Source organism: Maribellus sp. YY47 (assembly GCF_023111095.1).
Lineage (GTDB): Bacteria > Bacteroidota > Bacteroidia > Bacteroidales > Prolixibacteraceae > Draconibacterium.
This window is the reverse complement of sequence record NZ_JALGYW010000032.1, coordinates 1-44,220: the sequence shown is the minus strand read 5'-3', so window position 1 is coordinate 44,220 and position 44,220 is coordinate 1. Positions and strand designations below refer to the sequence as shown.

At 41.6% G+C, this 44,220-nt stretch carries 36 protein-coding genes and 2 tRNA genes; 6 read left to right on the top strand and 32 right to left on the bottom strand.

Annotation, left to right across the window (positions count from 1 at the left end; genetic code table 11):
* Nucleotides 1-154: 154 nt before the first annotated feature.
* The 27 genes from MR764_RS19160 to MR764_RS19030 form a co-directional block, all read right to left on the bottom strand.
* Complete coding sequence (locus MR764_RS19160) at nucleotides 155-1,192, bottom strand: serine hydrolase domain-containing protein (RefSeq protein ID WP_247981069.1); 1,038 nt, start codon at nucleotides 1,190-1,192, stop codon at nucleotides 155-157.
* Nucleotides 1,193-1,406: 214 nt separating this feature from the next.
* Nucleotides 1,407-2,429 (bottom strand): hypothetical protein, encoded by a 1,023-nt coding sequence (locus MR764_RS19155; RefSeq protein WP_247981068.1) that lies wholly within the window; start codon nucleotides 2,427-2,429, stop codon nucleotides 1,407-1,409.
* Nucleotides 2,430-3,256: 827 nt separating this feature from the next.
* The gene (locus MR764_RS19150) at nucleotides 3,257-3,823 is read right to left on the bottom strand and encodes an acetate uptake transporter (protein ID WP_247981067.1); all 567 of its coding nucleotides are present in this window, start codon (nucleotides 3,821-3,823) and stop codon (nucleotides 3,257-3,259) included.
* A 305-nt stretch (nucleotides 3,824-4,128) separates the two neighbouring features.
* A complete protein-coding gene (locus tag MR764_RS19145) occupies nucleotides 4,129-5,838 on the bottom strand; it encodes an acyl-CoA dehydrogenase family protein (protein WP_247981066.1) in 1,710 nt (569 codons plus the stop codon).
* A gap of 23 nt (nucleotides 5,839-5,861) precedes the next feature.
* Nucleotides 5,862-6,881 (bottom strand): electron transfer flavoprotein subunit alpha/FixB family protein, encoded by a 1,020-nt coding sequence (locus MR764_RS19140; protein WP_247981065.1) that lies wholly within the window; start codon nucleotides 6,879-6,881, stop codon nucleotides 5,862-5,864.
* Between the two features lie 24 nt (nucleotides 6,882-6,905).
* Complete coding sequence (locus tag MR764_RS19135) at nucleotides 6,906-7,781, bottom strand: electron transfer flavoprotein subunit beta/FixA family protein (protein ID WP_247981064.1); 876 nt, start codon at nucleotides 7,779-7,781, stop codon at nucleotides 6,906-6,908.
* 863 nt (nucleotides 7,782-8,644) lie between these two features.
* Complete coding sequence (locus MR764_RS19130) at nucleotides 8,645-9,427, bottom strand: hypothetical protein (RefSeq protein WP_247981063.1); 783 nt, start codon at nucleotides 9,425-9,427, stop codon at nucleotides 8,645-8,647.
* 399 nt (nucleotides 9,428-9,826) lie between these two features.
* Nucleotides 9,827-10,459: an NAD(P)H-dependent oxidoreductase gene (locus MR764_RS19125; RefSeq protein WP_348773092.1), complete on the bottom strand. Its 633-nt coding sequence runs from the start codon at nucleotides 10,457-10,459 to the stop codon at nucleotides 9,827-9,829.
* A gap of 123 nt (nucleotides 10,460-10,582) precedes the next feature.
* Entirely contained in the window at nucleotides 10,583-11,008 is a 426-nt protein-coding gene (locus tag MR764_RS19120) for a MarR family transcriptional regulator (RefSeq protein WP_247981061.1), read from the bottom strand.
* A gap of 197 nt (nucleotides 11,009-11,205) precedes the next feature.
* On the bottom strand, nucleotides 11,206-11,532 hold the full coding sequence (locus tag MR764_RS19115; RefSeq protein WP_247981060.1) for a DUF3467 domain-containing protein: 327 nt from the start codon (nucleotides 11,530-11,532) through the stop codon (nucleotides 11,206-11,208).
* Nucleotides 11,533-11,543: 11 nt separating this feature from the next.
* Nucleotides 11,544-15,803: a DNA-directed RNA polymerase subunit beta' gene (gene rpoC / locus MR764_RS19110; RefSeq protein WP_247981059.1), complete on the bottom strand. Its 4,260-nt coding sequence runs from the start codon at nucleotides 15,801-15,803 to the stop codon at nucleotides 11,544-11,546.
* Between the two features lie 41 nt (nucleotides 15,804-15,844).
* Nucleotides 15,845-19,654 carry a DNA-directed RNA polymerase subunit beta gene (rpoB, locus tag MR764_RS19105; RefSeq protein WP_247981058.1) on the bottom strand — a complete coding sequence of 1,270 codons (3,810 nt, stop codon included), beginning with the start codon at nucleotides 19,652-19,654 and terminating at the stop codon, nucleotides 15,845-15,847.
* 107 nt (nucleotides 19,655-19,761) lie between these two features.
* Complete coding sequence (rplL, locus tag MR764_RS19100; protein ID WP_247981057.1) at nucleotides 19,762-20,139, bottom strand: 50S ribosomal protein L7/L12; 378 nt, start codon at nucleotides 20,137-20,139, stop codon at nucleotides 19,762-19,764.
* A 32-nt stretch (nucleotides 20,140-20,171) separates the two neighbouring features.
* Nucleotides 20,172-20,690: a 50S ribosomal protein L10 gene (rplJ, locus tag MR764_RS19095; protein WP_247981056.1), complete on the bottom strand. Its 519-nt coding sequence runs from the start codon at nucleotides 20,688-20,690 to the stop codon at nucleotides 20,172-20,174.
* Nucleotides 20,691-20,701: 11 nt separating this feature from the next.
* Complete coding sequence (gene rplA / locus MR764_RS19090) at nucleotides 20,702-21,397, bottom strand: 50S ribosomal protein L1 (protein WP_247981055.1); 696 nt, start codon at nucleotides 21,395-21,397, stop codon at nucleotides 20,702-20,704.
* A gap of 21 nt (nucleotides 21,398-21,418) precedes the next feature.
* Complete coding sequence (gene rplK / locus MR764_RS19085; protein ID WP_247981054.1) at nucleotides 21,419-21,856, bottom strand: 50S ribosomal protein L11; 438 nt, start codon at nucleotides 21,854-21,856, stop codon at nucleotides 21,419-21,421.
* 20 nt (nucleotides 21,857-21,876) lie between these two features.
* On the bottom strand, nucleotides 21,877-22,425 hold the full coding sequence (nusG, locus tag MR764_RS19080; RefSeq protein WP_119438675.1) for a transcription termination/antitermination protein NusG: 549 nt from the start codon (nucleotides 22,423-22,425) through the stop codon (nucleotides 21,877-21,879).
* A gap of 19 nt (nucleotides 22,426-22,444) precedes the next feature.
* Complete coding sequence (gene secE, locus MR764_RS19075; protein ID WP_247981053.1) at nucleotides 22,445-22,636, bottom strand: preprotein translocase subunit SecE; 192 nt, start codon at nucleotides 22,634-22,636, stop codon at nucleotides 22,445-22,447.
* Nucleotides 22,637-22,842: 206 nt separating this feature from the next.
* Complete coding sequence (gene tuf, locus MR764_RS19070) at nucleotides 22,843-24,030, bottom strand: elongation factor Tu (protein ID WP_247981052.1); 1,188 nt, start codon at nucleotides 24,028-24,030, stop codon at nucleotides 22,843-22,845.
* Between the two features lie 39 nt (nucleotides 24,031-24,069).
* Nucleotides 24,070-24,141, bottom strand: a tRNA-Thr gene (locus MR764_RS19065).
* Nucleotides 24,142-24,206: 65 nt separating this feature from the next.
* A tRNA-Gly gene (locus tag MR764_RS19060) sits at nucleotides 24,207-24,279 on the bottom strand.
* A 262-nt stretch (nucleotides 24,280-24,541) separates the two neighbouring features.
* Nucleotides 24,542-24,844: a ribosome-associated translation inhibitor RaiA gene (raiA, locus tag MR764_RS19055; RefSeq protein WP_247981051.1), complete on the bottom strand. Its 303-nt coding sequence runs from the start codon at nucleotides 24,842-24,844 to the stop codon at nucleotides 24,542-24,544.
* Nucleotides 24,845-24,846: 2 nt separating this feature from the next.
* On the bottom strand, nucleotides 24,847-25,746 hold the full coding sequence (locus tag MR764_RS19050; protein ID WP_247981050.1) for a tyrosine-type recombinase/integrase: 900 nt from the start codon (nucleotides 25,744-25,746) through the stop codon (nucleotides 24,847-24,849).
* Nucleotides 25,747-25,786: 40 nt separating this feature from the next.
* Complete coding sequence (gene rpsU, locus MR764_RS19045) at nucleotides 25,787-25,978, bottom strand: 30S ribosomal protein S21 (protein WP_119438680.1); 192 nt, start codon at nucleotides 25,976-25,978, stop codon at nucleotides 25,787-25,789.
* 115 nt (nucleotides 25,979-26,093) lie between these two features.
* A complete protein-coding gene (locus MR764_RS19040) occupies nucleotides 26,094-27,197 on the bottom strand; it encodes a helix-hairpin-helix domain-containing protein (RefSeq protein WP_247981049.1) in 1,104 nt (367 codons plus the stop codon).
* A 116-nt stretch (nucleotides 27,198-27,313) separates the two neighbouring features.
* Nucleotides 27,314-28,687: a sodium-dependent transporter gene (locus MR764_RS19035; protein WP_247981048.1), complete on the bottom strand. Its 1,374-nt coding sequence runs from the start codon at nucleotides 28,685-28,687 to the stop codon at nucleotides 27,314-27,316.
* Between the two features lie 116 nt (nucleotides 28,688-28,803).
* The gene (locus MR764_RS19030; protein ID WP_247981047.1) at nucleotides 28,804-31,092 is read right to left on the bottom strand and encodes a BamA/TamA family outer membrane protein; all 2,289 of its coding nucleotides are present in this window, start codon (nucleotides 31,090-31,092) and stop codon (nucleotides 28,804-28,806) included.
* Nucleotides 31,093-31,159: 67 nt separating this feature from the next.
* Between MR764_RS19030 and MR764_RS19025 the strand changes: the two genes are divergently transcribed.
* Nucleotides 31,160-32,005, top strand: a complete 846-nt coding sequence (locus tag MR764_RS19025) for an RNA methyltransferase (RefSeq protein ID WP_247981046.1) — start codon at nucleotides 31,160-31,162, stop codon at nucleotides 32,003-32,005.
* Here the strand turns inward: MR764_RS19025 and MR764_RS19020 are convergent, their stop codons facing one another.
* The 3 genes from MR764_RS19020 to MR764_RS19010 form a co-directional block, all read right to left on the bottom strand.
* On the bottom strand, nucleotides 32,006-32,758 hold the full coding sequence (locus tag MR764_RS19020; RefSeq protein WP_247981045.1) for a porin family protein: 753 nt from the start codon (nucleotides 32,756-32,758) through the stop codon (nucleotides 32,006-32,008).
* A 61-nt stretch (nucleotides 32,759-32,819) separates the two neighbouring features.
* On the bottom strand, nucleotides 32,820-33,557 hold the full coding sequence (ubiE, locus tag MR764_RS19015) for a bifunctional demethylmenaquinone methyltransferase/2-methoxy-6-polyprenyl-1,4-benzoquinol methylase UbiE (protein ID WP_282189255.1): 738 nt from the start codon (nucleotides 33,555-33,557) through the stop codon (nucleotides 32,820-32,822).
* On the bottom strand, nucleotides 33,557-34,597 hold the full coding sequence (locus MR764_RS19010; RefSeq protein ID WP_247981043.1) for an AIR synthase-related protein: 1,041 nt from the start codon (nucleotides 34,595-34,597) through the stop codon (nucleotides 33,557-33,559). The genes ubiE and MR764_RS19010 overlap by 1 nt, the downstream gene beginning before the upstream one ends.
* Before the next feature lie 111 nt (nucleotides 34,598-34,708).
* Here MR764_RS19010 and MR764_RS19005 point away from each other — a divergent pair, with 111 nt between their 5' ends.
* Genes MR764_RS19005 through MR764_RS18990 form a run of 4 tightly spaced genes read left to right on the top strand, consistent with a single transcriptional unit; the run spans nucleotide 34,709 to nucleotide 38,004 of the window.
* The gene (locus tag MR764_RS19005) at nucleotides 34,709-35,470 is read left to right on the top strand and encodes an SDR family NAD(P)-dependent oxidoreductase (protein ID WP_247981042.1); all 762 of its coding nucleotides are present in this window, start codon (nucleotides 34,709-34,711) and stop codon (nucleotides 35,468-35,470) included.
* 35 nt (nucleotides 35,471-35,505) lie between these two features.
* Nucleotides 35,506-36,216, top strand: a complete 711-nt coding sequence (locus MR764_RS19000; RefSeq protein ID WP_247981041.1) for a glycosyltransferase — start codon at nucleotides 35,506-35,508, stop codon at nucleotides 36,214-36,216.
* A complete protein-coding gene (locus MR764_RS18995; protein ID WP_247981040.1) occupies nucleotides 36,217-37,272 on the top strand; it encodes a histidine kinase in 1,056 nt (351 codons plus the stop codon).
* Between the two features lie 12 nt (nucleotides 37,273-37,284).
* Nucleotides 37,285-38,004, top strand: coding sequence for a LytTR family DNA-binding domain-containing protein (locus MR764_RS18990; protein ID WP_247981039.1), 720 nt, complete (start codon nucleotides 37,285-37,287; stop codon nucleotides 38,002-38,004).
* A 3-nt stretch (nucleotides 38,005-38,007) separates the two neighbouring features.
* On the opposite strand, the gene MR764_RS18985 is transcribed toward MR764_RS18990, so the two are convergent.
* Together MR764_RS18985 and MR764_RS18980 are read right to left on the bottom strand one after the other, a co-directional pair.
* Complete coding sequence (locus MR764_RS18985; protein ID WP_247981038.1) at nucleotides 38,008-38,748, bottom strand: nitroreductase family protein; 741 nt, start codon at nucleotides 38,746-38,748, stop codon at nucleotides 38,008-38,010.
* A 99-nt stretch (nucleotides 38,749-38,847) separates the two neighbouring features.
* On the bottom strand, nucleotides 38,848-42,090 hold the full coding sequence (locus MR764_RS18980) for a T9SS type A sorting domain-containing protein (RefSeq protein ID WP_247981037.1): 3,243 nt from the start codon (nucleotides 42,088-42,090) through the stop codon (nucleotides 38,848-38,850).
* A 993-nt stretch (nucleotides 42,091-43,083) separates the two neighbouring features.
* On the opposite strand from MR764_RS18980, the gene gap reads away from it, so the two are divergent.
* Nucleotides 43,084-44,085 carry a type I glyceraldehyde-3-phosphate dehydrogenase gene (gene gap / locus MR764_RS18975; protein ID WP_247981036.1) on the top strand — a complete coding sequence of 334 codons (1,002 nt, stop codon included), beginning with the start codon at nucleotides 43,084-43,086 and terminating at the stop codon, nucleotides 44,083-44,085.
* Nucleotides 44,086-44,220: the final 135 nt, after the last annotated feature.

Sequence of the window (44,220 nt, the reverse complement as noted above, 5' to 3'; positions counted from 1 at the left end):
TCTCAGTGACAACTTGCAATTTAAAGGACATCGAATAGTCCTTCTGTGTACGCTTAACGTACTGTGAATGATTGATTTCTTTCATAACGCTACTTTTTGTGTAACGCTATTTCAGGACGAGACATTTTACACTTATAAAAAGGGCAGTTCTTTGTTATGCGCTTTTTTTCTTTAATATTCTGACAATTCGGCTATACATGATTTCCGCTAAATTCCATTCATATCCATTAAAATCAGTGGTGTTATTAAATTGAATAACAACCATGTCCATCTCCTTGTGGTATTTTGCAATGCTCTGGTAGCCGGGCAGTAGCCCTGTATGTTCGAAAACGTAAATCGAAGAATAAATTTCCTGTTCACCTTCATTAAAAACCGAACCATTGTTTAAGGCCCGCAAGAACTGGCCCACGTCTTCTGCGACAGCCAGCATTAAACCGGTATTTTCGTACTTGAAATCGGTTTCAAGGCCAGCATAATAGCCACTCATTACCTCGTCCATGTTTACTTCATTCAGCGAACCAAAGGTATGTTTCAGCCCAAGTGGAATCAATATTCTCTCCCTGATATATTGTTGATGGGGATAGCCCAATGTTTTATCAATGAGGTCCTCAATCAACATGTAATTGGTATTTGAATAACCGTAATCTTCACCGGGTTCAAAGTCGGCAGGTAAATCCAGGGCGTACTCCAGCGTTTCTTGTCTGTTTTTTGGAGGTTTTGTCCAATAATCAGGATGGTCAACAAAATTTGGAATGCCACTCCGATGCCGCACCATCATTCTCAACGTTATTTTGTCAGAATATTCAATTCTTTCGGCAAGTTCCGGAAAGTATTCGGCAAGTGTTTTATCCAGCGACAAACGCCCTTCTTTAACTAATTTTGTGGTAGCAACAGCGATATACAACTTGGTAATACTCGCAATTTTAAATAATGCCTGCGGGTAGGCAGGTATTTTCTTTTTTCGGTCATGCCAGCCTGCGGCATAAAACTCGGGTGGCTTCCCTGCATCGTCCACATAAACCACCATTCCGTCAAATCCATAATTTAATGCTTCGTCGAGTTGTTCTTGCACCGTATCAGGCAGTGGCATAATCCAGGCTCTTACCAAAATCCATGGTACGAAGTACAACGAACTTATGCTGGCAATAATAAATGCGATTCTAAGTATACGTTTAACCTGTTTCTTTTTCATAATAGCCTTCCATTTTAGTGCGATGCAGTTTGCCAAATCGGACATAACAGTCACTTGCAAGTTGCCGGGGGGCGGGATTTCGAAAAGAAATCCTGTCAGACCCGCAGGAAAGTGGGCGTAAGGTCTGACTTGTCAGACCGCTGAAACCCCCGCCTGACATATGCAATTTGTTGTGTTTAGTTTTTTAGTTTTCATTTTTTTAGGATTAGAATGCTTAATAATAATCAGGTTTCGGAAAGGTCTTTGCTCTTACGGCATACAAGTCGAAACCTCCTTTCCCTCCTGGTCTGTTCGATGAAAAAATCAATATTGTATCATCAAATTCACCAAATGGAACAATAATCGGACGATATTCGTCATATTCTGAATTTATTTTATCACCTAAATTTTGTGGCTGAGACCATTTCCCATCCAAATACTGTGAGAAATATAAATCAAATCCACCATAACCTCCTTCTCTGTCAGATGTGAAGACCATTATGTTCCCTACTACAAATGGGCATTTATCATTTTTGTCACTTGACAAAATAGCATTTCTTGCAATTTCATGGTCGGTGGCATCTTGATAATTAGGATTAATCTCGTTTTCAACAAATGCTGTTTCATAAATATTAAATACTTCCATTTCCCTATTACTGCAGAACACAAGACTTTTATTATCATTAAATATGCAAGGATAATAATCGTCATACTCTGAGTTGATGGATTCAAAAGATTCTGGAGCATTTATTATCTCCTGTGCATTGTATGTTCCAAAATCAAGTTTCTTTGAAGATGCATACTTTATATCAAAATTTCCTGATTCGTTATTTGCGTAGAAAAAGTATTCATAAGCTTCATCTCCAAAATGATAAAATGGTCCATATTCATCAGAGTCTGTATTTATTGTTTCCAGAACCTTGCTTGCATATTTATTATAACTATTAGCATCGCTAACATATGAAATATTTAATATGTCATCTTTTGAATGATAAGAAATATCCATGCTTTTATAGATAATATCAAAATTGTTTCCTGAACTATTTCTATTTGTCGAAAAATAAATTCCATGTCTGAATGCTGGATAAGGTAAATCTGAATTGTAATCATCAAAGGAAGAGTTAATATTTTCTAGGTTCACAGGCAATTCAGTTACAATTGTCTCGTAAGTAAAATCATAATCATCATTGTTGAATATTTTAATACAACTTGTCAATGCTATTATGAAAGCGAAAAGCAAAATTTTTAATGTCTTCATGATTATTGGGTTTCCTTTAATGATTGTTTTTTTATAGTTAAGGTTGCTTTCATTTAAAATTAAACACAACGTATGTGCAAATACATCATTGCATTTATATTCTTAGTGTCGATTGCATTTATAACAACTATCAGGTGCCGCATGTGTAGTTCTTTTGTGTAATCGCGTATTCAAGGCTATAGATATTTAGTTTTGGTAACTAGCGGAATAAAAGTAAACATAAATAGGGTTAAAGTTACCTCTAAAAATATGTTATGGAGTAGTTTTCAGGCTTTAGGGGGTACTTCAGAGGTGGGGAGGGGTACCTCGGAAGTACCCCTCCCCACTTCAAAACATACTCGCCGGGCTTCAGAGGCGACTGCAGTAGGCAAAAGGGTGACCCAAGTTACTTCAGAGGCGACTGCAGTAGGCAAAAAGGCGACTCGAGTTACTTCGGAGGTGACTGCAGTAGGCTTTTTACTGACCGGAGTTACCTCGGAGGTGACTGCAGTAGGCAAAATACCGACTGGTGTCGCCTTTTTACCGCTCGCAGTAGGCTTAGAGGCGACTTAGGCAGGCTCCGAAGTAAGTGCTGTTGGTGGGTAAGCGATCGGGGAAAATTTTTGGAATAACGGAGGGGGTAACGGACGCAACGCTCATCAGCTTTTCTTACCCTCCAAAATAACAGAACGCTGACAACACTGATTTTACTGATTCACGCTGTTTTATTCGCGTTTAACGGTAAAAAGTCAGTGCTATCAGCGTTCCTTTTTCATGTTTTGACTTTTCCTGGGTAGTCAAACAGGTAGGTGTCACTTTTTGTGCATCTTTTTTACAAAGCCTCAGAATTACTTCCGAATCCAGGCTTTACCTGATTTCAGCAATTCCCTTCCTGCCAATTCGTTGAGAATAATGGTGGCCATCATATACCAGGCGAGCAAGGCACAAATAATTAAGGTAACAGCTGCTACCTTGTTAAACACGGGAAAGCCAAAGTGCCCCAGGTCTAAAAAGATAAAGCCCGCCAGCAAGGTGGAAAAGGTTAATACCATGGCCGTATGGATGAACAGCGATCCAACCCAGAAAATGGCTGTCAGCAGGGTCCACGCCACCAGGTAAAACCCAACGTCGGTTCCCGAAGCGGTATAAATACCCAAATGGCTCAAAATCCAGATGCTTCCCAGGCCGATCCAGAATGCTCCGTAAGCGGTAAATACGGCAAATCCAAAGTTATTACCGGTTTTCTGCTCCATCAACCCGGCGATAAACTGGGCCAATCCACCGAATATAAATCCCATGGCGACAACGGGTCCCAAACCCATCACCTCTAAATTATGAAACTGTAGTAAAAGTGTTGTTAAACCAAACCCAGCCAGCCCTACCACTGCAGGGTTCCCCATTTTTGCATTGTTCATTTCTGATTTTTTCCTGTATTAATTTGGCCGCAAAAATAGCAGAATAAGTTTCCGAAATCCGGGGCTCTAAAAATAAAGTTCACCCCCAAAAACAGGGCGTTACTGACCTTTAGGGTAAACCCGGAAATAACTCATCGTTAAGTTTTGATCCGCTTCCGAAGCTTATTAAAGCATTCACGCATTTAAGCATTTAAGCCTCCTCCCCCTCAATCCTTCAGTCCATCAATCCATAAAAAAGAGCCACCCATAAATGAGTGACTCCCGTATCTCTTGAAGCTTGTAGCTAAAAGCTTACAGCTTTCGTTTTAAATCTCGAACTTGTAATTACCCAGATCAGCCAATTCTGAAGAGCGGATAAACTCGGCATGTGCTTTTACCTGGCCTTTGGCAAAGTTCAGGTAGTTCTGAGCCGATTTCAGGAAGCTCTCGTCGCGGTTACTATCCAGCAACAGCAGGTAGCTCATGATAATATGACCGGCCATTTCCACCAAACGGCGGGCATGGAAATCGACAAACTCGGTATCGTCGGCTGCCATTACTTTTTTCACGGCGCGTTCGTAATCGTCGGTTAAAATAATCAGCGAACGTTTCAGGTACTCCAGTTTGGGCGATACGCGCTCGGCTTCGTATTCACGAATCTGAGCCAGGTAAGCGCCGGTAGTTACACCGCGGATGGCGGCCACCACCTGCAACTGGGTGGTTCCTTCGTAAATGGAAGTAATACGGGCATCGCGGTAAATACGTTCAACGGGGTAGTCTTTCATAAATCCTGAACCACCGTGAATCTGAACGGCATCGTAAGCCAGCTGGTTGCTGTATTCGCTCGACATACCTTTTACAAGTGGAGTATAGATATCAGCCAAACGCTGGTATTTTTTCATTTCTTCGCGTTCTTCTTTTTCCAGCGAACGCTCTTCCGAAATGTGCATGTAGGTTTTGTACATGTCCACAAAACGGGCAGTTTCGTACAACAAAGTACGCGATGCATCGAGTTTGGCTTTCATCAGCGAAAGCATTTCGTAAACAGCGGGGAAACGGATAATTGCTTTTCCAAACTGCATTCTTTCCTTAGCATAAGCCAGCGCTTCGCGGTAAGCAGCTTCACTCACTCCTACCGATTGTGCAGCGATTCCCAGACGGGCACCGTTCATAAGGGCCATTACGTATTTGATCAGCCCCATTTTACGTGAACCAACCAATTCGCCCGGAGCATTTTTGAATACCAGTTCACAGGTGGGTGATCCGATGATACCCATTTTATGCTCGATACGACGAACGGTTACTCCACCGTTCTGTTTGTCGTAAATAAACATCGACAGACCGCGGCCGTCTTTTGTTCCCGGTTCAGAACGCGCCAGTACCAAAGAGATGTCGCCATCGCCGTTGGTGATAAAACGTTTTACACCGTTTAACAACCAGGTTTGTTTAGCCTCGTCCCAGGTAGCTTTTAACTGAACGGCCTGCAAGTCGGAACCGGCATCCGGTTCGGTCAGGTCCATTGCCATGGTATCACCATTCGAAACACGTGGCAGGTATTTTTCTTTTTGTTCTTCCGAAGCAAATTCGTTGATGGTTTCGGCACAGTCCTGCAAGCCCCAGATGTTTACAAAACCTGCATCGGCACGCGACACAATGTCGGCTGCCATAATGTAAGGAACAATCGGAAAGTTCAGCCCGTCGTATTTGTAAGGCAGTGACATCCCCATTAAACCCGCCTGGTTTAATGCATTGATGTTTTCCTGGGTTCCGCGGGCATAAATTACGTGCCCGTCAACTACCTGAGGACCTTCGGCATCGATGCTTTCCGCATTTTCAGCCACAATGTTTCCACAGATTTCACCAACTACTTCCAGTACGCGGTCGTAATTGTCGATGGCATCCTCGTAATCCATCGGTGCAAAATCAAACTCCTTTTTGAAGGAATATTCACGTTCTTTTAGCCGAACGATCTTTTCCATCAAAGGGTGGGTTAAATGAAATTTTAATTCGCTGTTGTCAATATAATAATTAGCCATTTTTCCGGAATTTAAAGTGTGAATTACTTGGTGTTCTTTTTGTAATACTTGATCATTTTAGGAATCACCTCGGCCACGTCACCGTTAATTACATAGTCAGCAATGGCGTTGATCGGAGCTTCCGGATCGGTGTTGATCGCGATGATCTGAGCCGATTCTTCCATTCCGGCGCGGTGCTGAATCTGTCCTGAAATTCCGCAGGCAATGTACAGTTTCGGACGAACGGTAACTCCGGTTTGTCCGATCTGCCGTTCGTGTGCTGTGTAACCGGCATCCACCGCAGCACGCGAAGCGCCCACTTCACCTCCCAGTACATCAGCCAGTTCATACAACAGGTTGAAATTCTCTTTCGAACCCATTCCGTAACCACCTGCTACAACAATCGGCGCACCTTTGATATTCAACTTGCTTTTTTCTACCTGACGGTCAATGATCTCAACTACAAAATCAGTATCACTCACATATTTTGCCACATCGAGTTTTACTTCTTTTCCCTTGTATTTCGGATCGCGAATCTCTTTTTTCATTACCCCCTCGCGAACAGTTGCCATCTGCGGGCGACAGTCGGGATTGATAATGGTTGCAATGATGTTTCCGCCAAAAGCCGGACGGATCTGGTACAAGAGGTTTTCGTAATTCTTGTCTTGTTTTTTATCGAAATGATCGCCGATTACCAAACTGGTACAGTCGGCAGTCAATCCGCTGTGAAGCGCCGAAGAAACGCGAGGGCCCAAATCGCGGCCAATCGAAGATGCTCCCATCAGCGCAATCTGCGGTTTTTCTTCTTTAAACAGGTTTACCACGATAGATGTGTGTGGCAAAGTCTGAAAAGGGCTCAAACGCTTGTCGTCGGCAATATAAAGTGTATCTACACCGTAAGGGATGATCTGTTTCCCTATTTCGTCCAACTGAGAGCCGATGGCAATGGCCTCCAGCTTACAATTCAGTTCATCGGCTAACGACCTTCCTTTGGTCAGCAGTTCCTGACTTACTTCAGCAACATGGCCGTCTTCTATCTCGCAATATACAAATACGTTATTCATAGTATTCTGATTTTAAGGGGTCCGTTATCCAATTGTATGACTTTCGATCAGTTCGATCATCATTGCTTCAATCTCTGCATCCAACGCCGAAATCACTTTCGAATCCTTGGCGTGCAACACCACATTCTCAACGGTTTTTACCTTTGTAGGAGAACCATTCAATCCTAACTGTGAAGGATCTGTTTCAATATCGTTCACCGTCCATTCCGGAATATTAAGATCCGGACGATCGTTGTACATGTGTGTATAATCTTCGTTCTCTTTCTGCAGTTCGGTAACCGTTTTTGCATGTTTGTAACGCATAATACGTTTAGCATTACGTGCACGACAGTCGGGAGCTGTTCCGTTAACAGTCATTACCAGCGGCAGCGGACAACGAACGGTTTCAACACCGTTTTCCAGCCTGCGTTTGACGGTAATTTTCTTGCTTTTCAACTCGATTACTTCTTCCACATAAGTAATCTGAAGCATTCCGAGTTTTTCAGCCACCTGCGGTCCTACCTGTGCAGTATCACCATCGATTGCCTGACGTCCGGCAATAATGATGTCGATGTTACCCATTTTTTTCAGGGCTTGTCCCAGTGCATAGGAAGTTGCCAGTGTATCAGAACCGGCAAATGCACGGTCGGTTAACAGGATACCACCGTCAGCACCCCTGAAAAGACCTTCACGGATGATATCGGCAGCCCTACCTGGGCCCATGGTTAAAATCTTCACGGTGCTACCCGGAAATTTATCTTTGATGCGAAGGGCCTGTTCCAGGGCATTTAAGTCCTCCGGATTAAAAATTGCCGGCAAGACCGCCCTGTTGATCGTCCCGTCAGCTTTCATTGCATCTTTGCCCACATTCCTGGTATCAGGAACCTGCTTGGCCAAAACAATAATGTTGTAAGCTTTCATCTTATTAAAGTTGTTTATTTTCCATTGTGTAAGACGAAACGTGCATATTCGTCAATCATCCCCGGTTCAAAATCCGTAAGTTACATGCTCGTTTCATCTATAAAATTTTACTATTGTTGCTGAAATTGGAATCCACCCGGGCGGGTAGCCATTGAATTTGAGTGTGTGCAAAAGGGTATTGGTTCAGAAATTTTTGGTACTCATTCATGCAGCCCAATTTAGGTTCGATTCTCTTATTTCGTTCACCCCGAAACCGAGGTAAACTCCCTTCAAATTCTTTCTTTCAAAGCATGAAGAGAGGCAAATATAAAGATTCGACCCAAAGAAATCAAGCAGGGAAAGCCCGGCAGATCGTAATTTGAGACCCGAAAAAAACGAATCAGCCCGGATCTAAAAATTCTTCGAAAAATGAGCCGCTAAAAGGCTTGCATGCCAACGGTTCGGAACAATCTCCCGTTTTATTCCAAAAATCAATTCCGTTTTACCAGTACTTTATTTATAACAATTTTAATTTAGGATTGATCCGAAAAAGACAATTTGAAATCGTTAGTACTTTAATGCTTTTCTGGCAATTACAGGAGACAGAAATTCCACAACACAGTATGACATACTTTGTTTTAAAACGGCAGCTAGAGTACTACAATTAAATACCTTAAGCATACTATTATGTTACCGAGATTGTTGTATACTGAATAAATTTGTATATTCGGGCTTAGGTTTTTTCAAGCAAAATCTAACCAAATTAAGCTGAAAAGCCGGTTTTTAAAAACCGGCTTTTCCTTTTTTCAGGAATCAATCAATTACCGTGCTTGATTCCTGATGTTCGTCGTAAAATTTTTTGTTTGCTATTCCGCTGAGCGATTTTATAATTTCCGAAGCTCGATCACTTCTTCCTTTCCGTCGTTGTTGAGCGACACCTCCAATTTGTCTCCGGTTAGGCGGGCAATTCCGGTAATGGTACTCCCGTCCGACTTCATCCAGCTTACGGTAAATACTCCGTCCAAACCAGAGGGCGTCAAAGTTGCGATAGTCTGTTGTTTTTTATACCCCAATGTTTCTCCGTTCAGGATCAGCAATTCCTTTTTGTTGTTAGCGGCGTCAATAAGATCAACCAAATAGGTACTGTTGTAATACCCATTTTGAGGCTTATAGTTTTGGCCTTCTTCCACCGTCTGTTTTTCTGACTCTGTTACGGTAGTAATATTTGCCCTAACCGGTTCCTTTTGAGGCGTCACATTTTTTGTTTTGTTTTCAGGAAGTTGATTCAGATCCTTTAGTGCGTCGACAACCGCCTCACCAAAACCAGCACGATATTCTTTTGAACGTCCGGTTCCCTCGTTTTCCCAAATCACCTGGTTCATACAATCCCTTAATTCTATTTTGAGTTTATTTTTCAATACATTGGATTTCTTTTCCACATTAACAGTCAGTGTTTCACAATAGTCATCGGGAATCTCAACGTATTCAAAAACGCCTTTAATGGAATGTTTATCCAATTCAGCCTGAATGGTTGAACTAATACCAAAGGGATTTAGCTCATCTCCAAAATCTCTGAAATAGGTGGGAATTATTACATATTTATAAGCTTGCTGAGCGCTTGCCGAAATGCCTGTTACCAGGACTGCCAAAAGAATTAGATATTTCATTTTTATTTGTTTAATAGATTGCCGGACGAGCAAATAACAGATTCGTTATCGCTTCCGGAAGACGCTACCAAACTAACAAATTTTTATTACCTGACGAAGTTTTGCTTCATCTTCTACAGCCTGTTTTGGAAAAATCGCTCATTGGCGACCCCGCATCACAGAGCCTAATGGCCAGCATAAAACATTCATGATTATCAGGAATCACCAACAGGAATGAAAGGATGCTTTTTCACGTTAAGAAAAGAAGAAGCGCAAAATCGCAAAGGTATAGAATCTGTTTTGCGTGCTTTGCGAAAACTTAGTGGTCTCTGCGTGAACTTTTTTGCTTCGACCAAAGTAACTTTCACAGCAAAAAGGCCTCCACAACCGTGAAAGCCTTCTTATTTGTTTTATTCGTGATTATGCATATTCCAGAACAAATTCTGTCTTTGGGTTTCTCACTTTTTTCATTCCTTCCAGCCAGTCACCTTCCGAATCGCGGTAACCAATAGGAAGCATTGTTACACTTCGTAATCCCTTTTCTTTTAAACCCAGTAAATCATCCAGCTCGTCGTTGCTAAAACCTTCCATCGGCGTGCTGTCTATTTTTAATTCAGCGGCCTGCGTAATGGCCAAACTAAAGCCGATGTAGGCTTGCCGGGCCGTATGAATAAAGTTTTCTTCTGCGGTTTGAGGCAAATACAAGCTCTTCAATTTGCTTGTGTAAGAATCGAAACGGCCTCTTGGTAAACCACGCACATCCGTGGTGTAATTGTAAATCTGATCTATTCTTTCTTCGGTGTAGCGATCCCATGCTGCAAAAACAAGGATATGCGAACAATCGGCAACAATTTGCTGCCCCCAGGCTATCGGCACAATCTTGTTTTTCAATTCCTGGTTCGAAATAACGATCACTCTGAACTGCTGAAGTCCCGATGAAGTAGGTGCCAAACGGGCAGCTTCCACAATTTTTTCCACATCTTCTGCTGCTACTTTTTTTGTGGGGTCATACTTTTTAGTGGCGTAACGCCAATTCAAATTTTCCAATAACATTTTCTGTTTCCTCAATTATAATAAAATCAATACTTTGTCTGATAAGTCCGGAATGGATTGCTTTATTGATCAATTTTAAAGATGTCGGCAAACGACAATTACAACGTACTTCAGTTTCTCAGACTATTTAGATCTGTTCAATACCTTTGTGACGATTCGTTTCAGGTCCTCCATATCTTCCCTTGTTATTCCGATCGCTTCCATCACTTTTTCCGGCACATATGCAGCTTTTTCCTTTAAAGCCTTTCCATTGTCGGTCAAAGTAATTTCAACGACTCTTTCGTCAGAGCGTCTTCTGGAACGGCAAATCAGTGTCTTCGCCTCCAGACGCTTTAACAAGGGAGTTAGTGTTCCGCTGTCCAGATTTAGTTTCTCTCCGATCTGATTAACAGTTTGCAACTCATTTTCCCATAGCACCATCAAAACCAGGTACTGCGGATAAGTTATGTCCAGTTCCTCTAAAAAAGGCCTGTAACTGTTAATTATTTTCCTCGATAATGAATATATCGGAAAGCAAACCTGACTCTTTAATTGTAACTTTTCATCCATCTGCGGCACAAATATAGCACACCATTATATTGTGCACAATTTTATTTTCAAAAACACAAATAATCAATCAACATTTAACATTCATAGAACAAAACAAGGTGATAGCGGGAGTCTGCGGGAGGCGACCTTTCAGAAAAAGCGAAAAATAAAAGAGGAACCATTTCTGATTCCTCTTTCTATTTAGTGTAAGCTTTTTGTTACGCTTGTGCAGTAGGACCACCAAAATTCATTGGTGGCATCATGGGGTCAGAACCCGGTTTTACGTTTTTAATTGGCCCGTGCATGGCTTCATATTTTGCAATATTATCCTGAAGTGCCATTAACAAACGCTTGGCGTGTTCCGGAGTAAGAATTACTCTTGACTTTACATTCGCTTTAGGAATCCCCGGCATTATCCGGACAAAATCCACCACAAACTCAGAACTGGAATGTGTGATAACTGCCAGGTTCGAATACGTCCCCTGAGCTACTTCTTCACTCAACTCGATATTAATTTGTTGTGACTTTTGCTTGTTGTCTTCCATAATTCAAAATGTTATGAATGTCTCATGTCAACCAACCTGTCGTATTCGTCTTTCGAACCAACTACCAGGTTTTTGTATTCTTTCAAACCGGTTCCTGCCGGAATCAGGTGACCACAAATTACGTTCTCCTTCAATCCGTCGAGGTAATCTACCTTTCCGTTGATCGCTGCTTCGTTCAGTACTTTTGTAGTTTCCTGGAACGATGCGGCTGACAACCAGCTGCGTGTTTGAAGTGCAGCCCTGGTAATACCCTGAAGAATCTGGCTTGAGGTTGCAGGAATTGCTTCTCTTGCTTCAACCAGTTTTTTATCTTTTCTTCTCAACTGAGAGTTTTCATCCCTCAAACGTCGGGCAGAAATGATTTGACCAGCTTTCATGCCTTCAGCGTCTCCCGGATCAACTACAACTTTCTTGCTGTAGATCCAGTCGTTTTCTGAAGAGAATTCGTTTTTGTCAACCACTTGTTTTTCAAGGAAACGAGTATCACCCGGATCAACGATTTCTACCTTACGCATCATCTGACGGATGATAACTTCAAAGTGTTTATCGTTAATTTTTACCCCCTGCATACGGTACACATCCTGAACCTCATTCAAGATATACTCCTGAACTGCAGTCGGACCTTTGATGGCCAGAATATCAGAAGGAGTTGTAGCACCGTCAGACAATGGGATACCTGCACGGATATAGTCGTTTTCCTGTACCAGAATCTGTTTTGACAGCGGCACCAGGTATTTCTTCACATCGCCATTCTTTGCTGTAACAACAATCTCACGGTTACCTCTTTTGATCTTACCCAATGAAACTTCACCATCAACCTCGGAAACAACTGCCGGGTTAGAGGGGTTACGGGCTTCGAACAATTCAGTAACACGCGGAAGACCACCGGTGATGTCGCCTGCTTTACCGGCAGCACGAGGAATTTTCACCAGGATGGTACCAGCTTTTACCTGCTGTCCTGCAGATACTGAGATGTGACCTCCTACCGGAAGGTTATAAGAACGAATCATTTCGCCCGAATCGTCCATAATTTTCAGAGACGGGTTCTTTGTTTTGTCCTTAGTTTCGATGATTACTCTTTCACTATAACCGGTCTGTTCATCCGATTCTTCGCGGAAAGTAATACCATCAATCAGGTTATCAAATTCAACTTTACCTTCAAACTCTGTGATGATAACACCGTTGAATGGGTCCCATTCACAAATCAGGGTACCTTTACGGATCTCCTGACCGTTTTTCACATAAAGTTTTGCACCGTAAGGTATCGGGTGTGTAGACAATGGAATATTGGTATTCTTGTCGATGATTTTGAGTTCAGCCAGTCGGCTTACCACAATATCCATCTCTTTACCATCTTCCGTTTTATATTGTACCGCACGAAGTTCTTCAATTTCACAGTAACCGTCGTATTTTGATTCGATGGTTGACTGAGCCGAAATGTTACCCGCGATACCCCCTACGTGGAAAGTACGCAGTGTAAGCTGTGTACCGGGCTCACCGATCGACTGTGCTGCGATAACACCAACGGCCTCGCCTTTTTGCACTTTCAAGCCGGTTGCCAGGTTGCGGCCATAACATTTGGCACAAACACCTATTTTTGATTCACAGGTTAATACCGAACGAATTTCAACGGTTTCAATCGGAGAATCTTCGATTATTTTAGCGATATCATCGGTGATCTCGTCGCCCGATTTTATGATCAGGTTACCGTTTAACGGGTGATAAATATCGTGAACCGTTGTTCTACCAATGATTCTTTCGAACAGTGAAGCCACTACTTCCTCGTTGCTCTTCACATCGGCAGCCACCAGACCACGCAGTGTACCACAGTCGTCTTCAGAGATGATCACATCCTGCGCCACGTCAACCAAACGACGAGTCAGATAACCTGCGTCAGCTGTTTTAAGCGCGGTATCGGCCAATCCTTTACGAGCACCGTGGGTAGAGATAAAGTACTCCAGTACCGACAGTCCTTCTTTAAAATTGGCAAGAATCGGGTTTTCGATAATTTGAGAACCGGTAGAACCAGATTTTTGTGGTTTTGCCATCAATCCCCTCATTCCGCATAACTGGCGAATCTGTTCTTTCGAACCACGAGCCCCCGAGTCTAGCATCATGTAGATTGAATTGAATCCCTGACGGTCGGTACTTAAAGTTTTCATTACCGACTGAGTCAGTTTGGCGTTGGCATGTGTCCAAATATCAATAACCTGGTTGTAACGTTCGTTATTGGTAATGAAACCCATGTTATAGTTGCTGATTACCTCTTCTACCTCCTGGTAACCTTCGCTAACGATTACTTCTTTATCTTCAGGAATGATAACATCGCCCAGGTTGAACGACAAACCGCCACGGTAAGCCATTGTATATCCAAGGTGCTTGATATCATCCAGAAATTTAACGGTAACCGCATTACCACTTGTGTTGAACACATCGGTAATAATGGTTCTCAGCGATTTTTTGGTCAGAAGCTGGTTTACGTAACCTGCTTCGCGAGGAACCACTTCGTTGAAAATCACACGACCAACAGTGGTTTCGATGATGTGCTTAAAGAACTCACCGTTCTCATCCACATCTTCTACTTTTACTTTGATGATGGCGTGCAAATCGATGGATTTTTCGTTATAGGCGATCATTACTTCTTCTGCCGAATAGAATGTCATACCTTCACCTCTTCCACCTTTACGCGGCTTGGTCATGTAATACAGCCCCAATACCATGTCCTGAGAAGGAACCTGGATAGGAGCACCGTTCGCCGGGTTCAACAAGTTGTGCGATGCAAGCATCAGCAACTGTGCCTCCAGAATAGCGGCGTTACCTAACGGAAGGTGAACAGCCATCTGGTCACCGTCGAAGTCGGCGTTAAAACCGGTACATACCAGCGGGTGCAACTGAATTGCTTTACCTTCGATCAAAACCGGCTGGAAAGCCTGGATTGAAAGACGGTGCAGCGTGGGCGCCCTGTTTAGCATTACCGGGTGTCCTTTCAATACATTTTCAAGGATTTCCCAAACAACCGGATCTTTACGGTCAACTATTTTTTTCGCTGATTTTACTGTTTTTACAATACCTCTTTCGATCAACTTACGAATCACAAAAGGTTTGTAAAGTTCCGCTGCCATGTCTTTCGGAAGACCACATTCGTGGATCTGCAGTTTAGGACCAACAACGATTACCGAACGTGCCGAATAGTCAACACGTTTACCCAGAAGGTTCTGACGGAAACGTCCCTGTTTACCTTTCAAACTGTCCGAAAGCGATTTTAGCGCACGGTTATTTTCAGTTTTAACAGCATTTACTTTTCTTGAGTTGTCGAACAACGAGTCAACAGCTTCCTGCAACATACGTTTTTCGTTACGTAAGATTACTTCAGGAGCTTTGATCTCGATCAATCGTTTCAAACGGTTGTTACGAATGATTACACGACGATACAAGTCATTTAAGTCGGATGTTGCAAAACGCCCACCATCCAGCGGCACTAACGGACGCAAATCCGGAGGAATAACCGGAACTACGCGAACGATCATCCATTCCGGACGGTTCAGGTTTTTGCTGGCGCGGAAAGCTTCAACCACCTGCAATCTTTTCAGCGCTTCGTTTTTACGCTGTTGCGATGTCTCGGTATTGGCTTTGTGTCTCAGGTCGTACGACAAATCGTCCAATTCGAGTTTTGCCAAAATGTCGTAAAGCGCTTCCGCTCCCATTTTCGCAACAAACTTGTTTGGATCGTCGTCATCCAGGAACTGGTTTTCTTTTGGCAGAGTGTCCAGAATATCCAGGTACTCTTCCTCGGTAAGAAAATCGAGTTCCTTCACGCCATCCTGCCTTTTAATACCGGCATTGATCACTACATAACGTTCGTAGTAAATGATCGTATCCAGTTTTTTGGTTGGCAAGCCAAGCAGGTAACCAATTTTGTTTGGTAACGAGCGGAAATACCAAATATGCGCTACAGGAACCACCAAAGAGATGTGTCCCATTCTTTCGCGGCGAACTTTCTTTTCTGTTACTTCAACACCACAACGGTCGCAAACGATTCCTTTATAACGGATACGTTTGTACTTACCACAGTGACATTCGTAGTCTTTTACAGGTCCGAAGATACGCTCGCAGAATAAACCGTCTCTTTCAGGTTTGTATGTTCTGTAGTTAATGGTTTCCGGTTTCAAAACTTCGCCGTATGATCTCTCCAGAATTTCTTCGGGAGAGGCCAAACTGATCGAAACTTTTGAAAAACTCGTTTTTGCTTTATTATCTTTTCTGAATGCCATAATTCAAATTAACTTCAATTAAACTGAACCTTTAAAATATCCTACTCCATGCGAACGCTAAGTCCAAGACCACGCAATTCGTGTAGCAGTACGTTCAACGACTCCGGTATTCCGGGTTGTGGCATCGGTTCACCTTTTACAATGGTTTCGTATGCTTTTGCCCTACCCATTACGTCGTCAGACTTAACAGTCAGAATCTCCTGAAGGATATGAGAAGCGCCAAATGCTTCGAGTGCCCAAACCTCCATCTCACCAAAACGCTGACCACCAAACTGAGCTTTACCACCCAAAGGTTGCTGCGTAATAAGCGAGTACGGACCGATTGAACGGGCATGCATTTTGTCTTCTACCATGTGGCCCAGTTTCATCATGTAAATAACCCCAACGGTTGCAGGTTGGTCGAAAGGTTCTCCGGTCTCGCCATTGGTAAGAACGGTTTCACCATAACGTGGAACACCTGCTTTATCGGTATATTCACTAATTTCCTCAAGGCTTGCACCATCAAAAATAGGAGTGGCAAATTTTAATCCCAATTCTTTTCCGGCCCATCCGAGAACTGTTTCGTAAATCTGTCCAAGGTTCATCCTCGAAGGTACACCCAGCGGGTTCAACACGATGTCAACCGGTGTACCGTCTTTCAGGAACGGCATATCTTCCCGGCGAACAACACGCGATACGATACCTTTGTTACCGTGACGACCTGCCATTTTATCCCCAATCTGAAGTTTACGTTTTTTCGCTACGTAAATCTTCGCCAATTGGATGATACCAGCCGGTAGTTCATCTCCAATGGTAACATTGTATCTTTCACGACGTGAAACCGCTTCGGCTTCTTTACACTTCATGATGAAGTTGTTGATTACACGGAAAATAAGATCATTTTTATCTTTGTCTGTTGTCCATTTTGAAGGATTAACAGCCATATAATCGATTTCCTGAAGTTGCTTCAAGGTGAATTTCACCCCTTTGGCAACCACTTCTGTTCCATAGTAATCTTTAACACCCTGCGATGTTTTTCCGCTAACCAAAGTAAAAAGCTTGTCTTCGAGTTTAGCTCTCAAAGCTGCAATGTCGCGCTCCAGTTTTTCGTCGATCTGATCGAGCAATGTTTTGGTCGCTTTACCTTTTTTATCTTTAGTAACACGAGAGAACAGTTTTTTGTCGATAACAACTCCTGTTAATGATGGAGAAGCTTTTAATGAAGCGTCTTTTACATCGCCGGCTTTGTCACCAAAAATCGCACGCAGCAGTTTTTCTTCCGGAGAAGGATCAGATTCCCCTTTCGGAGTAATTTTTCCGATCAGAATATCTCCAGGTCTTACATTAGCTCCGATACGAATTAAACCATTCTCGTCGAGGTTGCGGGTTGCTTCCTCGCTAACGTTTGGAATATCGGAAGTAAATTCCTCCACACCACGTTTGGTATCACGAACTTCGAGGCTGTATTCATCAACGTGAACAGAAGTGAATACGTCTTCGCGAACGATTCTTTCTGAAATCACAATCGCATCCTCGTAGTTGTATCCCTGCCAGGGCATAAATGCCACCATCAGGTTCCGTCCCAAGGCCAGTTCTCCGTTTTCAGTTGCGTAACCTTCTGTCAAAATCTGGCCTTGTTTAATACGCTGGCCTTTTTCAACAATGGGTTTCAGGTCAACTGTGGTTCCCTGGTTGGTTTTGGTATATTTCATTAAATTATAGGTCACCACCTCAGGATCGAAGCTTACAAAGCGGTCGTCTTCTGAAATGTCGTAACGTACTATAATTTGTTTAGCATCTACAAATTCGATTACACCGTCGAACTCGGCTTTCACCATAATATTAGAGTCGGCGGCAGCTCTTGCTTCCAGACCGGTACCCACAATTGGTGCTTCGGGTCGAAGCAGCGGCACGGCCTGACGCATCATGTTCGATCCCATCAATGCACGGTTGGCATCGTCGTGCTCAAGGAAAGAAATCAACGAGGCAGCAACGGAAGCGATCTGGTTAGGACCAACATCCATTAACTCCACTTTTTCTCTTTCAACTACCGGATAGTCACCATCCAAACGGGCTTTTACGCGATCGTTAATGAAGTGTCCTTCTTCGTCGATCGGAGCATTCGCCTGTGCGATGATTTTTCCTTCTTCCTCTTCAGCCGTTAAATAAACTGCGCCTTCGGGAGAAAGGTCTACTTTTCCGTTTTCAACTTTACGATAAGGAGTTGAAATGAAACCAAGGTCGTTGATTTTTGCGAATACACACAAAGAAGAAATCAAACCGATGTTTGGTCCTTCAGGTGTTTCAATCGGACATAGGCGACCATAGTGAGTGTAGTGAACGTCACGAACCTCGAAACCGGCTCTCTCACGTGAAAGACCACCAGGACCTAAAGCCGACATACGACGTTTGTGTGTCATTTCGGCCAACGGGTTGGTCTGATCCATGAACTGTGACAGGGCATTGGTTCCAAAGAATGAGTTGATCACCGACGAAAGTGTTTTTGAGTTGATCAGATCGATCGGTGTAAACACTTCGTTGTCGCGTACGTTCATACGTTCGCGAATGGTACGGGCCATACGGGCCAAACCTACACCAAACTGGTTGTACATTTGCTCGCCTACAGTACGTACCCTACGGTTGCTCAAGTGGTCGATATCGTCGACATCGGTTTTCGAGTTTACCAACTGAATGAGGTTCTTGATAATCTCAATGATATCCTCTTTGGTAAGCACCCGGTTCTCCATGTCGACATCAAGACCCAATTTTTTGTTGATCCTGTAACGACCAACTTCTCCGAGGTCATAACGTTTGTCAGAGAAGAACAATTTGTCAATTACATCGCGTGCAGTCGCTTCATCCGGCGGCTCTGCGTTACGCAACTGACGATAAATGTGTAAAACGGCTTCTTTTTCCGAGTTACACGGGTCTTTCTGAAGGGTATTGTAAATAATGGCAAAATCCTGCTGATTCTGATCTTCTTTGTGCAGAAGAATGGTTTTCACCCCAGAATCCAGGATTTCATCAATGTGGTCTTCTTCGATTTCCGTTTCACGGTCGATGATGACCTCATTACGTTCAATAGATACCACTTCACCTGTATCTTCATCAACGAAATCTTCAACCCACGATTTCAACACACGGGCAGCAAGTTTACGACCCACTAATTTTTTTAATCCTGTTTTTGAAACTTTTATCTCATCAGCAAGATCGAATATTTCAAGGATATCCTTGTCGCTTTCGAAACCGATGGCACGTAAAAGAGTAGTAACAGGTAACTTCTTCTTCCTGTCGATGTAGGCAAACATCACACTGTTGATGTCGGTGGCAAATTCGATCCACGAGCCTTTAAACGGGATAATACGTGCTGAATAAAGTTTCGTACCATTGGCGTGCATGCTCTGTCCGAAGAATACTCCGGGCGAACGGTGCAACTGAGAAACGATAACCCTTTCTGCTCCGTTTATGATAAAGGTTCCCTTATCTGTCATATACGGAACAGTACCCAGGTAAACGTCTTGTACGACCGTATCGAAATCTTCATGTTCCGGGTCGGTACAGAAAAGTTTCAACTTTGCCTTTAATGGTACACTAAAAGTTAACCCACGTTCGATACATTCTTCAATACTGTAACGAGGAGGATCTACCTGATAGTCCAGAAACTCGAGAACAAAATTGTTTCGTGTATCCGAAATCGGGAAGTTTTCCTCAAAAACCTGGAACAAGCCTTCGCTTTTCCGGTTATCGGGTGTGGTTCTTAACTGAAAAAAATCTTTAAACGATTTAACTTGTACTTCTAAGAAGTCAGGGTAATCAAACCTGGTTTGTGTTGAGGAAAAATTAATCCTCTCTTGTGTTGTATTTACTGTCATGTATTTATACAGGTTAATGATATAAAATATAAATACACAAAAAGGTTTAGAACCCTACTTGCGAAGGGTTCTAAACCATATTACCTATGAAAATAGGTAGCAATGCGTTATTTCAATTCTACTTCTGCTCCGGCTTCTTCCAACTGAGCTTTCAGCGCTTCAGCTTCTTCTTTAGAAACTTTTTCTTTCAGAGCTTTTGGTGCACCATCAACTACTTCTTTTGCTTCTTTCAAGCCAAGACCAGTTAATTCTTTAACGAGTTTTACAACTGCAAGTTTAGAAGCACCTGCGGCTTTCAAAATCACGTCAAATTCAGTTTGTTCAGCAGCAGCTTCTTCGCCACCGCCAACGGCTGGTCCTGCGACTGCAACTGCAGCAGCAGCTGGTTCAATACCATATTCATCTTTAAGGATGCCAGCTAATTCGTTAACCTCTTTAACAGTCAAGTTTACCAACTCTTCTGCAAGCTGTTTTAAATCTGCCATTTTTATTACTTTTTAAATTATTTCGTAAAAAATTATTTTTTCTCTTTCAGTGTTTCAAGAACACCATGAATAATAGTACCACCTGACTGCAGCTGACCCACAACTGTTTTGATCGGTGATTGTAAAAGGGCCACAACGTCTGCGATAAGCTCGTTTTTAGATTTAACGGCTACCAATGCATCGAGTTGTTCAGCTCCCATATAAACTGACTCTTCAACAAACGCTGCCTTTAAAACAGGCTTCTTTTTCGTTTTGCTGAATTCTTTGATCAGTTTTGCTGGAACGTTACCTGTAGTGGTAAACATTACTGATGTATTCCCTTTAAGAGCATCGTAAATCTCTTCAGCGTTCTTTGATGAACTCTCAAGAGCCTTACGTAGTAGAGTATTCTTAACAACAACCAGTTTTACATCTTGTTTAAAACATAGTCTCCTTAAATCACTGGTATCCGCAGCGTTCAATCCACTAATGTCGGTCAGATAAAAATGGTCGTATGAATCTATCTGTTCTTGTAAATTATTAATAATAACTTGTTTGTCTGAACTCTTCATAATTCCAATTTTTATTCTGCTAACGACTTAGATTCTACCTGAATACCAGGGCTCATGGTACTGGATAAATAGATACTCTTAATGTAGGTTCCTTTTGCAGCTGTTGGCTTCAGTTTGTTGATGGTATTGATAAACTCAACGGCATTTTCTTTAATCTTTTCGGGAGTAAAAGATACTTTACCGATAGATGTGTGAACGATACCGAATTTATCAACTTTAAAATCAATTTTACCTTGCTTAACTTCAGAGATGGCCTTACCTACTTCCATGGTTACGGTTCCGCTTTTAGGGTTCGGCATTAAACCGCGAGGACCGAGAATACGACCCAACGCCCCAACTTTTCCCATAACCGGAGGCATAGTGATAATTACATCAACATCAGTCCATCCGCCTTTTATCTTCTCAACATAGTCGTCGAGACCTACATAGTCAGCTCCGGCATCTTTAGCTTCCTGTTCTTTATCAGGAGTTACCAATGCCAAAACACGTACTTCTTTTCCTGTTCCATGGGGTAACGAAACTACGCCTCTAACCATCTGGTTAGCTTTTCTTGGATCAACTCCCAGGCGTACATCAATATCAACAGATGCATCGAACTTAGTAAAAGTAATTTCTTTCACCAGTTGTGCAGCTTCATCAATTGAGTATACTTTACCTTTCTCAAGTTTTTCCAAAGAAGCTTTTTTATTTTTCGTAATTCTGCCCATCGTAAAAGATATTAATAGTTATTAGAATGGTGAAGTACCTTTAACGGTAATTCCCATACTTCTGGCAGTTCCAGCTACCATTTTCATTGCCGATTCCACTGTAAAGCAGTTCAGGTCAGCCATTTTAACTTCGGCTATTTGTTTTACCTGATCCCAGTTCACAGAACCTACTTTTTTAACGTGAGGTTCTGAAGAACCGCTTTTTACTTTAGCAGCTTCCAACAACTGAACCGCTACCGGAGGTTGTTTAATTATGAAGTCAAACGACTTGTCTGCAAAAACAGTGATAATCACCGGAAGTACTTTACCAGGTTGATCCTGTGTTCTTCCGTTGAACTGTTTGCAGAACTGCATAATGTTCACTCCCTTCGAGCCTAATGCTGGTCCTACCGGTGGTGATGGATTAGCAGCACCACCTTTGATTTGTAATTTAATTAATGCAGCAACTTCTTTCGCCATAACAATAAATTAAAGCGTTACTATTCCTTTTCAACTTGCATAAAGCTAAGCTCCAAAGGAGTTTTACGTCCGAAAATCTTCACCATCACTTGCAGCTTTTTCTTCTCTTCATTGATTTCCTCAATGGTTCCGTTAAAGCCGTTGAATGGTCCATCGATTACTTTGACCGTTTCTCCTACCACATATGGGATATTGATTTCTTCGTCGGTTTCCGCCAATTCGTCCACACGACCTAAAATCCTGTTTACCTCGCTTTGCCGCATCGGTACCGGATCTCCACCTTTGGTGTCGCCTAAAAACCCGATTACGTTAGGAAAATTCCTTAGTGTGTGTGCAACTTCACCCACTAATGCAGCTTCGATTAAAACATACCCCGGAAAAAAATTTCGCTCCTTGCTGATTTTTTTACCATTTCGGATCTGATAAACTTTTTCCGTTGGAATGAGAACCTGATCAACAAAACCTTTTAAATCACCATTTGCGATTTCGTTTTCGATATATTCCTTTACCTTCTTCTCCTTGCCTCCAATCGCACGCAGAACATACCATTTTTTACTATTTTCGCTCATCTCGACTTAAAGGTTTTGATTAATAAAATAATCCATAAATAAAATTCATTATGTTTCTGAATGACAGATCCATAACGAAAATAACTAATGATATTATAAAGGAAGCAATCATTACTACCAGTGCGCTACTTTGTAGCTCTTTCCAAGTAGGCCATGTTACTTTGTGTACGAGTTCTTCGTACGCCTCTTGCAAGTAAATTTTTAATTTCATGTGATAATTTTATTATCTACGCAACAAATGAAACCTGCGAATCTTCCTTTTCCTGTTGAAAGAAAGTCTTATGCATGCTTCATTCTAAGGTCATTGTTTGTACGGAAGGTAAGCCTCGAACTTACTGTTATCAACCACTCCCTTCTGAGATCTTCCGTTATAAAGTCCCGGGCCGAAACCCGGGACTAATATTTTATTGAATTGTATTATTCAACAATTTCAGTTACCTGACCAGCACCTACTGTACGACCACCTTCGCGGATTGCGAAACGAAGACCGATATTCAATGCTACCGGGTAGATCAATTCTACTTCGATTGATACGTTATCACCAGGCATAACCATTTCGCGGCCAGCTTCCAGGTGAATTTCACCAGTTACGTCCAAAGTACGCAGGTAGAATTGCGGACGATATTTGTTATGGAATGGAGTGTGACGTCCACCTTCTTCTTTTTTCAATACGTAAACCTCAGCTTTGAATTTTTTGTGAGGAGTGATTGAACCTGGTTTTGCCAGAATCTGTCCACGTTTGATTTCTTTTTTGTCAACACCACGCAACAACAAACCTACGTTGTCACCAGCCTGACCATCATCCAAAATCTTACGGAACATTTCAACACCAGTACATACAGTCTTACGACCTTCTGCTCCTAAACCGATCAACTGCAGTTCGTCACCAGTGTGAACAACACCAGTTTCGATACGACCTGTTGCTACAGTACCACGACCAGTGATCGAGAATACGTCTTCAACCGGCATCAGGAATGGTTTGTCGATATCACGTGGAGGCAGCGGAATCCAAGTATCGCAAGCATCCATCAGTTCCATAATTTTTTCTTCCCATTGTGGCTCACCGTTCAATGCACCTAATGCAGAACCTTTGATAACAGGAGTATTGTCGCCATCGAAATCATAGAAATCAAGCAATTCGCGAATTTCCATTTCTACAAGCTCTAACAATTCTTCGTCATCAACCATATCCACTTTGTTCATGAATACAACCAAACGAGGAACGTTTACCTGACGAGCAAGAAGAATGTGCTCACGTGTTTGTGGCATAGGACCGTCAGTTGCAGCAACCACAATAATAGCACCGTCCATCTGGGCAGCACCAGTTACCATGTTCTTAACGTAGTCGGCGTGACCGGGACAGTCAACGTGTGCATAGTGACGATTTTCTGTCTGATATTCTACGTGTGCAGTGTTAATAGTAATACCCCTTTCTTTTTCTTCAGGAGCGTTGTCGATTTGATCGAAAGCCTTAACTTCAGATAAACCTTTTTTAGCTAATACCATAGTAATAGCTGCAGTCAGGGTTGTCTTACCATGGTCAACGTGGCCAATAGTACCAATGTTAACATGGTCCTTATCCCTTACAAACGTTTGTTTAGCCATAATTGCAAAATTTTAATTTATTCATCTTTAAATCATCTGAGCCGAAGACGAGAATTGAACTCGTGACCTCATCCTTACCAAGGATGCGCTCTACCCCTGAGCTACTCCGGCCTTACACACACAAAGAGACAGGAACTCAGAACATTCTACTGTCCGGAATTCCAATCTCTTGATTGAGCGGGAAACGGGACTCAAACCCGCGACCCTTAGCTTGGAAGGCTAATGCTCTATCGACTGAGCTATTCCCGCTTATATTTTCCATCGCGAAAAACGCGGTGCAAAATTACAACTTTTTTCCAAACGGCCGAACAAAAACTCAACTTTTCGAAGTTGTCGGTAATTTTTTTATCGCTCTACTCAAAAAAAAGACAAGAAAACCTAACGCCTTCACGCCTCTATTTTCCTTTATATTGCGATGTATTCAGCTGTTTTAAGAACGTCCCTGAAAAGGGTTTGCAAATGTAAAAATTATATTTTAAAAACCTAAAACTTGATCGTCAAATTTTAAATTTTATTTGTTTTTAAGCTTCTCCTTGTATTTGTCGATTTGCTTTTTGAGTGCATCTATCGCCAAATCAATAGCTTCCTCAAAAGAATCAGCTTGTTTCTTTGCGAACAAATTGTCCTGTGCCGGGATTGAAAGTTCTAACTCAGCAACTTTATTATTTGCTGTTTCTGGCTTTACAACTTTTAAAGTTACCTCAGCCTTGATAATGCCGTCAAAAAAAGTATCCAGTTTCCCAACCTTCTTATTCACGAAATCAACTAATTTCTGGTCGGCACTAAAATGTACTGAATTAATCTTTACTTCCATAATTAATCGTTTTTATCCCCCCGAGGGTGGGCTTGTTTATAACTATCGCGCAGCTTCTCAAAGGTTGTATGTGTATAAACCTGGGTTGCTGCCAAATTTGAATGTCCTAACAATTCTTTAACTGCATTTAAATCGGCTCCTCTATTTAACAGATGCGTCGCATAAGTGTGCCGCAATACATGCGGACTTTTCTTCTCTAAAGAGGTGACTTTCTCAAGATTACGAGTCACCAGTCTGTAAACAAGTTTTTCGTATACCTGCTCGCCTTTGTCTGTTACCAATAAAAACTCAGTTTTAGATCCAAATGTTTTGTTTCGTACCTCAATATAGGCATTTAATAATTCATTTATCTCTCTGGGGTAAGGAATCACTCTTTCTTTTTTTCTTTTCCCAAGAACCCGGATCAAATACTCTTTTGTATCAACATCCCGATCCTTTAACCCAAGCAATTCAGACAGCCTTATCCCTGTGCCATAAAACAACGAAACAATTAACTTGTCCCTTATACCGGAGAAAGTATCATCAAAAACACCGCCGTCATCCAGCAAATGATTCAAACTTTGCTCATCGACAAATGTCGGCAGCTTTTTACGCACTTTCGGGAGTGTAAGGTTTGCTGCCGGATTTGTATCAACGATCTCCTCTCGCATCAAATAATTGTAGAACGACTTTACCGAAGTAATCTTTCGATGTATACTCCTGGGTGTCAGGCCTTGCTCTATCATTTGAAGCAACCAACTCCGAAGCGAATCTCTATCAACCTCTTTAACATGAAATTCCCCGACCATTTTTGTGTAAAAATCCACAAATTGATCGAGGTCATTTTTGTATGCCACTGCCGTATGAGGAGAGTATCTCTTCTCATACTTCAAATAGTTGATAAACGATTCCTGATAACTCATCGGCCATCTCTACAAAAAATCAGGAACCACTAATTAAAAATTAGTCTTCCTGCTGCTGCAAACCTTGTACGTAAGCTGCTTTCTTTAACTCTTCCCTTCTTTTTACTGAAGGTTTGGTAAATTTTTGACGTTCGCGTAATTCTTTAATTACACCCGTTTTTTCGAATTTTCTCTTGAACCTTTTTAAGGCTCTTTCAATATTTTCGCCCTCTTTTACCGGAATAATAATCATATCTGTCGGTTTTAACTTTTTAAAATTGAGGCGCAAATTTAGAAATTATTCATACTATATCAAATTTAAAGTAAAAAAATAATAATTCCTATCTGAAAAATTCAGTTTTCGCGTTTTAAAAACAGGTAAGATAAGGCATAATCCGGTTAAAAGTTTCATCGCCGAACCCCTGGACTGAAGAGAGTTCGGAGAGATTGCGAAAGGCTCCCCTTTTATCTCTCATTTCCAAAATTTGAGTGACCTGAGTTTTCGACAAATATGGATGGCGTAACAACTCGGCGTAATCCAAAAAGTTAATTCTTAGCTTTTTAATTTGAAGAGTATCTGTATAAACAAAATCCTGGATTTTCGCATACGTTTCAGGAGGCAGATTATATACCTCCAGAAGTTGTGTGGTAGAATAATAACCTCCTAAAAGTTCACGGTATCGTATAATTCGATTCGCATATGCAGGGCCAATTCCGGGTAATCGAACCAGCTGAGACGAATCGGCGCTGTTTAATTCAATCCGTAGTGTAATCTCCGGACTTGGAGTCACGGTCTCTACAACCGAATCAAACAATAAATACGGCTTTATCTTTAAAAATAGAGTTGAATCAATTCCATATATCTTAAGTAGGTCTTCTGCTGTTCGAAACGCTCCTCCGTTTGTTCTGTATGCCATCATATTATTTACCTGAAACGTATTAAACCCTATCGTTTCCAATTTCTCAACAGTTACCGTATTGGGGTTGAAGTATTCTGGAGTCAGCTCTTTTAGCACATCTGCTTCAGGGGAGGATCGTTTGACATTTAAACCCGGAATTACGATAAAATCTTCAATCGCGTAAAAAATTGAATCCGTCATGCCATAAATCTTTCTGAGGGCTTCTGCGTTTTTAAATTCACCACCGGCCCTGCGATAAGAAATTATGTTCCGTTTAATTTGATCCGGAATATTGAGCGAATCAAGTTTTATTGTCGTTATTTTATTGGGATCGAACTTAAAGAGAGTGAGCGTAGAACCGACATCAGATTGTTGCCTTTGATCAGCCTCCCATTCTGCCACTAATCGCTTAATTTCAGAAAAGTCAGTTCCCTTATTGGGAGGCAGACAATCAGCCAGATAATTTACAACGATGGCAATCAGCAATATTCCGGCAAATAAAACTATCCCGTTTCTATCCGACCGTGAATAGGTCAGGTATTGGCGTTTGATGCGTTGCAGAGCTTTTTTCATTGTGTTCGGAAATTCAAACCGACCAAGAACCTACAAGTTATTACAAATGATGCAGTAATGCAATGCACAAACAAAAAAGCCGGCTATGCCGGCTTCAAAAATCAAAATATTTTGTCTTATGTAATTCCTTTTATAAAAAGCGCGGCTACCGCAATTATACCAATCGCCACAGGCGCAATGTATTTAATGATGAAGAACACTACCCGGTACAGGGAAGACTTCAATTTCGCTCCGTTACTAATTTCGTCAAGAAAATTCTCTTTCTTCAACTTCCACCCCACAAAGACAACAATTAGCAATGCGCCAAATGTGAGCATAATATTCGCAGAGGCAAAATCGAGTAATCCAAAAATTGTTTTGCCGATAATGTGGAAGCCACTTAACACTCCAAACGATAACGTGGCCAACACCCCTAATACGCTTATTGAAACCGACGCGATCAACGTAGCTTTCCCTCGTGAAAAACCTAATTCCTCTTTTAAATAGGCCACAACAACTTCAAGCACCGAAATAGTGGAAGTGAGCGCGGCTACACACAAAAGGAAGAAGAAGATAACAGCAAAAACAACACCTCCGGGCATTGCCTTAAACACCAAAGGCAACACCTCGAATACCAGTCCCGGGCCAGGCGACATTTGATCAATGGAGCCGACAGAGAAAGCAAAGATTGCAGGGATTACCATTAAACTTGCGAGGATGGCAATAAATGTATCGGTAAAAGCTACCTGAGAAGCCGTTTTTAGTAGATGATTGTCTTTTTGAATATATGAACCATAAGTTATAAGCGTACCCATGCCAACGCTTAACGAGAAAGCGGCTTGCCCCAGTGCCATCAACACTGTTTTAAAATTTACTACCGACCAATCGGGAATAAATAGATAGCGTACCCCTTTCATTGCTCCGGGTAATGTAACCGAGCGTATAACAACAAAAGCAATAAGAATGGCCAAAACCGGCATCAATATCTTTGTAAACTTTTCGATTCCCTTTTTGATTCCTCCATAAACCACCAATCCTGTAATGGTCATAATCACCAGTTGCCATACAACCGGACGGTAAGGATTAGAACTGAAATCTGAAAAATTCTTCACCAAATCATCGGTATGTAATAACTTTCCGGTTAGTGACTGTACGAGATACTCAAGTGTCCATCCAGCAACCGCACTGTAAAACGAAAGAATTGCAAAAGCGGTTATAATCCCAAGAGACCCGACCAGATACCAGGGCGTTTTTGGAGCCAGTTTTTTAAATGATCCAAAAGCATTTAGCTGAGCACGCCGCCCAATAGAAAACTCTGACAACATTACCGGAATTCCGATAAAGATGATAAAGCCAACATACAACAGCAAAAATGCTCCTCCCCCGTTTTGAGTTGTGACCAAAGGAAATCTCCATATATTTCCCAGGCCAACCGCGGAGCCGGCTGCTGCGGCGATCACGCCAAATTTAGAACTAAACGAATCTCTGTTCCCGGAAGGAAGGGTTGCCATAAAATTTCAGTTTATTATATAATACTCAGGCCTGCTTACAATCTCATATACTTTGATTGCCAAAAATGCAAAAAATAACTCTTTTCAATATAAAAACACTGAAAAAAGGGTAAAATTTAAAACGGATATCCAATAGCGAAGTTTAGATTGAAATCGTCGGCGGTAAGTTTTCGGTTTCCGATTATCCATCTTTTCCCTGCTTCTGCCGATGGATCGCGCAGCTTCATTCCTAAATCTACCCGAAGGATAAAATAATTCAAATTAAAACGAAAGCCGGTTCCGGTTCCTACCGCAATTTGCTGGTAAAAATCATTCACCTTAAACCGGACTCCTTCTCGATTATCGAACTTATTAATTGCCCAGATATTACCGGCATCCAGAAAAAACGCTCCTTCCATTTTCCCGATTAAGCTGTAACGGTACTCCAGGTTTGCCTCCAGTTTTAAATCGGAAGACTGGTTCGGATAAAAACCTACAGGAGCCTTATAATTACCCGGCCCGAGCGATCTCACCTGCCAGGCTCTGATGCCATTGGCACCTCCGGCAAAATACTGCTTTTCGAAAGGCAACAAACGCGAGTTTCCGTAGGGATAACCGATCCCAAAAAAAGCTCGCCCCACAATATAATTATACTGATCGAGCTGAATGGCCCTGCGTACTTCAATGTCTGCCTTCAGGTATTGCGCATAGGGAGTTCCCAGATACCTGTAATACTCTACCAGCCCGGCATCATAATTCGGATCATCATATTTTGTTCGTCCGGTTATTTTCGACAATGCCCATAAAAAATTACCTGCTGATTCCACATTCAAGCGCGCATACGTATAGTTACCTTTTACTCCAAGACGTTGGTTATTATATACCAGCGAATAGTTCATCGCAAAAATAAAATGATCGGTAAAACTACTTTTAATGTACAAATCCTGAATAGAATCGATAAACGCCGGATCAAATTCAAACAGATGGACAAAGTTGACATCCATCAAATTCCAGTTATGGGTATAGTTTTGCGAAGTCTTCCAGTCATATCCAAACCTCACGTTTGTAATGGTTCGGGTATATTCAGGCCTTCGCTGAAAGTTAAAACCGATATTCAGCACGGTCTTAGGTAGGTTCTTTTCGAAACTTCGAATATAATTCCCCGGCCCAAGCAACTTCGGAATGGTGATGCTGTTTTCAATACCAAATTCACGGGTATTAAAAGTTTCAGAACCATTTTCCATTTGCCGTTGCATTCGTTCAATGGCTCCTTTCAGGCGAATCTGAAAAACTTCAGCTCCCCTGAATAAATTGCGATGCTGGTAATAAATGTTGCCGGCAACCCCGAGGTTTCCTGAGGTGTTGGTTCCTTCCACATCGAGTGAAACCGATTGTTTGTTCAGCGGAGATAATCGTATATTACAATCGAGTAAATTCGATTTGGGCGAATCAGTATTCTCTTCAAACTGAATGTCGACATACCTGAATTGCCGTAAACGGTTTAATCCGTTAAATGTATTTTCAACGTCAGTCGAATTATACAAATCACCGCTCTTCATTTGTGTGGTTCGTCTGAAAAGGTTCGCCGGATAATGTATATCGGGTGATAAGAACAGTTTTGCATTATCCCATTCTATCGTATCCGAAAATTCGGCAGCCGACCGGCTGGACGACATATTTGGTGATGTTCCGGGTATAATCGAATAATAGAAATTATTGAAATAATACGGTCGAAGAATTTTGGCCGAATCCACCTGTGCATTCCGGGTTTCGCCAACATACAAGTCAAGTACCACCCGTTTTTCAAACTGCGTGGTATCCGCTTTATATTTGATCTGGTTTTTGGAGAAATAGAAATATCCGTTATCGCGATACAGGTTAACAATTTTCTCCTGTTGCTTTTCCAGGTTATAAATATCAAAAGGAGTTCCTTTTCGAAAACGGAGATTCACAGAGTCCTTCGTAAAAATTTCCTGCAATTTCGGCGTAGCAAAATGATAGCGAACATGATTAATGGTGTACCTCTCGCCCGTATCAATATTAAATTTCAGCTTTGCTTTTTTCCGTTTCTCTTTTAATTCAAGCTTACTTGTTATATCGGCCCGATAATATCCTTTATTATCCAGGTATTGCTTTAACTGTTCCTTCGACCGTTCGTCCATTACTTCATCGTAAAGCTGCGGAGCCTCACCAATTCGCTTTAACCAGTCGTCTGTCTTTTTTTTCGACGACATATTGTACAACAGAAGATAAAACCGGATAAATCCCAGAATCTTATAATTCTCCTTTTGCCGTACAAAAGACTTTGCTTCTTCTTTATTTATCTCAGGATTATCCACCTCCAACTCCACCTTATTTAAAAGATATTTGTTCTCGGGAACAAATCGGGTTGACGAGCAGGACGACAGGATTAAAACAGCTAACATAACAATGGTAACATTTCTAATCCCTTTGCTGGTATGACGGTAACTAATCAAATTCAAATTTCTTATAATGCACAAAAATAAAGAAGAGTTTTTAACAGAAACAGTAACTTTACTCCAAAATAATTCAAGAAGATGCTTTTTCTCCATGATAAGTAAATCAAAAATTAAACAACTTTCATCACTCGCCTTAAAAAAATACCGAAACAAGGAAGGATTATTCCTGGTTGAGGGGGATAAAATGGTACTGGAACTGGCTAAATCAAAGATTCGGATTGCAGAAATAATGACAACCGAGGCATTTGAACCTTCAATTCGCGATCAAGGATTGTTTGCTGAAAACACTACAACGGTAACCCGTGACGAACTAAAAAAAATCAGCCAGCTTAAAACACCTCAAAACAGTTTGGCCGTTTGCTACCTCCCTGTGTCCAGAGACATTCCTGAGGTTTTGGAAGAAGATCTCACCATTTACCTTGATGGAATTCAGGATCCCGGCAACCTGGGAACCATTCTCCGGATTTGCGACTGGTTTGGCATTCCCAATATTTTTTGTTCCGCAGAAACAGTCGATCCGTTTAATCCCAAAGTGATACAGGCAAGTATGGGTTCATTTGCCCGAGTTACGCTAACCGAATGTGATTTCGATCAGATACGGACCATAGCGACAAACTCCGGTGCAATAATTTACGGAACCTTCATGGAAGGTGAAAATGTGTACACCCAGGATTTGTCTTCAAAATCGATACTGGTAATGGGCAACGAGGGAAACGGAATCAGCGAAAAAGTAAAAAAGCATGTCGATCAAAAAATCAGCATCCCCAATTTTTCTTCTGATACCCAAAAAGCAGAATCGCTTAATGTGTCGGTGGCTACTGCAATACTCTGCTCAGAGTTTAAACGCAGAAGTTTTTGACTATTCGAAATGAAAGCAGAGGGTAAATATCTTCGAGCGCAGATCCTTGATTGACTGTGCGTAATATTGCCGTTGAACCATGGCAGGTAAATCTCCCAACTGGTTATTCAATCCAAAACTAAATTTGGCTTCCACCGAAAAACGAAAAAACGGAAAGTAATGATCCCATCCGCCGCCGACTTCAGCATAAACCCCACCTGATTTTAATTTAACCAGATCTTCCTGGGCAGTTCTGGATATATCCTGACGAAAAGCTCCTCCGAAAATTACATACGGGCGATCGTTGTTAATCCTTCTGGCCTTGTATTTTACCAGCAAAGGGAAATCGAGATAGGTCGATTTTAACGAATAAAAATCGGATTCCTGCGTGTAATTATTGATATCGACTACCGGAACATTATAAGTAATTTGTCGCTCACCAAACGAAAGACCGGGCAAGAAACGCAGCTCAAAATCTTGTGTCAACCGCAAACTGGAAACAATTCCAACGGTAAATCCGGGAACTAAAGTTGCCAGATCAGACCGAATGTATGATGCTTCGGTCACACCGTCTTCAGGATAAGGAATAAAGTCGGGATTATCGCCTATTGGGTTATAGTTGACAATATTAAAATCAAGCGTATTCACACCAATCGTAAACCCAAAGTGAATCAATTTATCATCAAAAGTCGTCAGATATTTGACCCGCTCTTTTTGCGCAAAAGCACATTGCCCCGCTACAATTAATAGTATGAACAGAATTTTTTTCTTCACTGTTACTTGCAATTCCTTATTTCACAAACGCTAAAAAGTGAAAATATTGTATCCCTGGTTGTTATTCAGCAGATGTTTTAGGTTTATGCGCTTCGTAAATCGATGCAATTCCAAAGGTTTGCCTATAGCAACGGTTCTCTGTGAACCCAACCTTTTTTAAGATCGCTAAAAAATCATCGCCATCCGGAAATTCATTCACCGATTCGGGTAAATAGGTGTAAGCACTTTTATCTTTCGAAACCATTCTGCCGATCGCCGGAAGAATGTACTTAAAATAGAACTGATAAATTTGTTTGAACGGTGCTTTTTGAGGCTTCGAAAATTCGAGCACAAAGAAAGTTCCTCCGGGCTTAATTACCCGGCAAATTTCTTTTAACCCAATTTCGAGGTGTTCAAAGTTACGAACGCCAAAACCAACTATTGCTGCATCAAATTCATTATTGGCAAAGGGCAGGTTTTCTGAATCAGCTTTCTGAACTTCTATTTTTTTTGTCAGCTGCTCTTTCGCTATTTTCTCCCTGGCTACGTTCAACATCCCTTCCGAAATGTCGATCCCGGTTATTTTAACCTCGCCAAGCTTTGAAGCCGCAACGGCAAAATCGCCGGTACCGGTAGCAATATCCAAGATTCTTTGGGGCTGATAGGCTTTCAGTTTTCTGATTGTGCGTTTACGCCACAGTTTATCAATATTTACTGAAAGTAAATGATTCAACAAGTCGTACTTCGGAGAGATATTATCAAACATCTCCTCGACCTGTCCCCTTTTTGACTGTTGTGATTGTTTATACGGAAGAGCCATTAAACTCCGGCACTCATTTTATCAATAAATCCTAACGACACGTCGTCAATTCTAATCTCTCCTTTAGTAACGTGCCCCAGTGTAAAGAAAGGAACGTTCAGCTCGCTCATTGCATCAACAAACTCTTCTTCATTATCCGGATTTACGCCCACCAAAATGCGCCCCATTGCTTCTCCAAACAAAAAGGAATCGATTCGGGTTTCGGCGCTGGTTGTGATGTCAAAGCCTAACTCATTCGGAATTGCTGCACGCAGCAAAGTAAAAAACAATCCTCCTTTGCCCACGGGACTGGCACTCTCTATCAGCCCTTTTTCGTGCAACTTTCGAAGACACTCCTGAATCTTCATTTCATCCCCGATACTAAATGCGGGAAGTGGAGATTCTGAAATCCCATGATAAAACTCCAGGTATTCCGAGGAATTGACATCATCCACCATCTTACCAATCATAAAAATATGGTTTCCTTTCTTTTTGAAAGAATGTGTTGTCATAGAACACCCCGGAGGGACCTGCGACAACATACTGATAATGATGGTCGGAGGAACCGGTCCATGCTCTGAAAAATGATCAAAACGAATTTTCCGGTCAGACACTTTCAGGTTAAATTTCTGAGCAGCGTTCTCCAATCCTTTTTTTGCACCGGATGCGATCTGGTAACCATTCGGATCAGCAAAATCAATGTGATACAAAAAGGCACTTACTACACTGGGAGTTGCGCCAAAACATAACATTTTCCGAACTGCCCTTGCAATCAAAATCTCGGTAGCCTTCTGCGGATCACTTTCGAGGTGATGGTGAAAAGCATGCGTACTCATCGCCATTTTGGTCCCGTTAATGTCCAGGTCAAACGAGCCGATCTCGTCGGTATCACTATCGCCAATTGCGTCGGGAGAAATAGTCTGTTCGCTAAAATCGTTGAAGTAGTTAATAGTCGATAAATTGGGATTGACCATTAATGAATAAATCACTTCCTCAATGTTCTCTGGCTCAGGAATACTCTCGATTGTGAATTGTTCTTCAGCTTGTACTGTCTCGCTCATATGCCTTATTGTTACAGGTATTAAGTATGAACAAAGGTAATTAAGTCCTCTATTTCTCCATAAAAATAGATGTTTTTTTTAATTTCGCGTCAACTCTAATTTATTTCCGCAATGAATAAAATTGCTTTAATTACTGGTGCTACAGCAGGTATTGGACAGGCCACTGCACAAGTCCTTGGGAAGAACGGATTCGATTTAATCCTTACCGGCAGAAGAAAAGACCGGCTGGAAGAACTAAAAGAAGGATTGGCAAAAGAAAGCGATTGCCGGATCATCACCCTGAATTTTGACATCAGAAACCTCGACGAAACCACTAAAGCTTTTGACAGTTTGCCTGAAGAATGGAAGGCCATCGACGTGCTTGTCAATAATGCGGGGCTTGCGGTGGGTCTTGAACCAATCCAGGAAGGAGTTGTCGACGACTGGGAACGCATGATCGACACCAACGTTAAAGGATTGCTCTACATTACCCGTTTGGTTTCGCCTCAAATGGTAAAACGAGGCTCGGGACATATTGTAAACATTTCGTCGATTGCCGGAAGGGAAGCTTATGCCAATGGCAATGTCTATTGTGCAACGAAACATGCAGTGCAGGCACTGACACAGGGCATGCGCATCGATTTGCTGCATCATGGAATTAAAGTGAGCTCAGTTGCTCCGGGAGCGGTGAATACCGAGTTTTCGCTTGTTCGTTTTAAGGGCAACGAAAACAAAGCAAATGATGTTTACAAAGGATTTACGCCTTTGTATGCCGAAGATATTGCCGAAACGATCTTGTTTATTGTAACACGGCCATCGCATGTAAATATTGATGATGTGCTGATTATGCCAACCGCACAGGCATTTTCAAGAGGATTTCACAAAGAAGACTGATAAATTTCACAACATAAGAAATAACAACATTTAAAATGCCTGAAGCAATTATAATTACACCCGTAAAAGACTCTCTCGGAACGCTGAAAAGAACGATTCAATCCATTCTTAAGGCTGAAGGCGATTTCGATTACATTATATACAACGACTTTAGCAGTTCGGAAACCAAACAATACCTTGATCAGTCTTCTGCTGAGAACGGCTTTTCTGTTGTCCACCTGGAAGACGTCACCGATACTCCTTCTCCCAACTATAAATTGGTGTTAAGAATGGCGCAGAAAATGGCGTTGGAGAAAAAATGCCCGCTTATTATTATTGAATCGGACGTGGTGATCAAAGAAAATACGATTTCCCAGCTTCTCCAATACGTTCGGTCATACGACAAAGCCGGGCTTGTTGGCGCAATTACCGTAGATGAATCGGGGGCGTATAATTTCCCTTATACTTTTGAAAAAATAAAAAGTGACGAAGTGATTTCGACACACCACAGCCTGAGTTTTTGCTGTACGCTCCTTTCCAACGATTTCCTGAACGCGTTTAGTTTCGAAAGTCTGGCTGACAATAAAGACTGGTTTGATGTATTTATCAGCCGGCAATCGGTTAAGATGGGATACAATAACTACCTGGCCAAAGGCACCGAAGTGCTTCATTTACCGCACTCGAGCCGCCCGTGGAAGAACCTGAAATACAAAAACCCTGTGCTGTATTATCTGAAAAAATTCTTTTTGAAAAGAGACCGCATATAAATGACAAACAAGCTCCTAAATAAAAGAAACTACATTATCGGAAACGTTGTATTCTGGGTAATCAGTGTAACTTTTTTTTGTATCATCTTTTATTTAAACAGCAACACGTTTAATGCTGCGCTTGTATTAAAAGCGGTTATTACCAATATTGGCTTTGCGGCGAGCGTATACATCAACCTTTATGTGCTTATTCCCCGCTACCTGAAGCAAAAAAGCTACATCTTTTATTTCTTCTGGCTGATTGTGATGCTTTCGGCCAGCAGTCTCTTTGTGCAACTCATTATTATCTATCCGCTGCGTAATGTGCTGCATGTTTCGGAACAGTTTTCACAATTCAACACCAATACGCACTCTGCTTTCTTTTTCGTAACATTGGTTTACGTCGGTTTTTCTTCTTTTCTGAAAGTTGTAAAAGACTGGCTGGCCATGCAGGATTTAAACTACAAGCTTGCAAAAATTGAACAACAAAAGCTCGAAGCAGAACTTACTACATTAAAAGGGCAGTTGAATCCGCATTTCCTTTTTAACTCGCTAAATAATATCTATTCACTCGCACTCAGCAAATCCGATAAAGTACCCGATCTGATTCTCCAACTTTCGGACTTAATGCGACATATCATCTACGAATCGAGGGAAGATTTTATCTCGCTTGAGAAAGAAATTGAGTTTGTGGACAATTTTATCGCCTTGCAAAAAATCCGCGTTTCTGATCAAACCAGCATTATTTATGAAAAGAAAGGCGAAGTTCCTTCTGCCAGAATTGCACCCTTGCTTTTCGAACCGTTTATCGATAATGCATTTAAACACGGGATTCCGGGCGATGTAAATAATGATTATATCCGGATCAGTTTTGATTTCCGGCAAGATTCTTCAGTTCTTTTTGAGATTGAAAACAATTATTCGGAAGAAGAAAAATGGAATAAGAAACATTCCGGAATCGGGCTTCAGAACGTAAAACAACGTTTGGCACTGCTATATAAAAAAGAGGAGTTTACCCTCGATATTAAGAAGGAATATCCTGTCTTCTCCGTAAAACTGAAACTAAAGCTAAAATAAACGGTACCACTTATGGAAATAAATGCGCTGATTATTGACGACGAACCCCTGGCTCAAAATGTAATTAAACAATACGCCCAAAAGTTACCGGAGCTGAAGATTGTGGCTACCTGTAACGAAGCCATTTGTGCCCACAAAATATTGCAGGAAGAAGCTATCGATTTGATTTTCCTGGATATTAATATGCCTAAAATGTCCGGCATTTCGTTTTTGAAGAATCTGACTCACCCTCCTCTTGTTATCTTCACTACCGCATATTCAGAGTATGCTCTGGAAGGATTTGAGTTGAATGCTGTGGACTATCTGAAAAAACCTTTTTCGTTCGACCGCTTTTGCAAGGCTTTCTATCGCGCAGAAGAACTCTTGCGGTTAAAAAAGAAAGTACAAACCGCTGCCACTTCCGATAACGATGCAAAATTCCTGTTTATTAAGTCCAACAAGAAAAGTTATAAAATCAATTTTTCCGACATCCTTTTTGTTGAGGGCCTGGGCGACTACATAAAAGTTCATGTCAAAGGCAACAGGCACATCACTAATCTTTCGATGAAAAAAATGCAGGACCTGCTACCTGCTGATTTGTTTTACCGGATTCACAAATCGTATATCATTTCAGTAAACAATATCGAATCGGTTGAAGGCAACATGGTTTCGATCGATGGGAACAAACTTCCCATTGGAAACAGTTACCGGCAGGATTTTTTTGATTTTATCGGCCGTTTTTCGGCTGAATAAGCCTTATTTCAGAAAACCCTGAGATTTTAATACATCAAGCATTTTTTCTGAAAAGAACTCATTGTCTGCCTTTTTGTATCGAACATCGGTAAATACCTGAGCCAGTGTTTGCTTCCCGTTTTCCTTTACAAATTGTTTCGAAGATTCGAGATTTTCTTTAAAACGATGAAGCTCCGCAATATCTGACTCCGTATAATCTGTATAAACTTCATCATGTATGATTCCACCAACCGGGATACGATCGGTTAATGCCGGCTTCCCGTCGGGGTAACCCAGCGCTATTGTGGTGGCGGGAAAGGTTAATTGGGGCAGTTTTAACGCATCGATTATCTCCTTTGCATTGTAAGTCGTTGTTCCCAGATAACAGATTCCCAAACCGGCATTTTCGGCGGCAATACAGATATTTTGTGCAAACAATACAGCGTCGATTAAAGCGGTACTAAACGACAAAAAATTATCATAGCCCGGCTCTGCATTATTTTGAACACACCACTTCCAAAAACGATTATAGTCGGCAACAATCGTCAACAAAACGGGTGCATTTTTCGCCACGGGTTGATTAAAATGGAAAGGAGCCAGCTTTTCCTTCATCTCGGCCGACCGCGTAACAACAGCGCTGTAAAGCTGCATATTGCCGGTTGTTGAGGCCCTGCTTCCTGAATATATTATTGATTCCAGTAATTTTTGATCAACTTCTTTCTCCTTAAACTTCCTTATTGTTACGTGCGAATTAAGTAGTTCCATGCTTTTTCTTGCAAAAGTAAAATATTGAATGTATTTCCGGGTTATCAGCAATAAAAAAGGGAAGCTGATCGGCTTCCCTTTTTAATAATCAATTCGGTATTACATTTTTATAATCCTTTCGGATTTGACAATTTCGTCGTTGGCAATTAAGGTAATAACGTAAACGCCAGTTACCAGATTTCCGGTACGTATTTCGTTTGTTGGACTTTCAATATCCATTACACGCTGACCGGCGATATTGGAAACAATCACTCTTGTCAGTTTTTCGGCATTATCGATTCTGATATAATTGGTAAATGGATTTGGATATACTTTGAAATCATCCGTTTCCTGTTCCGGAGAGATAGCTGTCGCGAAATCACCCGTTGTGAACTCCCATGCATAAGGTATTTGTCCGTCCCATACCAAACCAATACCCTTCACAACTGCACTGTCAACAGTAACAACATAAGTTGTAAACTTATTTAAGCCACCACTTACCAGGTGATCGTAAGTAATAGTAATGGTATTTCCACTTACCATTGCAGGTGTAATTTCCAGTGTCAATGCAACAGCACCCGTAACTTTATCAGTTACAGTAAGGTATCCTGTTTGATTGAAAGTAACATCGTTTTCGAATGTAATTTCAAATACCGGATGGTTATCCTGGATGTTTCCCATCGGGCTTACCGTATCAAGAACCGGAGCTTCACCCTGTAAAACCGTTACTTTAAGTTCCAGCATACATCCATCAATCGTCGGATGGAAATAATGGTCGTCAACAACTAAGGTTGTATCCAGCCCGGCTTCTGCATTAACATACGCTGCCGTACCATCAACTCCGGCCCAGATTGTTGTATCCATGCTCACCGGATAATCTAAAATGAATTCTTCAACATCACCGCATCTCAAGTGAGAATCAGTTACCTCAATTTTATGAGCACCACCGTTAAGTACGACTGTCGTTTCGGTTCTTACAATTCCGTCAACAAGAACAATATAAGGAGCGACACCCCCGGTTACTCCAATAGTAACCTCGGTACCACAATTAACTACATCTCCTTCTGTAATCTGAAGTTGAACTTCTTCAAGAACAACTTGTTCCATAACAATTGTATCAACAAATGCTGCAAAACATCCCTCAGAATCTACAATCGTTATTTCATATTCACTCGAAATAAGTTCATTGGTTTCGAATTGAATTACCTGATCCAAATCAAAACTTCCCGTGAACCACACAGAAGCACCTTCGTCTGCAGCAGCACCTTCACCAACCTGCTTCCACATTGCCTTGTACGACCTTCCTGCCTGGCCTGTGGCAGTGACGCGAATAGATCCAGCGGTGTCGCCACTGCAAGTCACATCAACCCACGACCAGATTATCGAATCTGCAGGTACTATTTCCAATTCGTTTGAGGTTACAGAGCAATACTGATCTCTAACAATTACCTGGTATGTATTTCCATTTTCAACAAGGAACGTATTTTCAGAGGATGTATCCAACGAATCTCCGTTCATCCACAACTCATAGGTATAGGGTCCTGTACCGCCACTGGCAAGAACCTCAATATTATCTTCTTCCACCTCGGAGCACAAAAACGCACCTTCTACAATGCGGAATGCATCAATCACCAGCGGATCCGGCTCATTAATCGATGCTGTTTCCGGATCAGACATACAAACCGGCTGGTTAGCATCTCTTACAGTAACCTCCACTTCACTTTCAGTGGCAATTGTGATTACTGTTGTATTTGACCCTTCAGGGAAAGCTTCCCATTCATTATCTCCTACCTTTATATCATATGCACCGGAACCACCGCCAGCTACCACTGTAATTGTTCCGTCAGCCGCACCAGTACAGGTTATATCACTGTAGGTAAATTCATCAATCGCTACCGGTGCATCGGGTCCACCAAGCAGAATCTCATCCGTTTCGTCACCTTTACATCCGTTAAGATCGGTTACAACTACTCTATAAGTACCGACAGCTAAACCGGTAAATGTTGTGGTTTCCTTATTTTCCCAACCAACAACATTTTCCCAATCAGCCCCATTGAGGATTTGCAGGGTATACACCAGCTCGCCTGACCCTCCGGTAGCTTCTGCCACTACAATTTCACCATCCGTATCCCCAAAACAGCTTACCGGAGAAACCGATTCTTCCTCTTTCTGAATTGCTACAGGATAATAACTACCCACTTTTAAAGGAGAATCGTTACTAACCATATTACCGCAAGCCAGATCTTTTACAACCACCCAATAAGTAATACTGTCGGGACTACCTGAAACCTGAATCTCGACAGAGCCTTCCCCGTCCCATGATCCCATTGAAGCTTCAGAGAGATTGAGCACTGCAGGCAATGTGTTGGCATGACCGAACAGGAATGGCCCCGTTCCTCCTTCAATCGTTATCGTAATTGTCGCGTCGGTATAACCAAAACATGCTGTATTATCCGTAACACTGGCGTTCACCACCAACGGCGGATTTGTCTCTACGATGATAGACTCGATACGATTGGAAGAACATCCCAAATCGTCTTCAGCCCACGCACTATAAACTCCGGCTTCAAGATCACTAAACAATCCATCGGCAGAAGTCCAATTGGTAACACCATCAGTAAGATAATAGGTAATTGTACGATCATCAAATCCTGTTTGATGTGCCCATGTCAAAGTATCGATCTTAATATAAGCGTTAATCGTATTCGCGCAATCATTAAGCAGATCGCTTTCAGCTTCATTCAGGTCGATCAAATTATCTGCAAGGCCATCTACTTGAACAGTTTTTGTCACAACATAATCGCGACAATGACTATCCCTCACTGCCACCGTATAAATGCCAACAGGAACAGAGAAATAATGCTGAACATACCAGGAAGCACCACCATTGATGGAATACTCCAACACCCGTCCTTCACCTGCTGAAGCCGAAATATTGATAACACCGTCGTTATTCCCGGTGCAGGTGGGCGAAATTGTAACTACACCGTCAATCGACACAGGTTGAATAATATCATCCCCGGGATAATAATAAGGGGCAGTTTGACAAGTTTCATTCAAACGAACGATGACGCTAAATCCAAGACCTTCTTTTACCCAAATGGTTGACTCGGCAGTAAAAGCGCCAAAAACAGGAGGATCGACATCATAACTAAATGAAAACTCAGCGCCGGCAGGATAACCTGTTACTTCGTACTGTATCAGGTCGCTGTCACATTTTGCTGTAATGTCAGTAAGCAGCGTAACATTGTCGATTGTAACCGGCTGTATATCGCATGGTTCCTGTGCCTTAAGCACAGCATACGAGCCAGCCAAAAACATGAGCAATGTCAAGCCAAAAAGCCTGGTAAACATTTTTCTCATAGCATTTCTTTTTTATTGAACTTATTGATTGGTTGATTAATCTTAATTATTAAAATTTTAAATCAATAGTCTGGGGCATACGGTTTAAAGGCGCAGCAGCCCAAACAATTGGATAAAAAATTTTAATTAAACTACAAAATAAATGCGGCATTATACCCATTACTTTGTACTATGTTTTCAACATTATGAGACTTAACAACCTATCTCTTCCTAACAATTCGGGTCTCAAGGGGATAAACGCCCCTTACAGTTTTGTGTTTATTTGTAAATTCAATGCAATTTAAATTATTTTTTCATAAAACAAGAGCACGACACATACTAATTTCAGGCCTTATTCGTTGGATTGTAATTATTAAATGAAAAATGAATTCAAATAAGAGTTTTATCAACAATACCGATTTCAGCAACCACACATACAGCAACTTAATGTTAATAAATAAAGTCAACAAATTATCAGCCAACCCATTTCGAAGCCTCATCCTGGTCTTCGCGCTTATCGTTTTTCTCTTATTCGAGTCCTGCAAAGGATGCAAATGTCCGGCATACAGCGAAAACAGGGAACCCCGGAAAGCCTCAACGGACTGCAGCATTATGATATCTTCGGAAGAAGATAATTTTAGTTTACAATCCGTACTGTAAAATACAATACATACTCTTTACAATACGCCTATAGCCATGCGTTTTTCTCCCGATGAACCAAAACAAAAACACGGCAAACCTCTCTACTGCTTTAAACACAAGCAAATTACTGCAATTCCAGGCTCCTGAGATTTTCTCACTTCCCAGAACAGTCAAGGGTGCATAAAACGACAGAAATAAGCCAAGCTAAACACTTTAAGTAATTATTAAGGTTAGGGCGAAAACAAATTACACTACTTGCCTCTAATCCTAAAATGTATTTACTTTGTGTGGCTTTAAAAAAATCAGGTGTTTATCCTGAGCGTGAAATATTTAGAATAATTTTTCTTTTATATAATTAAAACTTTCTCAACTATGATTAAAATAGGTATAAACGGTTTCGGAAGAATCGGACGTTTCGTTTTCCGTCAGGCAGTTGCCAAAGGCACAATCCAGGTAGTAGCTATCAACGACCTTATCGATGTTGAATACATGGCTTATATGTTGAAATACGACTCAACTCACGGCTTATTCAACGGTACTGTTGAAGTAAAAGACGGCAAACTGGTTGTTAACGGTAACGAAATCCGCGTAACCGCAGAAAGAAATCCGGCTGATATCAACTGGGGCGCTGTAGGTGCTGAATATGTTGTTGAATCAACTGGTTTGTTCCTTGAAAAAGGAAAAGCTCAAGGCCACATCGACGCCGGTGCGAAAAAAGTAATCATGTCAGCTCCGTCAAAAGACGATACTCCAATGTTCGTTATGGGTGTTAACCACACTTCATACACTAACGATATGAACTTCGTTTCAAATGCTTCTTGTACAACCAACTGTTTGGCTCCTGTTGCAAAAGTATTGAACGATAAATTCGGTATCAAAGAAGGTCTTATGACTACTGTTCACGCAACTACTGCTACTCAGAAAACTGTTGACGGTCCTTCGATGAAAGACTGGAGAGGTGGTCGTGGCGCTGGCCAGAACATCATCCCTTCTTCTACAGGTGCTGCTAAAGCCGTAGGTAAAGTTATTCCTGAGCTGAATGGCAAACTTACAGGTATGGCTTTCCGTGTTCCTACTCCTGACGTATCAGTTGTTGACTTAACTGTTGTTTTGGAAAAAGGTGCATCTTACGCAGAAATTTGCGCTGCTATGAAAGAAGCTTCTGAAGGCGAATTGAAAGGTATCCTTGGATACACTGAAGATCAGGTTGTTTCTAACGACTTCGTTGGCGACACTCGTACTTCTATCTTCGACGCAGGTGCAGGTATTTCGTTGAACCCTAACTTCGTAAAAGTTGTGTCTTGGTACGACAACGAAATGGGTTACTCTGCAAAAGTTTGCGAATTGATCCAGTACATGGATTCAGTAAAGTAATTCAAGACTTTTGACTAGTCCTAAATAAGCGTTACAGATTATTGGACTAAGTTAATAGATTCACAGACCGTTTCAAAGCTAGCTTTGAAACGGTCTGTTCTTTTATAGCTTTTAATTTTAATGGTATCTTGTTTG

Excerpts from the sequence above, each read along its gene's own strand:
- MR764_RS19125 (WP_348773092.1), bottom strand. The coding sequence starts at position 10,459 with ATGTTATTGGAAAATTTGAATTGGCGTTACGCCACTAAAAAGTATGAC.
- gap (WP_247981036.1), top strand. The coding sequence starts at position 43,084 with ATGATTAAAATAGGTATAAACGGTTTCGGAAGAATCGGACGTTTCGTT.
- rplK (WP_247981054.1), bottom strand. The coding sequence starts at position 21,856 with ATGGCGAAAGAAGTTGCTGCATTAATTAAATTACAAATCAAAGGTGGT.
- MR764_RS19010 (WP_247981043.1), bottom strand. The coding sequence starts at position 34,597 with ATGAGCGAGACAGTACAAGCTGAAGAACAATTCACAATCGAGAGTATT.
- MR764_RS18980 (WP_247981037.1), bottom strand. The coding sequence starts at position 42,090 with ATGAGAAAAATGTTTACCAGGCTTTTTGGCTTGACATTGCTCATGTTT.
- MR764_RS19040 (WP_247981049.1), bottom strand. The coding sequence starts at position 27,197 with ATGAAAAAAGCTCTGCAACGCATCAAACGCCAATACCTGACCTATTCA.
- MR764_RS19130 (WP_247981063.1), bottom strand. The coding sequence starts at position 9,427 with ATGAAATATCTAATTCTTTTGGCAGTCCTGGTAACAGGCATTTCGGCA.
- MR764_RS19150 (WP_247981067.1), bottom strand. The coding sequence starts at position 3,823 with ATGAACAATGCAAAAATGGGGAACCCTGCAGTGGTAGGGCTGGCTGGG.
- nusG (WP_119438675.1), bottom strand. The coding sequence starts at position 22,425 with ATGAGCGAAAATAGTAAAAAATGGTATGTTCTGCGTGCGATTGGAGGC.
- MR764_RS19030 (WP_247981047.1), bottom strand. The coding sequence starts at position 31,092 with ATGTTAGCTGTTTTAATCCTGTCGTCCTGCTCGTCAACCCGATTTGTT.
- MR764_RS19025 (WP_247981046.1), top strand. The coding sequence starts at position 31,160 with ATGCACAAAAATAAAGAAGAGTTTTTAACAGAAACAGTAACTTTACTC.
- MR764_RS18990 (WP_247981039.1), top strand. The coding sequence starts at position 37,285 with ATGGAAATAAATGCGCTGATTATTGACGACGAACCCCTGGCTCAAAAT.
- MR764_RS19140 (WP_247981065.1), bottom strand. The coding sequence starts at position 6,881 with ATGAATAACGTATTTGTATATTGCGAGATAGAAGACGGCCATGTTGCT.
- secE (WP_247981053.1), bottom strand. The coding sequence starts at position 22,636 with ATGAAATTAAAAATTTACTTGCAAGAGGCGTACGAAGAACTCGTACAC.
- MR764_RS19115 (WP_247981060.1), bottom strand. The coding sequence starts at position 11,532 with ATGGAAGACAACAAGCAAAAGTCACAACAAATTAATATCGAGTTGAGT.
- MR764_RS19120 (WP_247981061.1), bottom strand. The coding sequence starts at position 11,008 with ATGGATGAAAAGTTACAATTAAAGAGTCAGGTTTGCTTTCCGATATAT.
- rplA (WP_247981055.1), bottom strand. The coding sequence starts at position 21,397 with ATGGGCAGAATTACGAAAAATAAAAAAGCTTCTTTGGAAAAACTTGAG.
- MR764_RS18985 (WP_247981038.1), bottom strand. The coding sequence starts at position 38,748 with ATGGAACTACTTAATTCGCACGTAACAATAAGGAAGTTTAAGGAGAAA.
- MR764_RS19050 (WP_247981050.1), bottom strand. The coding sequence starts at position 25,746 with ATGAGTTATCAGGAATCGTTTATCAACTATTTGAAGTATGAGAAGAGA.
- ubiE (WP_282189255.1), bottom strand. The coding sequence starts at position 33,557 with ATGGCTCTTCCGTATAAACAATCACAACAGTCAAAAAGGGGACAGGTC.
- MR764_RS19135 (WP_247981064.1), bottom strand. The coding sequence starts at position 7,781 with ATGAAAGCTTACAACATTATTGTTTTGGCCAAGCAGGTTCCTGATACC.
- rpoB (WP_247981058.1), bottom strand. The coding sequence starts at position 19,654 with ATGACAGTAAATACAACACAAGAGAGGATTAATTTTTCCTCAACACAA.
- tuf (WP_247981052.1), bottom strand. The coding sequence starts at position 24,030 with ATGGCTAAACAAACGTTTGTAAGGGATAAGGACCATGTTAACATTGGT.
- rplJ (WP_247981056.1), bottom strand. The coding sequence starts at position 20,690 with ATGAAGAGTTCAGACAAACAAGTTATTATTAATAATTTACAAGAACAG.
- MR764_RS19005 (WP_247981042.1), top strand. The coding sequence starts at position 34,709 with ATGAATAAAATTGCTTTAATTACTGGTGCTACAGCAGGTATTGGACAG.
- MR764_RS19160 (WP_247981069.1), bottom strand. The coding sequence starts at position 1,192 with ATGAAAAAGAAACAGGTTAAACGTATACTTAGAATCGCATTTATTATT.
- MR764_RS19155 (WP_247981068.1), bottom strand. The coding sequence starts at position 2,429 with ATGAAGACATTAAAAATTTTGCTTTTCGCTTTCATAATAGCATTGACA.
- MR764_RS19145 (WP_247981066.1), bottom strand. The coding sequence starts at position 5,838 with ATGGCTAATTATTATATTGACAACAGCGAATTAAAATTTCATTTAACC.
- MR764_RS18995 (WP_247981040.1), top strand. The coding sequence starts at position 36,217 with ATGACAAACAAGCTCCTAAATAAAAGAAACTACATTATCGGAAACGTT.
- MR764_RS19000 (WP_247981041.1), top strand. The coding sequence starts at position 35,506 with ATGCCTGAAGCAATTATAATTACACCCGTAAAAGACTCTCTCGGAACG.
- rpsU (WP_119438680.1), bottom strand. The coding sequence starts at position 25,978 with ATGATTATTATTCCGGTAAAAGAGGGCGAAAATATTGAAAGAGCCTTA.
- MR764_RS19035 (WP_247981048.1), bottom strand. The coding sequence starts at position 28,687 with ATGGCAACCCTTCCTTCCGGGAACAGAGATTCGTTTAGTTCTAAATTT.
- rpoC (WP_247981059.1), bottom strand. The coding sequence starts at position 15,803 with ATGGCATTCAGAAAAGATAATAAAGCAAAAACGAGTTTTTCAAAAGTT.
- raiA (WP_247981051.1), bottom strand. The coding sequence starts at position 24,844 with ATGGAAGTAAAGATTAATTCAGTACATTTTAGTGCCGACCAGAAATTA.
- rplL (WP_247981057.1), bottom strand. The coding sequence starts at position 20,139 with ATGGCAGATTTAAAACAGCTTGCAGAAGAGTTGGTAAACTTGACTGTT.